We start from the raw sequence: 50,214 nt of genomic DNA, 5'->3' as shown, positions 1-50,214 counted from the left end.
GAACCTCCATCCTCGGAAGACCTCGACCCCCGTCCCGCCACCGACACGCCGGTCACAACCCGGGCCCCCGACTACACCCTCGTCTGTGAAGAGCCAGATTCCCACGTGGGAACCAACAAGTTCGCCGTAGCCCTCGTCACCGCGACGGTGCTCGCCGGCGGCGCCGCCACCGCAATCCTCAGCAACGCTTCGGCCGCCACGGCCACCACGGCCGTCGTGGCGTCCAGCTCCCCCAGCCTCGAGGCCATCGCCTCCGACCTGACGGCCTCCCCCTCGCCCGTCACGATCGTCGCCGCGACCCCCACCGTGGACGCCGCAACCGAGAAGGCTGCAGCCGATCAGGCCGCCGCCGCGAAGGCTGCGGCTGACAAGGCCGCTGCCGACAAGGCAGCCGCAGACAAGGCCGCCGCCGCGAAGGCTGCTGCCGCCAAGAAGGCTGCCGCGGCGAAGGCAGCCGCCGCCAAGGCTGCGGCGGCCAAGGCTGCTGCCGCGACGCCCGCGCCCAGCCCGGCCCCGGCCGCCGCTGCCCCGGCAGCACCGGCTCCCGCCTCCACGGGCGGGCTCGACCTGCGCCGCGAGGCCATGTGGGATCGGGTTGCCAAGTGCGAGTCCGGCAACAACTGGTCCATCAACACCGGCAACGGCTACTACGGCGGACTGCAGTTCAAGACGAGCACGTGGCTCTCGAACGGTGGCGGCGCCTACGCCAGCCGTGCGGACCTCGCCACGCGCGCCGAGCAGATCACGATCGCCAACAAGCTCTACGACCGCTCCGGTCTGAGCGCGTGGGCCTGCAAGGCCTGAGCGGTCAAGCCCTCAGCACAGCGAAACGGCGTCCCACCGAACCAGGTGGGACGCCGTTTCGCTGCGTTCTGAGGGGCTACTTCTTGAAGACGTCGAGCTTGCCCAGCTTCTCTGCCAGGAGGTAGTAGACGGTGACGCGGCTCTTGCGGTTGACGCCCTTCAGGGTCTCGCCTACCTCAGCGATGGCGGCGTCCAGCTCGGCATCGGACAGCGTCAGGCCCAGCTTCTTCTTCAGGAAGTTCTCGCGCACGCGATCCAACTCAGCCGGATCGCTGAAGGCCACGCTCGCCGTGTCGGCCTTGCTCAGCACCAAGCGGTAGGTGCTCACCATCTTCTCGACGACGGCGTCGTTCGCGTGGGGTGCGTACTTCTTGACGTCTGCTGCCCAATCGGTGGCCATAGCAGTTGTTCCTCTCTTCGACGGACTCCGACCATTCGGCTAGTCACACCCAAGATAGGGCGAACGCCCACGCCAGGGAAGCGAAGCACGCCAACAAGAACTCACCAATCTCTCAGGGGCGAGCAAGAAACTGCCCCGCCGATCGCGTGATCGACGGGGCAGTTCGTTGTGACGAGCAGGCGGCTCAGGCCTCGGCGTCCTCAGCCTTCTCGGCGTCCGCCTTGACGGCGTCGACGAAGCCGGCCGCGACGGCGGCGTCCTCGCTGTTGAACCACACCTCGGCGATCGTCCGGTCGTACCAGGGCGAATCGGGCGTGTGGAACTTCATCGAGTCCTCGTTGCCCTTGATGTCGAAGCCCGCCGGCGGGTTCTCGCCGACGTAGCTGCCCTCGCCGTACTTGGCGGCGTCCTCGACCGGCTCGGAGACCAGGGTCGCGGCCTTGGCCTTCGGCTCGGCCTTGGCGGCCTTCTTGGCGGGCTTGGCAGGAGCGGCGGCAGCGGGCTTGCCCTTGCCCTTCTCCTTGGCCTTGCGGGACTCCTCGACGGTCTCCGTCACGACCTCGATGACGGCCATCGGGGCGTTGTCGCCCTGACGGTTGCCGATCTTGGTGATGCGGGTGTAGCCGCCCTGACGATCGGCCAACTTCGGCGCGATCTCGGTGAAGAGGGCGTGGACGACGGCCTTGTTGCTGATCCGCGAGAGCACCAGACGACGGGCGTGCAGGTCGCCCCGCTTGGCCTTGGTGATGAGCGTCTCAGCCAGGGGCTGGACGCGCTTGGCCTTGGTCTCCGTCGTGGTGATCTTGCCGTGCTCGAACAGCTGGCTGGCCAGGTTGTTCAGAATGATCCGCTGGTGGGCAGGCGTGCCACCCAGGCGGGGACCCTTCGTTGGCTTGGGCATGATGTGTGTCTCTCTTTAGCGGGTGTCAGTACTGATCGGGATCGTCGCCGAAGGCGTCGTCGGCGTCGTAGCGGCCGAGCGCAGCCAGCGGATCGAAGCCGGGCGCGCTGTCCTTGAGGGACAGGCCCATCTCGTGCAGGCGGAGCTTGACCTCGTCGATCGACTTGGACCCGAAGTTGCGGATGTCCAGCAGGTCCTGCTCGGAGCGGGAGACCAGCTCGGACACGGTGTGGATACCCTCGCGCTTGAGGCAGTTGTAGCTGCGCATCGTCAGCTTCAGCTCCTCGACCGGAAGGGCGAGGTCGGCGGCGTACTGCTCGTCGACCGGGGACGGACCGATCTCGATGCCCTCGGCGTCCACGTTCAGCTCGCGCGCGAGGCCGAAGAGCTCGACCAGGGTCTTGCCGGCGGACGCCATGGCGTCACGGGGCAGGATGGCCGGCTTCGTCTCGACGTCGACGATCAGGCGATCGAAGTCGGTGCGCTGCTCGACGCGGGTGGCCTCCACCTTGTAGGTGACCTTGAGGACCGGCGAGTAGATCGAGTCGACCGGGATGCGGCCGATCTCGGCGTCCACGTTCTTGTTCTGCGACGCGGACACGTAGCCGCGGCCACGCTCGACGACGAGCTCCATGTCGACCTTGCCCTCGTCGTTCAGCGTGGCGATGTGCAGGTCGGGGTTGTGGATCTCGACGCCCGCGGGCAGGGCGATGTCGGCAGCGGTGACCGCGCCGGCGCCGGCCTTGCGCAGGTACATGACGACGGGCTCGTCCTCCTCGGAGCTCAGCACGAGCTGCTTGAGGTTGAGGATGATCTCGGTGACGTCCTCGACCACGCCGGGTAGCGTGGAGAACTCGTGGCTGTTGCCGTCGATCTTGATCGACGTGACCGCCGCGCCCGGGATGGACGACAGCAGCGTGCGACGGAGCGAGTTGCCGAGCGTGTAGCCGAAGCCGGGCTCGAGGGGCTCGATGATGAAACGGGAGCGGAAGTCGTCAACGACTTCCTCGGCCAGCGTGGGCCGCTGAGCAATCAGCATGGTTTCTTGCCTTTCTGCCGCCCGCTATTTGACGGCTGAATGGAACCGGCGGACGGGCGTCCGACCGGGTGAAGCGCGGCGAACCGCGGGTCTGGGGCGCAGAACTCGGGGCGGACGGCGTCCGCCCCGAGCCTGGGCTTACTTGGAGTAGAGCTCGACGATCAGCTGCTCGGCGACGTCAACCGTGATCTGCTCACGCGTCGGCAGCTGGTGGACGAGGATCCGCATCTTGTTCGGACGCACCGTGAGCCACGCCGGAACGACGCGCTCGTGGTGCAGCTCGCGGGCGATGACGAACACGTCGAGGTTCAGCGACTTCGGGCGGACGTCGATGATGTCGTAGGGCGTGACGCGGTACGACGGGACGTTCACCTTCTTGCCGTTGACCAGGAAGTGGCCGTGCACGACCAGCTGACGGGCCTGGCGGCGGGTCGAGGCGAAGCCGGAGCGGTAGATGACGTTGTCGAGACGCGACTCGAGGATCTGCAGCAGGATTTCACCGGTCTTGCCGGCCTTCCGCACGGCCTCTTCGTAGTAGCGGCGGAACTGCTTCTCGAGCACGCCGTACGCGAAACGGGCCTTCTGCTTCTCGCGGAGCTGGAGCAGGTACTCCGACTCCTTGGTGCGGCCGCGGCCGTGCATGCCCGGGGGGTACGCGCGACGCTCGAACGCCTTGTCATTGCCCACCAGGTCGGTGCCGAGCCGGCGGGACTTCTTCGTGATGGGTCCGGTGTAACGGGCCATGGTTGTTTGTCAGTCCTTTCTGGGGCTCGGTTAGACGCGGCGACGCTTCGGCGGGCGGCAGCCGTTGTGGGGCATCGGCGTGACATCGGCGATGGGGCCGATCTCGAGGCCGATCGCACCCAGCGAACGGATGGCGGTCTCACGGCCGGAGCCGGGACCCTTGACGAAGACGTCCACGCGCTTCATACCGTGCTCCATGGCGCGGCGGCCGGCGGCCTCCGCAGCCATCTGGGCGGCGAACGGGGTGGACTTACGGGAACCCTTGAAGCCGACGGTGCCGGCGGACGCCCAGGAGATCACAGCGCCCGTGGGATCCGTGATCGAGATGATCGTGTTGTTGAAGGTGCTCTTGATGTGGGCCTGACCAGTGGTGACGTTCTTCTTCTCCTTGCGGCGAAGCTTCGTCTTCTGGTTGGCCTGAGCCTTGGTGCGGCCTGCAGTAGCCATCTGCTGTCTGTACTCCCTATCTCGTGTCTACGAGGCCGCTACTAGCGGGCCTTCTTCTTGCCCGCGACAGCCTTCTTCTTGCCCTTGCGGGTGCGTGCGTTCGTCCGGGTGCGCTGGCCGTGGACCGGGAGGCCCATGCGGTGACGACGGCCCTGGTAGGAGCCGATCTCGATCTTGCGCCGGATGTCCGCGGCGACCGTGCGGCGAAGATCGCCCTCGGTCTCATAGTTGGCCTCGAGGTGGTCGCGCAGCTTGACCAGCTGCTCGTCCGTGAGGTCCTTGACACGAATGTCGCCACTGAGGCCAGTGGCGGCGAGAGTTTCGGCAGCGCGGGTCTTGCCGACGCCGAAGATGTAGGTGAGTGCGACCTCGAGGCGCTTTTCGCGCGGCAGGTCGACACCGATGAGACGTGCCATTCGGGCGGTTACCTTTCATTCAGTTCGGAGCCCCGCAGGGCTCCGTCGAAGGTGTGTGGCGTGACGCGTCCCTCGCCGCCTAGACGGGGGCCCCGGCCTTCGTCCGGGGGTAGAACCAGGAAAGCTTGGCAACTGTCCTGGGCTTGCAGTCACGTTGTGTAGTTGTCGTGTCGGACGCCGAGGCGTCCGGCCGGGCTTCGGGTCGGGCCAAGGGCTCGACCGTCGCCCGCGTCAGGACCTCAGCCCTGGCGCTGCTTGTGGCGAGGGTTCTCGCAGATCACCATGACGCGGCCGTGCCGGCGGATGACCTTGCACTTGTCGCAGATCTTCTTCACGCTCGGTTGAACCTTCATCGAGCAACTTTCTGACTCGGGCCCGGGGCGCAGACGAGTCTGCAACCAAGGCTTGGTGGAAACACTTCGAACCTCGCGGCTCACTTGTGTCGGTAAACGATCCGTCCGCGGGTGAGATCGTAGGGAGAGAGTTCCACGACGACCCGGTCGGCGGGCAGGATGCGAATGTAGTGCTGACGCATCTTGCCGCTGATGGTCGCGAGAACCCGGTGCCCATTGCTCAGTTCCACGCGGAACATCGCATTGGGCAGCGCCTCGACGACGGTCCCCTCGAGTTCGAGGGCTCCTTCTTTCTTGGCCATAATCCCTAACTGTGACTGCTGACAGATTCGGCACACCCGACACAGGTGACCGACGTCCCATCCTAGCCCGGGCGGCTAGGGCCCTCAAAATCAGTGGGGAATACCTCGGCAAGCAGGCGGGCTACCTCAGCAGGCTGACCAGGATCACCAGGACGATCGCGGCCACCGAGATGGTGGACAGGGCGATGAGGATCAGCCGGCCGCTCGGCGTCCTGGCCGTGGAGACCTCCCCCGGACGCAGGGTGGACGACTCGATGTTGCCCGGCGTGGCGTAGGTGGCCACCGCCGGCAGGTTCTCGACCACCGGACGCAACTCCCCCAGCGTTGTGGCGGCGAACACGGCGTCGAGGTAGCGGCGGTAGTCCAGGTCGTCGATGGCGCCCGATTCGAAGGCGGTGTTCACCCGGTCGACCAACGTCTCGCGCTCGGCGGCGTCCACCGGCCGTTCGGGCGTCGAGACGTACTTCGACGAGATGGGCAGGTTGGTCATCGCACCAGCGTAGCTGCGCCGCACGGTGGGCGTCCGGCGCTGGGTCGTCCGGCCGTCGCGCGTGCCGGACCGTGCCGGGTCCGCTCCCCGGCTGGCGTCCTCGACGGTCACGCCTTGCGCTTCGGCTTGCCCTTGTCCTTGTCCCGGACGGGCTTGCCTGGCTTGGCCTTGGCGTTGGCGACCTTGGACTTCTTCGGCTTGGCCGACGCCGGTGCAGCCTTCCGGAACCCGAAGCCTCGTTCGCTGGACTCGTCCCGCTTGCGCCTGTCGTCCGTGGTCCAACGCCCCTTGTCGCGGGGGCCGTCCGGGCTGCGGCGGTCGCGGTCGCCTGCCGCGGCGGACGCCGACCGCCGGTCATCGCCGTTGAAGCGGTCTCGGGCCGGACGCCAGTCGTCGCTCCCAACGCTGGGACGCCGATCGTCGCGTCCCATGCTCGGACGCCGTTCGTCGCGTCCGTAGCCCTGACGCTCGTCCCGACCTGGACCCGGACGCCGATCGTCGCGTCCCCACGCGGGTCGCGCCTGGTCGCGTCCCCGAGCGGACGATGCCTTGCCCGGCCGGGCGGCATCGCGCACCCCGCGCTCGGGGCGGGTGCCGCGTCCGTCGACGGGACGCCCCGGGCGCAGCTCGCGGCTGGTGTCCTCCACCTCCCACGGCTCGGGACCCCACCAATCGGCGGTCCACTCCTTCTGCCCGCGTCCGCCGCGGAGTCCGCGCGTCTCGCGCTCGGGGCCGCGCCGATCGGACGCCGACGGCCGCACGTCGTTCTCGCGCCGACGATCACCGAAAACCGGGCGGTCATCGCGCTGCGGGCGGTCGGTCCAGTCCTGGCGACGAGCCGGTCGCGGACGCGTGTCGCTCCAGTCCGGGCGCGCACCGCGACCGGCGGTCGGCTCGCGGCGGGCAGCCCGGTCGTCGCGCGGGCGATCCTCTCGGCCCCATGCCCTGGCCGGACGCTCGCTCCGTGCGTCACGATCGCGGCTGGGACGCCCCGCACGGGCGCCGCGTCGCTCGTCGCGTTCACCACGGCCCTCGACAACCTGGTCATCGCGACCCCAGGCACGCGACCGCACCGGACGGTCCTCGGACACGCCCCGTGCCGGACGCGACTCGCGGCGTCCGAACTCAGGGGATCGAGCGGAACGATCGGTCTGACCGGGCTCGTCGTCGATGACGTCCTCCGGGTCGGGCAGGAAGATCGACGGCGCGCCCGCGATAGCGTCGACAGCCGGCGCGCGGACCTCGGTCAGGATCGGGTCGCCCGGCTTGACGACGACCTGCGTCGGCTTGATCTTGGCCTGCGCCATCAGCTCGCGGACGCCCTTGTTCTGGTTCTTGGTCGCCAGGGTGACGACGTTGCCCTCGCTGCCGGCGCGGGCGGTGCGTCCGGAGCGGTGCAGGAATGCCTTGGGGTCGTTCGGCGGATCGATGTGCACGACGAGGCCCACGTCGTCGACGTGGATGCCCCGGGCGGCGATATCCGTCGCGATCAGGACCGTCACGGAGCCGTCCGCGAACGCCGCGAGGTTGCGCTGCCGGGCCGCCTGGCGCAAGTTGCCGTGCAGGTCGACCGCCGGGATCCCCTTCTCGGTCAGCGTCAGCGCCAGGCGCTCGGCCGCGTGTTTGGTCCGGGTGAAGGCCAGGGTGCGTCCGCCGCCGGACAGCAGCTCGGCGACGATCGCGGGCTTATTGTCGTGGCGGACCAGGAACAGGTAGTGCTCGGCGTCCGGCGCGGTGTCCTCGGTGTCGACCTCATGCACGAGCGGAGCATGGAGGAAGCGCTTCACCAACTCCTCGACATCGCCGTCGAGCGTCGCGGAGAACAGCATCCGCTGCCCGTCCGGCACCGCCTCCAGGACGCGCGTCACCGGCGGCAGGAAGCCCATGTCGGCCATCAGGTCGGCCTCGTCCAGCACGACGACCTCGACGGTGTCCAGCTTGAGGGCGCCCTGCTCGATGAGGTCCTCGAGGCGTCCGGGGGTGGCAACGACGACGTCGACGCCCCGCTCCAGCTTGCGGATCTGCCCCGTGTAGCGGACGCCGCCGAAGACGGTCATCGCCCGCAGCTGCACCGCCTGCGCGAGGTACTCGACGGTCTCGGCCACCTGGACCGCGAGTTCGCGCGTCGGCACCAAGATCAACGCACGCGGACGCCGCGGCTGCCGCGAGGTCTGCGAGGACAGGATCCGCTCCAGGACCGGGAGCGCGAAGGCGACCGTCTTGCCCGAGCCGGTGCGTCCGCGGCCGAGGACGTCGCGTCCGGCCAGGGCGTCCGGGAGGGCGGCGGCCTGGATCGGGAAGGGCTCGACGATGCCGCGCGCGGCGAGCGCCTCGGCCAGGATCGGCCGGACGCCGAGGGCGTAGAAGGAGTCTGGGCGGCGGGACGGGGTCACGGGGATCCTGAAATCTGTGGAGCCGCGGCTCTCGCCGCGGGCGTCGAACGGACGCCGACGGGACAGTCTACGGCCACGGGCTGCTGGTCGCCGCCTTCGGGCTTGGTGCCTTTGGGCGCCACCGATGAACTGGGTCAGGGGGTCGGCTGGCCTTGTTCAGCCGCTGCGCGCGAGGCTTCGACCAGCTCAGCCAGCGAAACGACGGTTGTTGCTGGGGCGAACGACGCGTCCGGCAGGGGCGTTCCGGTGCCCGCCATGCACCGGCGACCTGACGATCAGCGCCACCAAGACCGCCTGGCGGTCGGCCAGCTCTGGCGAGGCTCGGTCAGTCGGACAGCGGCCCGAACTTGCAGCCGAGGCGTCCGAGCATCTCCTCGCCTCCATCGGGGGCCGTGAGTACCCACAGACCCGTCTTGGTGACGGTGATGGTGTGCTCCCAGTGAGCGGCGTCCGACCCGTCGCGGGTGACGACCGTCCACTCGTCGTCGAGCGTGACGGCATCCGGGGAGCCGTACGTGACCATCGGCTCGATCGCGAGGCAGAGGCCCGGGACGATCTTGGGGCCGCGCCCGGCGCGTCCGTAGTTGGGGACGTCGGGAGTCTGGTGCATCGCAGACCCGATGCCGTGGCCGGTGTAGTCCTCGAGGATGCCGTAGGGATGCGCGTGGCGACGCACGGACGCCTCCACGGCGGCCGAGATGTCGGTGACGCGGCCCCCTAGGCGGGCGGCGGCGACGCCGGCCCACAGCGACTCGCGCGTCACGTCCGACAGGGCCTGGCGCTCCGCCGAGAGGGCGCCGATGCCGAAGGTGATGGCGGCGTCCCCGTGCCAGCCGTCGACGATCGCGCCGAAGTCCATGGAGACCAGGTCGCCCTCGGACAGGGGTCGGTCGTTCGGGATGCCGTGCACGATCTCGTTGTTGACCGACATGCAGGTGACGGCCGGGAAGGGCGGCATGCCGAAACCGGCGCCGTAGTGCAGGAAGGACGAGCCGGCGCCGTTCCGGGCGAGGACGTCCGCGGCGACGGCGTCCAGTTCTTTGGTCGTCACTCCGGGGACGGCGGCCGCACGAACGGCCTCGTGCGCCTCCGCGACCACGAGTCCGGCCCGGCGCATCACGCGCAGCTGGGCCGGAGTCTTGAGTTCGATTCCGCGGCTGGGGCTCACGAAGCCGTGAGCTTCGCGTCCAAAGCGGCCGTCAGGCGGCGCGTCACCTCATCGACCTCACCCAGGGCGTCCACCTCGACGACCAGCCCGCGATCGGCGTACACCGACATCACGGGCTCGGTTTCGGCGTAGTAAACCTCGATGCGCTTGCTGATGGTCTCGGCGTTGTCGTCGGCGCGGCCTTCGAGCTCGGCTCGCTTCAGCATGCGTCCGACCAGGGCCGTGGGATCGGCGACGAGCGAGATCACCGCGTCGATCTTGGTGCCGATCTCGCGCTGCGCGATGTCGAGCGCTTCCACCTGACCGAGGGTGCGCGGGTAGCCGTCGAGAAGCCAGCCAGGACGCGCGTCCGGCTGCAGCAGCCGCCGGAAGACCATCGACGTCGTAACGACGTCGGGCACGAACTCGCCGGCCGCGATCAAGGCCGACACCTTCTTGCCCAGGGTGTCCTGCGCCTTGATGTGCTTGCGGAAGAGATCGCCGCTGGACACCGCCACCAGCCCGTAATGCGTCGCGACGTGGCAGGCCTGGGTGCCCTTGCCGGCCCCGGGGGGGCCCATGATGAGGAGGCGCATCGATGCACCCTTCCGACTATCGCAGGAAGCCTTCGTAGTTGCGTTGCTGCAACTGGCTCTCGATCTGTTTGACGGTATCCAACCCTACGCCGACGATGATCAGGATGGACGTTCCGCCGAACGGGAACTTCCGGGACGCCACCTCGCCCAGCAAGAACCACGCCAGGGCGGGCAGCAGGCTGATCAGCGCGAGGTACAACGAGCCAGGCGCCGTCAGCCGCGACAGCACGTAGGCGAGGTACTTCTCGGTGGGGCGTCCGGCGCGGATGCCGGGCACGAAGCCGCCGTACTTCTTCATGTTGTCCGCGACCTCGACGGGGTCGAACGTGATCGACACGTAGAAGTAGGTGAACGCGATGATCAGCACGAAGTACACCGCGTTGTACCAGGGCGAGCCGCTGCCGGAGAGGTGCTGCGCGATCCAGCTGGAGACCGGGTTGCCGGTCTGGAACTGGGCGTACAGCATCGGCAGGTAGAGCATCGACGAGGCGAAGATGATCGGGATGACGCCGGCCTGGTTGACCTTGAGCGGGATGTAGGTGGTCGTGCCGCCGACGAGGCGGCGTCCGACCATGCGCTTGGCGTACTGCACCGGGATGCGCCGCTGGGCCTGCTCCATGAAGATGACGCCCAGCATGACCAGCAGGCCGAGGGCCAACACCATCGCGAAGGCCAGCCAGCCGGCCGCGTTCGGCATGTTGGGGTTGTTGGGGTCGGTGCCCTTGCCCAGCGCGATCGACCACATCTGGGTGGGGAACTGCGCCGCGATCTGGGTGAAGATCATGACCGACATGCCGTTACCGATGCCGCGGTCGGTGATGAGCTCACCCATCCACATGATGATGCCCGTACCGGCCGTCATCGTGAGGACCATGACGATGATCGGGAAGATGCTGCTGTCGTAGACCACCGGCCTGCTGCAGCCCTGGAACAGCTGGCCGTTGACGGCCAGGGTGGTGAACGCGGTCGACTGCATCACGGCCAGGACGATCGTCAGGTAGCGCGTGTACTGGGTGATCTTGGTCTGCCCGGCGCCGCCTTCCTTCTTCAGCTTCTCCAGACGCGGAATCACGACCGTGAGCAGCTGCAGAATGATGGACGCCGTGATGTAGGGCATGATCCCGAGCGCGAAGATCGCCAGCTGCAACAGCGCGCCGCCCGAGAACAGGTTGATCATCGAGTAGAGCCCGGCCGCGTCGCCCGCAGCGGCCTCCACCTGGCACGCGTGGATGTTCTCCAAGTTCACGTTCGGCGACGGGATCGTCGAGCCGAGCCGGAAGACGGCAAGGATGAACAAGGTGAACAGGATCTTCTTGCGAAGATCCGGCGTCTTGAACGCGTTTCCGAAAGCGGAGAGCATTCGAACTCTTTTCTGGCAGGCGTGCGCGGGCGTGGGGGTGACCCAACCCCGGTGAACTGTAGCAAGCCGCGCCCCCGGTCCTCGAACCGGGGGCACGATCGGGCTGGACCTTGAATCGGACGCCTCCGGCTGCGGTTGCCGCAGCGGAGGGCGCATGAGGCCGTGCCAGGGCGTCCCGCTGATCGAGGCGGAACGAATCGGACGCGCGATCGCGAGATACGTCACAGAACGCGGTGAGGCGCCCCAAGGTCGTCGGTTTGACCCTCAGCGGCGTCAGGGCCTGAGGGGCTCGATCAGCTCGGGTGAGTTGTTGGCGACGTTCCCGACGGCGCTTGAGACGGGATAGAAGGTCAGGTCCGGATCGACGACAAGCAGGGACGCCGCGGCGTCCGGTCTGGTCTGGGCCGGGTCCAGCCAGGACGCCCAGTCGTCGGGGTCGACGACCATCGGCATCCTGTCGTGGATGTGCCCGAGGGCGTCCGTCGCGCTGGTGGTGATGATGGTGGCGGTCGTGAGCCACTCCCCCATCGGCGTGCGCCAGAACTCGTACAGCCCGGCCATGACGAGCAGTCCGGAAGCGGGCCGAATGAAGAACGGCTGCTTCGCGGGCTTCTTCACCCCCTCCTGGCCCGGAAGCACGTGCCACTCGAAGTAGCCGTCGGCCGGGATCAAGCACCGCCGCGCGGCGAACGCCTTGCGGAACGCAGGCTTCTCCGCGACGGTCTCAAACCGGGCGTTGATCATGCGGGCGGCGCCGGCGGCGTCCTTGGACCACGACGGCACGAGTCCCCAACGCGGCGCGACCAGCTTCCGGACGGCCGCACCGTCGGCGTCCAACCGCACGACGATCGCTGGAATCGGGTCGGTGGGCGCGAGATTGAACGACGGCTGGACCTCGTCGACCACCTCGGCGACGCCGAAGACCTCGATGTAGTAATCGGTGCTGGCCGAGGCGGCGAAGCGTCCACACATGGTGTCCACCGTAGTCGTCCAGATGCTCACACTGGATCTCAGGGGCTCGTCCTATGGCTGCCTCAACGTCCTGGCTTTGCTCGTGCAGGGTGAAGGGGTCCTCTGTAGGACGAGCCGTTGGTGGAGGCGAGCCAGCCGGGCCACCGCCGAGGCAAGAGTCGGACACCGGACACCGAGCCGCCCGACACAGCCCGTGACGCGAAACGGGCGACCCCCGAAGGGATCGCCCGTCTCAGAACTGCGAGAGGTCAGTTGGCCTTGCCGCCAGCCGCCTCGATCTTGCTCTTGGCCGACGCGGTGTAGGCGTCCGCGGTGACCTCCAGAGCCACCGAGATCTCACCGTTGCCGAGCACCTTGACCAGGTGGCCCTTGCGGACCAGACCGGCCTCGATCATGTCGACGACGGTCACCTCGCCACCGTCGGCGAAGACCTCGGCGAGGCGTCCGACGTTGACGACCTGGTACTGAACCCGGAAGGGATTCTGGAAACCACGAAGCTTCGGCAGACGCATGTGCAGCGGCATCTGCCCACCCTCGAAGTTCGCACCGACGTTCTTGCGAGCGCCCGTGCCCTTGGTGCCACGACCCGCGGTCTTGCCGCGCTTGCCGCCCTCGCCACGGCCGACGCGGACCTTGTCGGTCTTCGCGCCGGGTGCCGGACGCAGGTGATGCAGCTTGATCGCCATGTCAGTTCACCTCCTCGACCTCGACGAGGTGCGAGACGGCCTGGATCATGCCGAGGAACTCGGGACGATCCTCCTTCTCGACCACGTCGCCGATCCGCTTGAGCCCGAGAGAGCGCAGCGAATCCTTCTGGTTCTTCTTGGCGCCAACGACGCCCTTGATCTGCGTGATCTTCAGCGTTGCCATCAGGCGGACGCCTCCTTTCGAGCCCGCAGGATCGCGGCCGGCGTGACGTCCTCGACGGACATGCCACGACGCTTGGCGACCTGCTCCGGCTCCTCCAGCATCTGCAGCGCCTCGACCGTGGCGTGCACCACGTTGATGGCGTTGGCGCTACCGAGCGACTTCGCGAGCACGTCGGTCACGCCGGCGCACTCCAGCACCGCGCGAGCCGAGCCACCGGCGATCACGCCGGTACCCGCCGACGCCGGACGCAGCAGCACGACACCGGCCGCCTTCTCGCCCTGCACCGGATGCGGGATGGTGCCGCCGATCCGGGGAACCCGGAAGAAGTGCTTCTTGGCCTCCTCGACACCCTTGGCGATCGCCGCGGGCACCTCCTTGGCCTTGCCGTAGCCGACGCCGACCATGCCGTCGCCGTCGCCCACCACGACCAGCGCGGTGAAGCTGAACCGGCGCCCGCCCTGGACGACCTTCGCGACGCGGTTGATCGCCACGACGCGCTCGAGGTACTGGCTCTTCTCCTGCTGGGCGGCGTTATCCCGGCCGCCTCGACGATCGTCGCGGCCGCGACGATCACCGCCGCCAGCCGCGCCGGTACGGGCACGGGCAGACGCGTTTTCGTTCGCCATGTTTATTCCTTTCCGCTCTGATCAGAAATCGAGGCCGGCTTCGCGCGCCGCATCGGCGAGCGCTGCGATCCGTCCGTGGTAAGCGTTACCGGCGCGGTCGAAGACAACCTTCTCGACCCCAGCGGACTTCGCGCGACCGGCGAGCAGCTCGCCGACCTTCTTGGCCTTCGCCGACTTGTCGCCCTCGGCGGCGCGCACGTCCGCCTCCATCGTGGACGCCGACGCGAGCGTCACGCCCGCGGTGTCGTCCACGACCTGAGCGAAGATGTGACGCGACGAACGCGTGACAACCAGGCGCGGGCGCTCGGTGCTGCCGAAGATGTTCTTCCGGCCGCGGTTCTGGCGGCGCAGGCGGGCCTTGGTGCGGGCCGCCATGCCCTTGTTGTTCGACAACGAGATAGCCATGACTACTTACCGGCCTTTCCAACCTTGCGGCGAACACGCTCGCCGGCGTAGCGCACGCCCTTGCCCTTGTACGGCTCCGGCTTGCGGATCTTGCGGATGTTCGCGGCGACCTCGCCGACGGCCTGCTTGTCGATGCCGTACACGGTGAACGCCGTGTTCTTCTCGACGGAGAACGTGACGCCCTCGGGGGCGTTCACGACGACCGGGTGGCTGAACCCGAGCGCGAACTCGAGCTGCGTGGGGCTCTTGGCCGTCACGCGGTAGCCGACACCGACGATCTCGAGCTTCTTCTCGAAGCCCTGGGTGACACCGGTGACCATGTTGGACACCAGCGTGCGGGTGAGGCCGTGCAGCGAGCGGCTCTCGCGCTCGTCGTCCGGACGCGACACCTCCAGCTCGCCGGCCTCGTTGCGCGCGACCGAGATCGGCTCACGGACCGTCATGGCGAGGGTGCCCTTGGGGCCCTTGACCGACAGGTCCTGACCCTCGATCGTCACCTCGACGCCGGAGGGAACCGGAATGGGAAGCCTTCCAATGCGGGACATCTATTCAGCTCCTTCCGGTTACCAGACGAACGCGAGGACTTCGCCGCCCACGCTCTTGGAGTTGGCCTGCTTGTCGGTCATCAGGCCCTGGGACGTCGAGATGATGGCGATGCCCATCCCGCCGAGAACCTTGGGCAGGTCGTTGCGCTTGGCGTAGACCCGGAGCCCCGGCTTGCTGATGCGACGGAGCCCGGCGAGGGCCCGCTGGCGATCGGCGCTGTACTTGAGAGTGATCTTCAAGGTCTTGGAGACCTCGCCTTCACCCGGCTCCAGCACCTCGTAAGACGCGATGTAGCCCTGCTCCTTGAGGATCTCGGCAATCTTCACCTTGATCTTCGAATGAGGCATGCTCGTCGAATCGTGGAACGCCTGATTGGCGTTACGCAGACGAGTCAGCATGTCTGCGATCGGATCGGTCATTGTCATGGCTTTGTTGAGCCTCTTCCTCGTGGCGGTTTCACCGACGGATGCGTCCTCCGGTGACCTTCCTCGCTTGTGTGATTGTTCCGGCCCGACGGGCCGGTGGACTGGGTTCCGGACGCCCACCGCGGCGGGCGTCCGGACGGGTGTCTTACCAGGACGACTTCACGATGCCCGGCAGTTCGCCACGGTGGGCGAGCTCGCGGAGGCAGATGCGGCAGAGGCCGAACTTGCGGTACACGGACTTCGGACGCCCACAGCGGTTGCAGCGGGTGTACGCGCGCACCTCGAACTTCGGCTTGCGGGACTGCTTCACCTTCAGCGCGGTCTTGGCCATGGGTTAGCCCCTCCTGCTCTTCTTGATCTGGCTCTTGGAGCCGGTGAACGCGCGCTTGCGCTGCACGCTCTTCTTGGGATCGTTCTCGGGCGCCTTGAACGGGAAGCCGAGCTGCTTGAGCAGTTCACGGGCCTCGTCGTCGTTGGTGGCCGAGGTCACGAACGTGATGTCCATGCCGCGAAGACGATCGATCTTGTCCTGGTCGATCTCGTGGAACATGACCTGCTCGGTGAGGCCGAACGTGTAGTTGCCCTTGCCGTCGAACTGACGAGCCGAGAGGCCGCGGAAGTCGCGGATGCGCGGCAGCGCCAAGGTCAGCAGGCGGTCGGCGAACTCCCACATGCGGTCGCCACGCAGCGTGACGTGGCAGCCGATCGGCATGCCCTCACGCAGCTTGAACTGGGCGATCGACTTGCGGGCCTTGGTCACGACGGGCTTCTGACCGGTGATGGCGGTGAGGTCGCGGACGGCCCCATCGATCACCTTCGAGTCGCGCGCGGCCTCGCCGACGCCCATGTTCACCACGATCTTCACCAGACCGGGGATCTGCATGACGTTCTCGTAGGCGAACTTCTCGTTCAGAGCCGGACGGATGTCCTCGCGGTACTTCTGCTGCAGGCGCGGGAGCGTCTTGACAGTGGTCTCAGCCATGCTCAGATCTCCTTCCCGGTCTTGCGGGCGATGCGCACGCTGCGCTCGGTCTCGTAGGTGCTGCCGTCGGGACGACGCTTGGTCACCGGACGACGCTCGTAGCCGACGCGCGTCACGACGTCCTTGCCGTCGACCTTCACGACGAGCTGGACGTTGGACACGTGGATCGGCGCCTCGGTCGTGATGATGCCGCCCGTGGTCTTGCCCTGGGCGTTCGGACGCTGCGGCGTGTGCTTCGTGATGATGTTCACGCCCTCGACGATGACCTTCTCGTCGGCCGGGTAGACCTTGATGATCTCGCCCGTCTTGCCCTTGTCGCGGCCCGCGATGACCTTGACGCGGTCACCCTTCTTGACGTGCAGGGAGTTCGCCATCTCAGATCACCTCCGGTGCCAGCGAAATGATGCGCATGAACTTCTTGTCGCGCAGCTCGCGGCCCACGGGGCCGAAGATGCGGGTGCCACGGGGCTCGCCGTCGTTCTTGAGGATGACGGCCGCGTTCTCGTCGAACTTGATGTAGGAGCCGTCGGCGCGACGGGTCTCCTTGACCGTGCGGACGATGACCGCCTTGACGACGTCGCCCTTCTTGACGTTGCCGCCGGGGATGGCGTCCTTGACCGTGGCGACGATCTTGTCGCCCAGGCCGGCGTAGCGACGCTTCGAGCCACCGAGCACGCGGATGCAGAGGAGTTCCTTCGCACCCGTGTTGTCGGCGACCTTCAGTCGCGACTCTTGCTGAATCATGATTTCTCCTGTTGTTTCGCCGGTTCCCGGACGCCGTGGCGTCGGGCCTGTCGGAACGTGCGTTTCCCCGAGCACCAGCTGGTGCGCCTGCTGAGTTTGCACTGGTCGGGTTTCCAAGCCGATGACAGCTAGTTCAACAGCGGGGGTTGGGAAGGGGGCGGCAGCCCCCATTCCCGGGTGCACGGGGGTGAGCCCGTGCGGTTGGTTACTTGGCCTTCTCGACGATCTCGAGCAGGCGCCAGCGCTTGGTGGCCGACAGCGGACGCGTCTCCATGATGCGGACGCGGTCGCCGATGCCACACTCGTTGGCCTCGTCGTGCGCCTTGTAACGCGCCGTCTGCGTCATGACCTTGCCGTAGAGAGGGTGCTTGACGCGGGACTCGACGGCCACGACGACCGTCTTGTCCATCTTGTCGGAGACGACGACGCCCTCACGCACCTTGCGCGTGGCGGTGCGCTCGTTCTTGGATTCGGACATACCTCAGACCTACTTCTTCTCGTCGTCGGGATCGGCGACGATCCCCAGGTTGCGCTCCTGCAGGACGGTGTACACCCGCGCGATGTCCTTGCGGACCTCGCGGAGGCGTCCATGCGTCTCGAGCTGACCGGTGGCGGCGGCGAAACGGAGGCTGAACAGCTCCTCCTTCAACTCCAACACCTTGGCATTGAGGTCCGCACGGCTCAGGCCGCGCAGATCGGCGGCGGTGACAGCCTTGGCCATCAGATCTCACCTGCTTCCCGCTTGATGAAGCGCGCCTTGAACGGCAGCTTGTGAATGGCCAGACGCATGGCCTCGCGAGCAACGTCCTCCGGAACACCGGAGAGCTCGAAGAGGACACGGCCGGGCTTGATGTTCGCGATCCACCACTCGGGCGAACCCTTACCGGAGCCCATCCGGGACTCAGCGGGGTGCTTCGTCATCGGACGGTCGGGGTAGACGTTGATCCAGACCTTGCCACCACGCTTGATGTGGCGGGTCATGGCGATACGGGCGCTCTCGATCTGACGGTTCGTGAGGTACGAGCTCTCCAGTGCCTGGATGCCGTACTCGCCGAAGGCCAGCTTCGTGCCGCCCTTGGCGGCACCATCCCGCTTGGGGTGGTGCTGCTTCCGGTGCTTGACGCGACGAGGAATCAACATGACTACGCTCCTGCGGTCTCTGCCACCTCGACCGCGGGAGCGGCGTCGGCAGCGGCTTCGGCGCGGCGGCGTCCGCCACGCTCGGGACGATCGTTACGCGGCGCGGCTCCGTCACGACGGGGGCCACGGGCCGGACGCCGAGCGCCGGCGGCGGCCTGACGTGCGGCCTTCTGGGCGGCGCGCTCGGTACGGGTACCGGACACATCACCCTTGTAGATCCACACCTTGACGCCGATGCGTCCGAACGTCGTCTTGGCCTCGTAGAAGCCGTAGTCGATGTCGGCGCGCAGCGTGTGCAGCGGGACGCGGCCGTCGCGGTAGAACTCGGAGCGGCTCATCTCGGCGCCGCCGAGACGACCCGAGCACTGGATCCGGATGCCCAGCGCACCGGAGCGCATCGCGGTCTGCTGCGCCTTGCGCATCGCGCGGCGGAAGGCCACGCGGGCGCCGAGCTGCTCGGCGATGCCCTGAGCAACCAGCTGCGCATCGGTCTCGGGGCTCTTGACCTCGAGGATGTTCAGCTGAACCTGCTTCTTGGTGAGCTTTTCCAGCGACGCGCGGACGCGCTCAGCCTCGGCACCGTTACGGCCGATGACGATGCCCGGACGCGCGGCGTACAGGAAGATCGTCACCCGCTCGCTGCGACGCTCGATCTCGACCGAGCTGATGCCGGCCCGCTCGAGGGTCTTATGCAGGTACTCGCGGATCTTGACGTCCTCGGCCACCAGCTCGGCGTAGTTCTTGTCGGCGTACCAGCGGGTCTTGTGGTCCGTGGTGATGCCGAGACGGAAGCCGTTCGGGTTGATCTTTTGACCCATGCTCAGGCCTCCTTCGCCTTGGGCTCGACGACGACGGTGATGTGGCTCGCGCGCTTGAGGATGCGGCTCGCGGACCCCTTGGCCCGCGGACGGATCCGGCGCAGCGTGACACCTTCATCGACATACGCCGCAGAGATGTACAGCTGCTCGCTGCGCAGGTTTTCGGTCTGCTCAGCATTGGCGGCGGCCGAGGCCACCACCTTGTAGACGGGCGCCGAAGCGGCCTGCGGTGCGAACTTCAGCACCGCGAGAGCCTCGGTGACATCCAGGCCGCGGACGACGTCCACGACACGACGAACCTTGGTCGGAGACATCCGCACGTGACGCGCGATGGCGTACGAGCCGGGACGGTCGCCGAGCAGGGCCTGCCGGCGGCTGGGCCGGTTCTCCTTGTTGCTCATTTGTCCATTCCTCTTCTCGTCGGCCTCAACGGCGACGCGACTTCTTGTCTTCCTTGACGTGGCCCCGGTAGGTGCGCGTGGGCGCGAACTCACCGAGCTTGTGACCGATCATCGAGTCGGTGACGAACACCGGGATGTGCTTGCGGCCGTCGTGCACCGCGATGGTGTGTCCGATCATGTCGGGCGTGATCATCGAACGGCGCGACCAGGTCTTGATCACGTTGTGGGTCTTCTTCTCGTTCTGGGCATCGACCTTCTTGGCCAGGTGCTCATCGACGAAGGGCCCCTTCTTCAGGCTGCGAGGCATTTAGTTCTCCTTCCCTTCCTCGACTCAGCGCTTCTTGCCGGCCTTGCGGCGACGCACAATGAGCGCGTTGCTGGCCTTGTTCTTCTTACGGGTGCGACCCTCGGGCTTGCCCCAGGGCGTCACCGGGTGACGACCACCGGACGTGCGACCCTCGCCACCACCGTGCGGGTGGTCGATCGGGTTCATCACGACGCCACGGACGGTCGGGCGGATGCCCTTCCAGCGGTTGCGTCCGGCCTTGCCCCAGTTGATGTTGGACTGCTCGGCGTTGCCGACCTCGCCCACCGTCGCGCGGCAGCGGACGTCCACCATGCGCATTTCGCCCGAGGGCAGACGCAGGGTGGCCATGCGGCCCTCGCGAGCGACCAGCTGGATGCGCGCACCGGCGGAGCGGCCCATCTTGGCGCCGCCGCCCGGACGCAGCTCCACCGCGTGCACCGTGGTGCCGACCGGGATGTTGCGCAGCGGGAGGTTGTTGCCCGGCTTGATGTCCGCGCCCTCGCCCGCCTCGACCTTGTTGCCCTGCTCCAGGCCGGCCGGCGCGATGATGTAGCGCTTCTCGCCGTCGGCGTAGTGCAGCAGCGCGATACGGGCGGTGCGGTTGGGGTCGTACTCGATGTGAGCGACCTTGGCCGGCACGCCGTCCTTGTCGTAGCGCTTGAAGTCGATGATCCGGTAGGCCTGCTTGTGGCCACCGCCGATGTGACGGGTGGTCACTCGGCCCTGGTTGTTGCGGCCACCGGTCTTCTTGATCGGCACCAGCAGCGACTTCTCGGGCGTCGAGCGGGTGAGCTCGGCGAAGTCCGACACGGACGAGCCGCGACGGCCCGGCGTGGTCGGCTTGTACTTACGAATAGCCATGTCTCGTTTTCCTGATCCCGGGCCTAGTTGCCCTGGCCGAAGATGTCGATGCGCTGGCCCTCGGCCACCGTCACGATCGCTCGCTTGGTGTCGGGACGCTTGCCCCAGCCGGCGCGCGTGCGGCGCTTCTTGCCCAGCCGGTTGATGGTGTTGACCGCCAAGACCTTGACGTCGAAAACCTTCTCGACGGCGATCTTGATCTCGGTCTTGTTCGCGGCCTTGTCAACGACGAACGTGTACTTGTTCTCGTCGAGCAGCGAGTAGCTCTTCTCGGACACGACCGGCGCGAGCAGGATGTCGCGGTGGTCGCGGATCTTCAGGGCGTCGCTCACTTCGCGGCCTCCTCGTCCTTCGTCACGGCGTTCACGAAACCGGCCGCCTCAGCTGCCGCCTCGGAGTTGAACCACACCTCGGCGATCGTCCGCTCGTACCAGGGGGACGCCGGCGTGTGGAACTTCATCGAGTCCGCGTTGCCCTTGATGTCGTAGCCGGCCGGGGGGTTCTCCCCGACGAAGCTGCCCTTGCCGAACTTCGACTCCTCGGACGCCGCAGCGTCGGCCTTCGCCGGCTTGGCTTCCTTGGCGGGCTCGTCTGCCTTCTCGGCCTTCGCAGGCTTGGGCTCCTTGACGGCCTTCACAGCGACCGGCTCGGGGGCGTCCAGAATCTCCGCGGACGAGGCGACGGCCTTGACCGACTTGCCCAGCGCGGGACCCGAGACGAAGGCGTCCAGGGCGGCGGTGGTGAAGACCACGTCGTCGGCCAGGAGCACGTCGTAGGCGTTCAGCTGGTCGTAGCTCAGGATGTGCACCGAAGCCACGTTGCGCAGGCTCAGCCAGGCGATGTCCTCGTCACGGGTGAGGACCACCAGGACGCGAGCGCCGGAGACGTGGGCGAGCGCCTTGAGCGCGGCCTTCGTCGAGGGCTTCTCGAGACCGAAGTTCTCGACCACGTGGACCCGACCCTCGCGGGCCCGATCGGACAGCGCACCGCGCAGCGCGGCGGCGATCATCTTCTTGGGCGTCCGCTGGGCGTAGCCGTGCGGCTGCGGGCCGTGGACGGTGCCACCGCCGGTCCACTGGGGAGCGCGACGCGAGCCCTGACGAGCGCGGCCGGTGCCCTTCTGGCGCCACGGCTTCGCGCCACCGCCGGAGACCATGCCCCGGGTCTTGGTGGCGTGCGTGCCCTGGCGGGCGGCGGCCTGCTGGGCCACGACGACCTGGTGCAGGAGCGGGATGTTGGCCTGGACGCCGAACAGCGCGGCGGGCAGATCGGCCTTCTTGGACGTCCCGATGACGTCGACCTTCAGCGTGTCGCTCATGCCTGGGCTCCCTTCTTGGCGGCGCTGCGCACCACGACGAGGGCACCCTTGGGGCCGGGCACGGAGCCCTTGACCAGGATCAACCCGCGCTCGGCGTCCACAGCGTGGATCGTCAGGTTCTGGACGGTGACCTTGTCGACGCCCATCCGGCCGGCCATCTTCATGCCGGGGAAGATGCGCGCGGGGGTCGAGCACTGCCCGATAGAGCCGGGCGAACGGTGCTTGCGGTGCACACCGTGCGACGCGCGCAGGCCGTGGAAGCCGTGGCGCTTCATGACGCCCGCGGTGCCCTTGCCCTTGCTGACGCCGGTGACGTCGATGACCTCGCCGGCGGCGAACGCCTCAGCGTTGACCTCCTGCCCGAGGGTGTAGGACGCCGCATCGGCGGTGCGCAGTTCGACGACGTGCTTGCGGGGCGTCACACCAGCGGCCTCGAAGTGGCCGGACATCGGCTTGGTGACGTTCTTGCCCTTGACCGCGCCGAAGCCGAGCTGCACGGCGGAGTAGCCGTCCTTCTCAGGGGTGCGGACCTGGGTGACCACGCAGGGACCTGCCTGGATCACGGTGACGGGGACGATCTTGTTGTTCTCGTCCCAGAGCTGGGTCATGCCGAGCTTGGAGCCCAGGAGACCTTTCACGTTACGGTTGTTGTTCACGGTCTCGGCCTCACGGAAGCTTGATCTCGATGTCGACACCGGCCGGAAGATCGAGTCGCATCAGCGAGTCGACCGTCTTCGGCGTCGGATCGAGGATGTCGATGAGCCGCTTGTGGGTGCGCATCTCGAAGTGCTCGCGGCTGTCCTTGTACTTGTGGGGTGAACGAATCACGCAGTAGACGTTCTTCTCCGTCGGCAGCGGCACGGGTCCTGCGACCTTCGCGCCGGTGCGGGTGACCGTGTCGACGATCTTCTTCGCCGAACTGTCGATGACCTCATGGTCGTAGGCCCGGAGTCGAATCCGGATCTTCTGTCCCGCCATCTTTTCCTTCTCTGTGGCCGTTGGGCAGCTAGCATCTGCTCCCCATCGTGAGGGCTCCTCGGCTGAGAAACCCCTAGTCACTCCGTCCCCCGCGCCCGGGCGTGTCGCACCTTTCAGGGCCGCGCGAGATCCGAAGATCCTGGTAGGGCCCGGCGTGACCGCCTGGCTTGCCGAGTGGGCGTGGAATGCGGTGGTCTGCATGGTCAACCCACACAGCCTCGCCGCCGCCCGCGTCAAAGCAACCCGCCGATTCTTTCACGGGCCCCAGAGGCGTGCAAATCGACCTCGACGCCCTGTCAAGGGGGTGATCAGGGCTGGTCGACGAGCCTCACCGCAAGCCTCGGGCAGCTGGCGACGGCCGTTCGCGCCGCGGCGCGCTGGGCGGGCTCAACCGGTCCTCGGACGATGGGATAGCCCCACTCGTCAAGGGAGATCAGTTCGGGCAGCAGTTCGTGGCACAGCCCGCGTCCGTCGCAGCGTGGCCAGTCGACACGCAGCCGCTGCGCGCTCATCGCCTGGCCCCCACCGGCTGCCCGCAACGTGGGTGCGCCAGGCGATGCCCCGATCGCGCCGCTCGGCCAGCGCGCGGCGGATGGCGTCGGCCACCTGCGGGTGTTCGCCGGGCAGCACGACGTGCACCTGCTTGGCGCCGACCGTGAGCGCGCTGGCCGCCGCGCCGTCCAGGATCAGGTGCGGCCGGGTCAGGGCCAGCACGGCGTCCTTGAGGCTGGCGGGCTCCCCCTCGGACAGGGTGACGACCACCGTGGCGCCCCGGCGCGCCGCCGTCGCCAGCTTCCGCGAGAACGGGAAGCCGGCGCCGCCGCGTCCGCGGAGTCCGGACGCCTCGAGCTCGGCCACCGCGTCGGCCACCGGCACCCGCATCGGAGCGGGGACGCGTTCGCGGTGCGAAACTCGGCCGCGGACAACGCCACCCGGACCGGACCCGTCGGCACCGGGACCGCCACCCCGGAGGGCGGCTGGTCGGTGTCCGCCGAACGCAAGAACGGCACGTACCAGGTCGAGTTCAAGCGCGGCGACGATAACGAGGTCAAGATCATCGCGACGTGCGCCGAGGGTGGCGGCGTCCGCTTCGCTCCCGGAAGCTGACCTACAGCGAAGCGCGCAGCGCCGCCAAGCGCGCCAGCGCGGACTCGCGTCCCAGCAGATCCATCGACTCGAACAACGGCGGCGACACGCGTGAGCCGGTGATCGCCACCCGGATCGGTGCGAACGCGAACTTGGCCTTCACGCCGAGTCCTTCGACCAGGGCCACCTTCAACGCGTCCTGAATGGACGCGGCGTCCCACGCGACCCCGGCCAGGGCCGCGGCCGCGGCGTCCAGGATCTCGGCGGCGTTGTCGGGCAGCGCGGCGACGGCGTCCGGCTCGACGGCCAGGTCGGCGTCCGGGACGAACAGGAAGCGGAGCTTCTCGCGCGCCTCGCCGAGCAGCACCAGCCGCTCCTGGATCAGCGGTACCGCGCGCCGCAGCGTCTCGATCTCGGACGCCGTCGGCGTCCACTCCCCCGTGAAGGCGAAATGCTCGACGATGCGGTCGGCGAGGTCCTCGGGGGCCAGGGAGCGGATGTAGTGCCCGTTCAGCCAGTCCAGCTTGGCGAGGTCGAAGATCGGCCCGACCGTGTTGACCTTGGCCCAGTCGAAGGCGGCGACGAACTCGTCGAACGTCGCCACCTCGGCATCGTCGGACGCCGGCGGGTAGCCCAGCAGCTGCAGGAAGTTCCGCAGCGCCTCGGGCAGGTAGCCCTGCTCGCGGAACCACAGCAGGCGAGCCGCGGGGTTCTTCCGCTTGGAGATCTTCGACTTGTCTGTGTTGCGCAGCAGCGGCATATGAGCGAAGCGGGGCGCGTCCCAGCCGAGCCAGCGGTAGAGCAACTGGTGCTTGGGCGTCGAGGAGATCCACTCCTCCCCGCGGACCACGTGCGTGATGCCCATCAGGTGATCGTCAACCACGACCGCCAGGTGATAGGTCGGGAAGCCGTCTGCCTTGAGGATCACCTGGTCGTCGGGATGCGGCGGGGTGATGTCGCCGCGGATCAGGTCGGTGAACGTGGTGTCGAGATCGGCCGGGACGAGCATCCGGACGACCGGGGTCTCCGAGAAGCCCGGCAGCGCCGCCCGCTCGTCGCGGGTCTTGCCGTAGCACAGGCGGTCGTAGCCGGTCACGGCCTGCTTGGACGCCTCCTGCTCGCGGCGCATCTCGGCCAGCCGGTCGGAGCTGCACCAGCAGTAGTAGGCGTGGCCGGACTCGATCAGCTGCTCCACGAACGGCCGATAGGTGTCGAGCCGCTCGGACTGGCGGTAGGGGGCGTAGGGGCCACCCTTGTCCGGACCCTCGTCCCAGTCGAGGCCCAGCCAGTGCAGGGTGTCGAAGATCTGCTGCTCGGACTCGGCCACGTAGCGGGCGCGGTCGGTGTCCTCGATGCGCAGCAGGAACTGCCCGCCCGTCTTGGTGGCGTAGGCGCGGTTGAACAGCGACATGTACGCGGTGCCAACGTGGGGATCGCCGGTGGGCGACGGGGCGACGCGCAGGCGCGCGGGAGTCTGGTTCGTCATAGCGGGGCGAGTCTACCGAGCGGCGTCCGACGGCTGGCCCGACGCCTTGGGTGTCGTTTCATGGATCGTCAGTCCCAGCCCGGACGCCTCGTCTCCTTGAGCGCGGAGCGGCGCCGCTTGGCCTCCAGTCGCCGCTCGCGCGCGCCGACGCTCGGTCGGGTCGGACGCCTCGGGCGCGGCGGTGGCGCCAGCGCCTCGGTGACCAGGGCCACCAGGCGGTCGCGGGCTGCGTCCCGATTGCGTCTTTGCGAGCGATGCTCGGACGCGTCGACGGTGAGGACGCCCTCGGCGAGGCGTCCGGCGAGGTTGGTGAGAAGACGCGCGCGTTGGGCGTCCGAGAGGGCGACGGACGCCGCGGCGTCCCAGCTCAACTGGACGCGCGAGTCGGCCGTGTTGACCCCCTGCCCGCCGGGGCCGCCGGCGTGACTGAACCGCTCGGTAAACTCGGACGCGTGCAGCACCAGCCCACCCGGGATGCCGGGGGCGGGAGGGATGCGGAGCGGATCGGCCACCCGCCGAGTCTACGAAGCGCCGCCCCTCCTCCGCCTGCTCGACCGGCGACCTACGGTGGACCCCTCCCGGAAGGAGACCCGATGACCGTCCCGCCCAGCCTGCAGCCCCTGCCCGACGACATCGCGCGGGTGCTCTGCGTCGTGGCGCATCCGGATGACATGGAATACGGCGCGTCGGCGGTCGTCGCCCAGTGGACCCGCCACGGCGTCGAGGTGGCGTACCTGCTGCTCACCTCCGGCGAGGCCGGGATGCAGCGTCCGCCCGAACAGGTCGGCCCGCTGCGCGCCGAGGAGCAACGCCGCGCCTGCGCGACGGTCGGCGTCCAGGATCTGACGATCCTGGACCACCCGGACGGGCACCTCGTCTACTCGCTCGACCTGCGCCGGGACATCGCGCGCGAGATCCGGCGGTTCAGGCCGGACGCCGTCGTCGCGAGTTCGTCGGCCATCGAGGCGCCGTGGGGACTCGAGCAGGCAGACCACCGCGCGGCTGGACTGGCCACCCTGGACGCCGTCCGGGACGCCGACAACACCTGGGTGTTTCGCGAGCTGGGCGAGGTCGAAGGCCTGCCGAAGTGGCACACGCGACGCGTCCTGGTGATGGGCGGCAGCCCGGCGACCCACTACGTCGAAGTGGACGCCGAGGCCAGGGCCGCGGCCGTGGCGTCCTTGTCGTGCCACGAGGCCTACCTGGATGACCTGCCCTGGCACCCCAGCCCCGCCGACCTGCTCGGCGGCGTCTTCGCCGGCCAGGGGCAGGCGGCCGGCGTCGAGGCGGCGGTGCTGTTCAGGGTGTACGACTTGGGGTGATGGTGAGGGGTAGAGCCTCAGCCCGGTAGCCTTCTGACCCATGACCGAGGCCGCCACCAGTAACGACTTCATCCGCGAGATCGTCCGTCGCGACGTCGAAGCCGGACGCTACGGCGGACGCGTCCAGACCCGCTTCCCACCCGAGCCGAACGGCTACCTGCACATCGGTCACGCCAAGGCGATCGTCCAGGACTTCGGAGTCGCCGAGGACTTCGACGGCGTCTGCAACCTGCGTCTGGACGATACGAACCCCGACACCGAGGAAGCGGAGTACGTCGACTCGATCAAGGGCGACATCGCCTGGCTGGGCTACACCCCGGGCGTCGTCGTGCACGCGTCCGACTACTTCTCTCAGCTCTACGACTGGGCCGAATACCTGGTCACCCAGGGGCTCGCGTACGTCGACGACCAGGACGGCGAGACCATCTCGGCCCAGCGCGGCGGCTTCGGCAAGCCCGGCGTCGAGTCGCCGTTCCGCGACCGGACGCCGGACGAGAACCTCGACCTGCTGCGCCGGATGCGCGCGGGCGAGTTCGGCGACGGCACCAAGTGCCTGCGCGCCAAGATCGACATGCAGGCCGAGAACATGTGGCTGCGCGACCCGGTGATGTACCGCATCCGGCACGCGCACCACCACAACACCGGCGACGAGTGGTGCCTCTACCCCACCTACGACTGGGCGCACGGCCAATCGGACGCCATCGAGGGCGTTACCCACTCCATCTGCACGCTGGAGTTCGACAGCCATCGTCCGCTGTACGACTGGTTCCTGGCGAACCTGCCGCTGACGTCGGAGGCGCCCCGCCAGTACGAGTTCGCGCGCCTCGAGCTGACCCACACGATCACCTCGAAGCGCCGCCTCAAGAAGCTGGTAGAGGACGGCGTCGTCGACGGCTGGGACGATCCCCGGATGCCCACGCTGAGCGGCATGCGTCGCCGCGGCTACCCACCGGCCGCCATCCGAGACTTCTGCACCGCCATCGGCACGACCCGCAACAACTCGGTCAAGGCGATCGAGGAGTTCGAGTCGTTCGTCCGCCGCGAGCTCAACCGGACGGCTCAGCGCCGCATGGCGGTCCTGCGTCCGTTGAAGTTGGTCATCACGAACTGGCCGACGGACGCCGCCGGCGCACCCCTCGTCGAGCACTTCGAGGTCGCCAACAACCCAGAGAACCCGGCGAACGGCGTCCGGTCGGTGGCGTTCTCCGGCGAGCTGTACATCGAGGAGGACGACTTCGCCGAGGTCCCGCCGCCGAAGTTCTTCCGGCTCTCGCCCGGGCGCGAGGTCCGGCTGCGGGGCGCCTACTTCGTCACCGCGACCGACGTCGTCAAGGACGCCTCCGGCGCGATCGTCGCAGTGAACTGCACCTACGACCCGGCGACGCGGGGCGGCGACTCCCCCGACGGCCGCAAGGTGAAGTCGACGATGCACTGGGTGTCTGCGCCGCACGCCGTGGACGCCACGGTTGCGCTCTACGAGCGCCTGTTCACGGCGGCCGCCCCGGGCGAGCGCACCGGCGAGGCCCTCGACGACCTCAACCCCGCCAGCCGAACACTGCTGACCGGCTGCAAGCTCGAGGCGGAGCTGGCCGAGGTAGAGCCGGGCGAAGTCGTCCAGTTCGAGCGGCTCGGCTACTTCGCAGCGGACGCCGACGCCCCGCTGGTCTTCCACCGCACGGTCGGCCTCCGCGACGAGTTCGCGGCGGCTCAGAAGCGTCGGGGCTGAGCGAACAGGGCACCGACGCGGTCGGCCAGGTCGGCGTCCAGCGTCGTGGCCTGGGCGTTGGCTCGAACCTGCTCCGGTCGCGTCGCCCCGGCGATCACCGAGCTAACCGTCCACTGGGCTAGGAGCCAGCCGATGGACGCCTCCAGCATCGTCAGCCCGGCATCGTCACAAAGGGCGCGGAAGGCGTCCAACTGGGCCCAGTCGACCCCCTCCAGCACCCCGGTCTTGATGGACCGAAGGCGTCCCTGACCGCCCCCGTCTGCGGCGTACTTGCCCGTCAGCAGCCCGTTGAACAGCGGGAAGAATGGGAGAAATCCCCAGCCTCGCCGGGCCACCTCGGGCAGCAGGCGGGCCTCCGCAGACCGCGCGAGCAATGAGTACTCGTGCTGGGCCGAGACGAAGCCCGGGCGCCCCGTGTCCCGGGCCCAATCGGCAGCCGCCGCCACGAACTCGGCGTCGCACTGGGTGATGCCCAGGAAACGCACTTTGCCCTCGTCCACCAGGTCGGCAAGGACGCCCAGGGTCTCGGCGATCGGGGTCTGCGGGTCGGGGGTGTGCAGTTGATAGAGGTCGATGTGGTCCGTACGCAACCGCCGAAGCGACTGTTCGATGGCATACCGGATGTACCGCTCCCCGCCCTTGGGGCCGAGGGCCAGTCCGGGGTAGGCATCGAAGTCCGCGTGACCGAACTTGGTGGCCAGGACCACCTCGTCGCGGCGCCCCGCTAGCGCGACGCCGATGAACTCCTCGGACCGGCCGATCGCACCACCGTAGATATCGGCGCCGTCCAAGAAGGTGACCCCGGCGTCCAGGGCGGCATGGATGACCGCGACCGACTCCTCGAGCGTCTCCGTGGCCGTGCCCGGACGCGAGAAGTTGTTGCAACCCAGCCCGACGGAGCTGACCAGGGGCCCGTGGACCCCAAGACGACGATGGTCCATGGACTCACCGTAACTGCCGATGAGGAAGGGCTGCGATGAGCCGGGGGTGTCCCCAGGGGGCATCGTCGCCATGACCACATCGAAGCAGGCACTCCCCAACTCCGAACCGGGTCAAGGCTGCAATGAGCCCAGCCCGGTCGGCCAAACGTCACCAAGACGGAAGCGGAGCAGGAACTCAACGTCTCCGCCAACCGCCTCAAGGCTGCAATGAGCCCAGCCCGGTCGGCCAAGCGTCACCGAGACAGCCGAAGGTCCTGGGCGAGACCTGTCCTGCCCATACCGAAGGTCGCGCGGACGATCCCGTCAGGCTTCTAGGCCGGGCTCCCAATGGCCGTACCGACCGCGAAGGTGAGCCAACGGCGTCCGATCATCGACGTCGAGATGCTCGATGGTGCCGACCACCAGAGCGGACCACCCGATCTCCGAGATCGACTCCAGCCGGACGCCGGCCCAGGTGCCGACGGACGCCGCCCGCGGGCCCCACGGCGTCTGCTCCCACTCGGCCAGCGTGAACGGGCCACCTGGCACCGGGGCGAGCCCGCCAAAGGCGTCCGACAGATTGCGTTCATCAACAGACAGGACGCCGACGACGAAGGTGCCACGATCGCGGACCAGGTCCAGGACGCCGGAGAGGGGATCGACCAGGCCCACCAGCCGCCCCGGCTCGCCGCGAACCACCTCGGTCGAGCTGACCGTCAGCCCGGCGCGACGCACCGAATCGCCGGCGGTCCACAGCGTCACGGGCGACACGAGGCGTCCGCGCAGCCGCCGGACCGGATCAGGCGGCCCGTCCGGAAAGGGCTTGCCGGCATGGATGGTCATGGTTCTCCTCGACAAAGACGAATGGCCCCCACCAGAAGTGGGGGCCATTCGGAATGCTAGTGCGACAAGGTCACTTGATGATCTTGGTCACGTTGCCGGCGCCGACGGTGCGGCCGCCCTCGCGGATGGCGAACTTCAGCGCCTCTTCCATGGCGATCGGCTTGTTCAGGTGGACCGTCATGTGGGTGTTGTCACCCGGCATGACCATCTCGGTGCCCTCGGGCAGTTGAACGATGCCGGTCACGTCCGTCGTGCGGAAGTAGAACTGAGGCGAGTAGTTCGAGAAGAACGGCTTGTGACGGCCACCCTCGTCCTTGTTGAGGACGTAGACGTTGGCCTCGAAGTCGGTGTGCGGGGTGACCGAACCGGGCTTGCACAGGACCATGCCGCGCTCGACATCGTCCTTCTTGGTACCGCGCAGCAGGATGCCGCAGTTCTCGCCCGCGCGACCCTCGTCGAGGATCTTGCGGAACATCTCGACGCCGGTGACCGTCGTCGTCTGCTTCTTCTCGCGGATGCCGATGATCTCGACCTGCTCGCCGGTCTTGACGATGCCGCGCTCGATACGACCGGTGACGACCGTGCCACGACCGGTGATCGTGAAGACGTCCTCGATCGGCATGAGGAAGGGCTTGTCGGTGGCGCGCTCGGGCTGCGGGATGTGCGCGTCAACGGCGTCCATCAGCTCGATGATCGAGTTCGACCACTCCGGATCGCCGTTGAGCGCCGGGAAGGCGGCCACGCGGACGATCGGCAGGTTGTCGCCATCGAACTCCTGAGCGGTGAGCAGTTCGCGCAGCTCCATCTCGACGAGGTCGATGAGCTCCGCGTCCTCCTCGGGGATCATGTCGCACTTGTTCAGGGCGACGACGATCGCCGGGACGCCGACCTGACGAGCGAGCAGGATGTGCTCGCGGGTCTGGGCCATCGGGCCGTCGGTCGCGGCCACGACCAGGATCGCGCCGTCCATCTGGGCGGCACCCGTGATCATGTTCTTGACGTAGTCGGCGTGGCCGGGGCAGTCGACGTGCGCGTAGTGGCGCTGTTCGGTCTGGTACTCGACGTGAGCGATCGAGATCGTGATACCGCGCTGACGCTCCTCGGGGGCCTTGTCGATCTGATCGAAGGCCGAGACCGCGTTGAGGTCCGGGTACTTGTCGTGGAGCACCTTCGTAATCGCCGCCGTGAGCGTGGTCTTGCCGTGGTCGACGTGCCCGATGGTGCCGATGTTGCAGTGCGGCTTGGTCCGCTCAAACTTGGCCTTTGCCACTGGGGCTCCTTTTTCGTGTTGCGCACGCGGGCTGCGTGGCGCGGATTCTTCGTTACTTGACTCTTCAAGGTCGGTTCGCCCGAAGGCGTACCCACCAAGTTTCGTGTACCCCGGTGGAGAGAGTCAAACTCGCTGCACCGGAGCAGTCCGGGCCGGGGCGGACGCCTACGCGCCGCCGCGTCCCTTGGCGATGATCTCCTCGGCGACGGTCTTCGGGCACTCCCCGTAGGAGTCGAACTCCATCGAGTAGGACGCCTGACCGGACGTCTTGGACCGCAGGTCGCCGACGTAGCCGAACATCTCCGACAGCGGGACGAGCGCGCGCACGATCTGGTTGCCGTGCTGCTCCTCCATGCCCTGGACGTGTCCGCGGCGGCTGTTGATGTCGCCGATCACGGTGCCGAGGTAGTCCTCGGGAGTCGTGACCTCGACGCGCATCATCGGCTCGAGCAGGGCCGGATCGGCCTTGCGGGCGGCCTCCTTGAAGACCATCGAGCCGGCGATCTTGAACGCCAGTTCGGACGAGTCGACGTCGTGGTAGGCGCCGTCGATCAGGGTGGCCTTGATGTCCTCGACCGGGTAGCCGGCCAGCGGACCGAAGGCCATGGCCTCCTGGATGCCCTTGTCGACCGCCGGGATGTACTCGCGCGGGATGCGTCCGCCGGTGACGGCGTTGACGAACTCGTAGCCCTTGCCGGCTTCCTGCGGCTCGAGCGCGATGATCACCTTGGCGTACTGGCCCGAACCACCCGACTGCTTCTTATGGGTGTATTCGACCTTCTCCACCGGACGCCGCAGCGTCTCGCGGTAGGCCACCTGCGGCTTGCCGATGTTGGCCTCGACCTTGAACTCGCGCTTCATGCGGTCGATCAGGATCTCCAGGTGCAACTCGCCCATGCCGGCGATGATCGTCTGGCCGGTCTCCTCGTCGGTGTGGACGCGGAAGGTCGGGTCCTCTTCGGCCAGACGCTGGATCGCGGTGCTCAGCTTCTCCTGGTCGGACTTCGTCTTCGGCTCGATGGCCTGTTCGATGACCGGGTTCGGGAAGTCCATCGACTCGAGGATGATCGGATTCTGCGGATCGCAGAGCGTCTCGCCCGTGGTCGTGTCCTTCAGGCCCATCACCGCGCAGATCATGCCGGCGCCGATCGCGTCGATCTCTTCACGCTTGTTGGCGTGCATCTGGTAGATCTTGCCGATGCGCTCCTTGCGGCCCTTCGTCGCGTTGAGCACCTGGGTGCCCGACTGCAGAACGCCGGAGTAGACGCGCACGTACGTGAGGCGTCCGAGGTGCGGGTCGGCAGCGATCTTGAACGCCAGCGCCGACAGCGGCTCCGTGTTGGACGCCTCGCGGACCTCGGCGATCTGCTCGTTGCCCGGCTTGAAGCCTTCGGTCGCCGGGATGTCGAGCGGCGACGGCAGGTAGTCGATGACGGCGTCCAGCATGGGCTGCACGCCCTTGTTCTTGAACGAGGTGCCACAGACGACCGCGGTGATCTTGTTCGCGAGCACGGCGCGACGGATCGCGGCCTTGATGTCGGCGACGCTGATCTCGGCGCCCGAGTCGTCGGCCTCCATCCAGATCTCGCCGAACTCGTCGTCGTTGTCGGCCAGGCAGTGCACGAGCTCCTCGCGGGCGGCCTCGGCGGCGTCCACCATGTCGGCCGGGATCTCCTCGACCGTGTAGTCCTCACCGATCTTCGTCTCGCCGCGCCACATCAGCGCGCGCATCTGGACGAGGTCGACGACGCCCTGGAAGCGCGACTCCGAGCCGATGGGCAGCTGGATGACAGCCGCGGTCGCGTTGAGGCGCTCGCGGATCGTCTTCACGCAGAAGTCGAAGGAGGCGCCCGTGCGGTCGAGCTTGTTGACGTAGCAGATGCGGGGGACGCCGTAGCGGGTCGCCTGGCGCCACACGGTCTGGCTCTGGGGCTCGACACCGGCGACGCCGTCGAAGACGGCGACCGCGCCGTCGAGGACGCGTAGCGAGCGCTCGACCTCGACCGTGAAGTCGACGTGGCCGGGCGTGTCAATGATGTTGATCTGGGTGCCGTGCCAGTAGCACGTCGTCGCGGCGGACGTGATGGTGATGCCGCGCTCCTGCTCCTGCTCCATCCAGTCCATCGTCGCGGCGCCTTCGTGCACCTCGCCGATCTTGTAGTTGATCCCCGTGTAGTACAGGATGCGCTCGGTCGTGGTGGTCTTGCCGGCGTCGATGTGAGCCATGATGCCGATGTTGCGGACCTTGTGCAGATCCGTCTTGATGTCGATAGCCACGCTTGGCTTCTCCTACCTAACTTCGTCTCTTCTTCGACTAACGGGCCGCGACGATACTGCGACGCGACGGACGGGAGCCCCCGACAGGGTAAACAGACGGAAACTCTCCCCTGCACGCAAGGGAGAGCTCCGACTTAGATCACCAGCGGTAGTGGGCGAAGGCGCGGTTGGCCTCGGCCATCTTGTGGGTGTCTTCGCGCTTCTTGACGCTGGCGCCCAGGCCATTGCTGGCGTCCAGGAGCTCGTTCATGAGGCGCTCGGTCATGGTCTTCTCGCGGCGCTGCCGGGAGTAGCCGACGAGCCAGCGCATCGCGAGCGTCGTCGCACGGGCCGGCTTGACCTCGACGGGGACCTGGTAGGTCGCACCGCCGACGCGGCGGCTCTTGACCTCTACGGCCGGACGGATGTTGTCGAGCGCCTTCTTCAGCGTCTGGACGGGATCGACACCGGACTTGGCCCGGGTGCCCTCCAGCGCGCCGTAGACGATGCTCTGGGCGACGGTCTTCTTGCCGTCGAGGAGGATCTTGCTGACCAGCTGGCTCACCAGCGGGGACCCGTAGACCGGGTCGACAACGATCGGGCGCTTCGGGGCGGGACCCTTGCGAGGCATATCTCTTAACCCTTCTTCGCGCCGTAGCGGCTGCGAGCCTGCTTGCGGTTCTTGACGCCCTGGGTGTCGAGCGAGCCGCGGATGATCTTGTAACGGACGCCGGGCAGGTCCTTCACACGACCGCCGCGGACGAGCACCATCGAGTGCTCCTGCAGGTTGTGACCGACACCCGGGATGTAGGCCGTGACCTCGACGCCGGACGAGAGGCGAACACGCGCGACCTTGCGCAGCGCCGAGTTCGGCTTCTTCGGGGTCGTGGTGTACACGCGGGTGCACACGCCGCGGCGCTGGGGCGAGCCCTTGAGCGCGGGCGTCTTGCTCTTGCTGACCTTGTCAGTGCGGCCCTTGCGGACCAACTGCTGAATAGTAGGCACCGGCTGGTATCTCTTTCGTCGTGGTTCCTCGGACGCCCCGAGGGGCGTAGGTCTAGCTGGTGCGGCGAGCGTCTAGGCGGCGCGCGAACGCGGCCTCACCTTGAGCGGATCGTCGCTTGGATGTCGACGCCGCGCATCCCAAGGACGCGTGCGGCGCAAACGTGGCTCGGTTGCCCGAACACAACGAATAAGACTAGTGCTAGCCCCTCGGTCGACCAAAATCGTCGGTGAGCGGCATTACCAGCCGAAACGTCGCTGCCACCCTACCGCCTCGACCCCTGAGGGCTGAAATCGGCGTTGTCGGCGTCCGTCGGGTCGAATCGGACGCGCGCCAGCCGACACGCGGCGATCGCGCGGCGCGGCGTCCAAAGCTCGTCGGATTCGTCCCGAAAACGGCGCCGACGCCGACCCCAGCCGGCCCCGAGGACGAGCGAGGCCCCCGCTCGCCGAGCGGGGGCCTCACACAACAGCACTGCGATCAGCGAAGATCGCCCAGGTCGTACTCGTCCAGCGCCACGGACGAGGTGCCCGTGATGTCGTAGTCGTACGGGTCGTAGGACAGGTCGTACGCCGCGGCGCGAGCCTCGGCGGTCGGCTCGACCCGGATGTTGCGGTAGCGGTCGAGACCGGTACCCGCCGGGATGAGCTTGCCCAAGATGACGTTCTCCTTGAGGCCGACCAGGGAGTCCGACTTGGCGTGGATCGCCGCGTCGGTAAGCACCTTGGTGGTCTCCTGGAAGGACGCCGCAGAGAGCCACGACTCGGTCGCCAGCGACGCCTTGGTGATGCCCATGAGCACCGGACGACCCTGAGCGGGCGTGAGACCCTCGGTGACCGCCCGACGGTTCTCGGTCTCGAACAGGGCGCGATCGACCAGGTCACCCGGGAGGATCGTGGTGTCGCCCGACTCGATCACGGTCACGCGGCGCAGCATCTGCCGAATGATGATCTCGATGTGCTTGTCGTGGATCGGAGCGCCCTGCGTCCGGTACACGGCCTGCACCTCTTCGACCAGGTGCTCCTGGACCTTACGCAGACCGTTGACGCGCAGGATGTCCTGCGGGTCGAGCGTGCCTGCGTAGAGCTGCTGACCGGCGTCCACGTGATCACCATCGTTGATCGAGTGGTGGACGAGGTTGGCGTCGTCCCACTCCAAGCGCACGCGGCGCGGCAGCGGGTACTCCAGATCCTCTTCGCCGTCGTCGCGGACGATCACCAGCTTGCGCTGACGCTCGCCCTCTTCGATCTTGACGCGTCCGGCGGCCTCGGCGATCGGGGCCTTGCCCTTGGGCGTCCGGGCCTCGAAGAGCTCGACCACGCGGGGCAGACCCTGAGTGATGTCGTCGCCGGCCACACCACCGGTGTGGAAGGTACGCATCGTCAGCTGGGTGCCCGGCTCGCCGATGGACTGCGCAGCGACGATACCGACCGCCTCGCCGACGTCGACGAGCTTGCCGGACGCCAGCGAGCGGCCGTAGCACATCGCGCAGGTGCCGGTCGCGGCCTCACACGTCAGGACCGAGCGGACCTTGACCTCGGTGACGCCCGCGGCCACGAACTGCTTGATCAGCGCGTCGCCGAGGTCGACCCCAGCCTCGGCCAGCACGTTGCCCTTGGCGTCCGATACGGCGGACGCCAGCGTGCGGGCGTACACGGCGGTCTCGACGTTGTGCGCCGGGATCGCCTTGCCGTCACGCATGGCCACGATGCTCTTGGTCAGGCCGCGCTCGGTGCCGCAGTCCTCCTCGCGGATGATCACGTCCTGGCTGACGTCGACGAGTCGACGGGTCAGGTAACCCGAGTCGGCGGTCCGCAGAGCGGTGTCGGCCTGGCCCTTACGGCCACCGTGGGTGGAGATGAAGTACTCCAGAACCGACAGGCCCTCGCGGAAGTTCGACTTGATCGGACGCGCGATGATCTCGCCCTTGGGGTTGGCCACCAGGCCTCGCATGGCGGCGATCTGGCGCATCTGCGTCATGTTTCCACGAGCACCGGAGTGGACCATCATGAAGATGGGGTTGTCCTTCGTGAAGTTCGCCTCCATCGCCGCGGTCAGCTCGTTGGTGGCGTCGGTCCACAGCTGGACGAGCTCCTGCTGGCGCTCCTCCTCGGTGACCTTGCCGCGCTCGAACTGGCGCGTGATCTTCGCCGCACGGGCGTCGTAGGCCGCCAGGATCTCCGGCTTGTTGGGCGGAGTCTGCACGTCGCCGATCGACACCGTCACGCCCGACTGCGTGGCCCACTTGAAGCCGATGTCCTTCAGGCGGTCGAGCGCACGCGCCACGACGACCTTGGGGTACTTCTCGGCCAGCTCGTTCACGATCGCGCCGAGCTTCTTCTTGCCCACCTCGGCGTTGACGTACCCGAAGTCGGCCGGCAGCGCGTCGTTGAACAGGGCGCGTCCGAGCGTGGTCTCGAGCACGAACGTGCCGTCCTCGCGGACCGGAACACCGGCCGGCGGCGCGTTGCGCAGCCGGATGGTGACCTTCGAGCCGATCTCGATGTCGCCGTTGTCGTAGGCCATGTGGGCCTCGTCCTTGGACGCGAAGTGACGACCCTCGCCCTTGCCCCCGTCGGCCATCAGCGTCAGGAAGTAGTGGCCGATGATCATGTCCTGCGTGGGCAGCGTCACCGGACGTCCGTCAGCGGGCTTCAGGATGTTGTTGGTCGACAGCATCAGGATGCGTGCCTCGGCCTGCGCCTCCGCGGACAGCGGCAGGTGCACGGCCATCTGGTCGCCGTCGAAGTCGGCGTTGAAGGCGGTGCAGACGAGCGGGTGCAGCTGGATGGCCTTGCCCTCGATCAGCTGCGGCTCGAACGCCTGAATGCCGAGTCGGTGCAGGGTGGGTGCACGGTTCAGCAGCACGGGGTGCTCGGCGATGACCTCTTCGAGGACGTCCCACACCACCGGACGATGGCGCTCCACCATGCGCTTGGCCGACTTGATGTTCTGGGCCAGGTTCAGGTCGTCCAGACGCTTCATGACGAACGGCTTGAACAGCTCGAGCGCCATCGTCTTCGGCAGGCCGCACTGGTGCAGCTTGAGCTGCGGGCCGACCACGATGACCGAACGGCCCGAGTAGTCGACGCGCTTGCCGAGCAGGTTCTGGCGGAAGCGTCCCTGCTTGCCCTTGAGCATGTCGGAGATCGACTTGAGCGGACGGTTCCCCGGGCCGGTGACCGGACGCCCGCGGCGTCCGTTGTCGAACAGCGAGTCGACGGCCTCCTGCAGCATCCGCTTCTCGTTGTTGACGATGATCTCGGGCGCGCCGAGGTCAAGGAGTCGCTTGAGGCGGTTGTTGCGGTTGATGACGCGGCGGTATAGGTCGTTGAGATCGGAGGTCGCGAAGCGGCCACCGTCCAGCTGCACCATCGGACGAAGGTCCGGCGGGATGACCGGGACGGCGTCCAGCACCATGCCGGCCGGGGTGTTGGTCGTGTTGAGGAACGCAGACACCACCTTGAGGCGCTTGAGCGCGCGCGTCTTGCGCTGGCCCTTGCCGGTGCGAATGGTCTCGCGGAGACGCTCCGACTCCTCCTGCAGGTCGAAGTCGCGCAGGCGACGCTTGATCGCCTCGGCGCCCATGAAGCCCGCGAAGTACTTGCCGAAGCGGGACTTCATCTCGCGGTAGAGAATCTCATCGCCCTCGAGGTCCTGAACCTTGAGCCCCTTGAAGCGGGCCCACACGGCGTCCAGGCGATCCAGGTCACGCTGCGCGCGGTCGCGGAGCAGCTTGGCGTCGCGCTCGCCGAGGTCGCGGACCTTCTTCTTGAGGTCGGCCTTCGCACCCTCGGACTCGAGCTGGGCCAGGTCCTCTTCGAGCTTGGACAGGCGAGCCTCGATGTCGGAGTCGCGGCGAGCCTCAAGCTGCTTGCGCTCGACCTCGACCTTGGCCTCCAGCGACGGCAGGTCGCGGTGACGCGCCTCCTCGTCGACGGCGGTGATCATGTAGGCCGCGAAGTAGATGACCTTCTCCAGGTCCTTCGGCGCGATGTCCAGCAGGTAGCCCAGCCGGCTCGGTACGCCCTTGAAGTACCAGATGTGGGTCACGGGGGCGGCCAGCTCAATGTGGCCCATGCGCTCGCGACGGACGTTGGAGCGGGTCACCTCGACGCCGCAGCGCTCGCAGATGATGCCCTTGAAGCGCACGCGCTTGTACTTGCCGCAGTAGCACTCCCAGTCGCGGGTCGGACCGAAGATCTTCTCGCAGAACAGGCCGTCGCGCTCGGGCTTGAGCGTGCGGTAGTTGATGGTCTCGGGCTTCTTGACTTCACCGTGCGACCACTCGCGGATCTGGTCGGCGGTCGCCAGACCGATGCGGAGCTCGTCGTAGAAGTTGACGTCCAGCACAGTTGTTTCACTTTCTCCCGCCTGCGGCGGGAACCTCAGTCAGCGTCAGTTGGTCTGTAGGGGATTCGGTTCGGACGCCGTGGCGAGTTGCGCCGACGGCGTCCGAACGCTCGTCACACTTCGTCGATCGCGGTGAAGGAGTCGGCTCCGGGGCGGCGGGACAGGTCGATCCCGAACTCCTCGGCACGGTGATAGTCGTCCTCGGAGTCACGCAGCTCGACGACCGTGCCGTCCGAGCTGAGCACCTCCACGTTCAGGCACAAAGACTTCATCTCCTTGACCAGAACCTTGAACGACTCCGGGATGCCCGGCTCGGGGATGTTCTCGCCCTTGACGATGGCCTCGTAGACCTTCACGCGGCCGGGAACGTCGTCGGACTTGATCGTCAGCAGCTCCTGCAGGGCCCAGGCGGCGCCGTACGCCTCCATGGCCCACACCTCCATCTCGCCGAACCGCTGGCCACCGAACTGGGCCTTACCGCCCAGCGGCTGCTGCGTGATCATCGAGTACGGACCGGTCGAGCGAGCGTGGATCTTGTCGTCGACCAGGTGGTGCAGCTTGAGCATGTAGACGTAGCCGACGCCCACCTTGTCCGGGTAGGGCTCGCCGGAGCGGCCGTCGAACAGCTGCGCCTTGCCGTCGGTGTCGACCAGCCGCATGCCGTCGCGCTGCGGCAGCCCGTAGCGCAGCAGGCCGGAGATCTCGTCCTCGTTGGCGCCGTCGAACACCGGGGTCGCCACGCGGGCGTCCGGGCCGACGTGGCCGAGGCCGAGCTCGCGCAGGCGCTTGGCCCACGGCTCGTCGCAGTCGCCGACATCCCAGCCGGAGTGCGCGATCCAGCCGAGGTGCATCTCCAGCACCTGGCCGACGTTCATGCGGCTCGGAACACCCAGCGGGTTGAGCACGATGTCGACGGGCGTGCCGTCCTCCAGGAACGGCATGTCCTCGATCGGCAGGATCTTGGAGATGACGCCCTTGTTGCCGTGGCGTCCGGCGAGCTTGTCGCCCTCCGAGATCTTGCGCTTCTGAGCGACGTAGACGCGGACCAGCTGGTTCACGCCCGGGGGCAGCTCGTCGCCGGCCTCGCGGTCGAAGACGCGGACGCCGATGACCGTTCCGGACTCGCCGTGCGGCACCTTCATCGAGGTGTCGCGCACCTCGCGCGCCTTCTCGCCGAAGATCGCGCGGAGCAGGCGCTCCTCGGGCGTGAGCTCGGTCTCGCCCTTGGGCGTGACCTTGCCGACCAGGATGTCGCCCGTGCCCACCTCGGCGCCGATGCGGACGATGCCGCGCTCGTCGAGGTCGGCGAGCATGTCGTCGCCGATGTTCGGGATGTCGCGGGTGATCTCCTCGGCGCCCAGCTTGGTGTCGCGGGCGTCGATCTCGTGCTCCTCGATGTGGATCGAGGTGAGGATGTCCTCCTGCACGATCCGCTGGGAGAGGATGATCGCGTCCTCGTAGTTGAGGCCGTTCCACGGCATGAACGCCACCAGCAGGTTGCGTCCGAGCGCGAGCTCGCCGCGATCGGTGCAGGCGCCGTCGGCCAGGGGCTGACCGACCTCGACGCGGTCGCCGGGGGCGACCAGCGGACGCTGGTTGATGCAGGTCGTCTGGTTGGACCGGACGAACTTCTCCAGGCGGTAGGTGCGCAGCGTGCCGTCGTCGTTCATGACGTCGATCAGGTCGGCCGACACGGACGTGACAACGCCGGACGCCTCCGCGATCGTGACCTCGCCCGCGTCCACGGCACCGCGGTACTCCATGCCGGTGCCGACCAGCGGAGCCTCGTTGCGGATCAGCGGGACCGCCTGGCGCTGCATGTTGGCGCCCATCAGGGCACGCGATGCGTCGTCGTGCTCGAGGAACGGGATCAGGGCCGTCGCGACCGACACCATCTGGCGCGGCGAGACGTCCATGTACTGAACCTGCGCGGGCAGGACCTCGTCGGCCTCGCCGTCCTTGCGACGGACCAGCACGCTGTCCTCGGTGAAGCGACCCTTGTCGTCCAGCTTCGCGTTGGCCTGAGCGATGACGAAGCGGTCTTCCTCGTCGGCGGTCAGGTAGTCGATCTGCTCGGTGACGTGGCCGTTCTCAACCTTGCGGTACGGCGTCTCGATGAAGCCGAACGCGTTCACCCGGGCGAAGGACGCGAGCGAGCCGATCAGGCCGATGTTGGGGCCTTCAGGGGTCTCGATGGGGCACATGCGTCCGTAGTGGGACGTGTGGACGTCGCGGACCTCCATGCCGGCGCGGTCACGCGAGAGACCGCCCGGGCCGAGCGCCGACAGGCGACGCTTGTGGGTCAGGCCGGCGAGCGGGTTGTTCTGGTCCATGAACTGGCTCAGCTGCGACGTGCCGAAGAACTCCTTCAGCGCCGCCACCACCGGACGGATGTTGATCAGCGTCTGCGGCGTGATCGCCTCGATGTCCTGGGTGGTCATGCGGTCGCGGACCGTGCGCTCGAGGCGTCCAAGACCGATGCGGAGCTGGTTCTGGATCAGCTCACCGACCGTGCGGAGGCGACGGTTGCCGAAGTGGTCGATGTCGTCGGTCTCGACCGGGAGATCGCCCAACTCGAGCTTGCCCTCGTGCAGCGCGACGATGTAGCGGATCGCCGAGACGATGTCCTCCATCGTGAGGACCTGCTGATCAAACGGTTGGTCGAGGCCGAGCTTCTTGTTGATCTTGTACCGACCGACCTTGGCCAGGTCGTACCGCTTCGGGTTGAAGTAGTAGTTCTCGAGCATGGTCTGCGCCGCTTCGCGCGTGGGCGGCTCGCCCGGACGCAGCTTGCGGTACAGGTCGAGCAGCGCGTCGTCGGTGCCGGTCGTGTGATCCTTCTCCAGGGTCAGCCGGATCGACTCGTAGTCGCCGAACTCCTCCAGGATCTGCTCGGTCGTCCAGCCCAGGGCCTTGAGCAGCACGGTCACGTTCTGCTTGCGCTTGCGGTCCACGCGGACGCCGACCATGTCGCGCTTGTCGACCTCGAACTCCAGCCACGCACCGCGGCTCGGAATGATCTTGCAGGTGAAGATGTCCTTGTCGGACGTCTTGTCGGGGGTCTGCTCGAAGTAGACGCCGGGCGAGCGCACCAGCTGCGACACGACGACACGCTCGGTGCCGTTGATCACGAAGGTGCCCTTCGACGTCATCAGCGGGAAGTCGCCCATGAACACCGTCTGGCTCTTGATCTCGCCGGTGTCGTTGTTCATGAACTCCGCGGTGACGAACAGCGGCGCGGCGTACGTGACGTCGCGATCCTTGCAGTCCTCCACCGAGTACTTCGGATCCTCGAACCGGTGGTCGCGGAAGCTCAGCGACATCGTCTGGCTCAGGTCCTCGATCGGGGAGATCTCTTCGAAGATCTCCTCCAGACCGGATTTGGTATTGATGTCCGTCCGTCCCTCGGCCTGAGCCTGCGCGACGCGTTCGCGCCACACGTCGTTGCCGATGAGCCAGTCGAACGAGTCAACTTGCAGGTCGAGCAAATTGGGGACTTCCAGGGGTTCTGCGATCTTCGCGAAGGAGATGCGCCCACTGGTAGAGACGACATTGGTGTTCTTCGACGCAACGCGCGAGACGGCCAAGGTTCGGTGTCCTTCCTCAAGACCCGGGCAAAGGGGTTCTTTGCATGCGAAACGGCCCGTGTCAAGTGCCACGGGTCGTCAAGAGGGGCAAAGCTAGAGCATAGACCACCCAAGGAGAGTCTTGCAAACGCGCACATCGTGCGCTACAAGCCCAGGGGCCTTCGCTGGGACGGCCACGTCGCCGGATCAGCGTCATTCCGAGGAAGGAATGTGGCGATCATACCCTCGGACGTGCGCGTTCGCACGCACCGGAGACCGGAAGCCGCCTGCGGGCCCGATCTGCACCGCCTGATCAGTCCGGCTTTGGCGTCCGCTCGCTACGTTGAGCCCCCATCCCCGCGCCACGGATCGAGTGTGGTTTGAGCCCCCATCCCGGGACGCCCCGGGCGCGAGCCGCCACGGCGTCCGGTGATCGACGGATGCTCAGGTCAGCTCGTGACTGCACGGCTCTCCCCAGCGGCCACATTCGAGTCGGCAGACAAACGCGAAGGCGGGCCCCAGGGGGCCCGCCTTCGCGGTGATTGTTGGCGCGAACGCCAGGGGTCACTTGATGGTGACGGCGGCGCCGGCAGCCTCGAGCTGCTCCTTGGCCTTGGCGGCAGCCTCGCGGGTGACCTTCTCCAGGACGGCCTTGGGGGCAGCCTCGACGAGGTCCTTGGCCTCCTTGAGGCCCAGGTTCGTGAGAGCGCGCACCTCCTTGATGACCTGGATCTTCTTGTCGCCGGCGGAGTCGAGGATGACGTCGACCTCGTTCGAGACCTCCTCCTCCTCGGCGGCTTCGGCGGCGGGGGCGGCGCCACCGACGGCGGCGACAGCCACGGGAGCCGCGGCGGTGACGCCGAAGGTCTCCTCGAACTGCTTCACGAACTCGGAGAGCTCGATCAGCGTCATCTCCTTGAACGCCTCAAGGAGCTCTGCACTAGTGAGCTTGGCCATGTTGGCTTCCTTTCGAATTACTTACTCTGCAGCGTCTGCCGCGTCGTCTGCCTCAGCAGCGGGCGCTGCATCGGTTGCCGGGGTCGTCCCGGCCTGCTTCTGGGCTTCCAGGGCGGCCAGGACGCGAGCGGCCTGGCTGAGCGGTGCGGCGAACAGGCCAACGGCCTTGGCAAGATTGCCGTTCATCGCACCCGCGAGCTTGGCGAGCAGGACCTCGCGGCTCTCGAGATCGGCCAACTTCTTGACCGCATCGGCATCGAGGACGCGACCGTCCATGACACCGCCCTTGATGACCAGAAGCGGATTCGCCTTCGCGAAGTCACGGATGCCCTTGGCCACGGTGGCGACGTCGCCGCGAATGAACGCGATGGCCGTCGGGCCGTGGAGCTGGTCATCAAGCCCGTCGATCCCGGCCTGCTTGGCCGCGATCTTGGTCAGCGTGTTCTTCGTGACGGCATAGGTGGCGTTCTCACCGAGAGACCTGCGGAACTCCTTCAGGCTCTTGACGGTGAGACCGCGGTACTCGGTCAGCACGGCGGCGTTTGCGGAAGCGAACTGCTCCGTCATCTCCGCGACCGCTGCTGCCTTGTCCGGCTTCGCCATGGGTCTCCTCCACTTCTATTCGTCAGGCCTACCTCCGCGGGCAAACAAAAAGGCCCTGAACGCACAGGACGTTCGGGGCCACGCGATCGAGCAAGCTCGGCGGTATTCACGATACGCCTGCGCGGGCTTTCCTCGTCTTGCGACGACACCTGCGGTCTTCGGCAACGGACACTCTAGTCCAGGGGCCAGGGGGGCCCCAAATCGTTGGACGCCGACGCCGCTAGCCCCGCTCCGTGACGTTCACTTGTGTAACTTCCCAGTCACAACGTTGTCCGGAGAACGTCAGACAGTCGCCAAAGACGGGCTTTGCCCCTAGATTCCCTCCAGCGCGTCGGCCGCGCCCTTGGTGGCCGCCGCATTCAAGGAGGAAAACACAGTGACCAACCATCGTTTCGTCGCCGCTGGCCTGTCCAGCCTGGTGATCGCCTCGCTAGCCCTGACCGGGTGCGGCTCCCGCACCGACAGCGGTGCCGCGGCCACGACCAACAAGGTAGCCAAGATCGCCGTCATCGCGCCGCTCACCGGCGACCTGTCGGTCATGGGTCTCGGCATCAAGAACTCGGTCGACCTGGCGATTCAGCAGGCCAACAAGGCCAACGCCATCCCCGGCTGGACGCTCCAGCTGGAGGCCCAGGATGATCAGGCGACCCCGGACGTCGGCGCGAACGCCGCGACCAAGGTCTCCGCTGACAAGGCCGTCGTCGCCGTCGTCGGCACGCTGAACTCGGGCGTCGCGCAGTCCGTCCAGCCGATCCTGAACACCGCCAACATCACGATGGTCTCGCCGGCCAACACCAACCCGGCGCTGACCCAGGGCGCCGATGCGGCGAACCCGAAGCGCACGTACCCGAACTACTTCCGCGTCTGCACCACGGACGCCGTGCAGGGTCCGTTCGCTGCGCAGTACGTGTACAACACGCTCGGGTTCAAGAGCGTCGCCGTCGTCAACGACAAGAAGCCCTACGGCCAGGGCCTGGCCGAGGCCTTCGCCAAGGAGTTCACCAAGCTCGGAGGCACGCTCGTGGCGAACGAGACCGTGAACAAGGACGACAAGGACTTCTCCGCCGTCATCACCAACATGAAGGCCAAGAACCCGCAGCTCGTCTACTTCGGCACTGAGTTCCAGCTCGCCGGCCCGATGAGCTCGCAGATGAAGGCCGCCGGCCTGAACGTTCCGCTCATGGGCGGCGACGGCATCTACGACGACAAGTACATCTCCCTCGCCGGCGCCAAGTCGGACGGCGACATGGCCACCTCCGTTGGCGCCCCCATCGAGACCCTCGCCTCCGGCAAGGGCTTCCTGGACGCCTACAAGGCTGGCGGCTTCAAGGACGGCTACTCCGCGTACGGCGCCTACGGCTACGACGCTGCCAACGCCATCATCGCCGCCTTGAAGACGTCGCTCCCGAGCGCCGCCGACGGCGCCGCGGCCCGCAAGGCCACGGTGGACGCGATGGCGAAGGTGTCGTTCGACGGCGCCACCGGCAAGGTCGCCTTCGACCAGTACGGCGACGCCGTGTCCAAGACCCTGACGGTCTACGCCGTTCAGGGTGGCAAGTGGGTCGCCAAGTCGACCGGCGACCTGAAGTAACCGTTCATACCCGCCCGAGGGGGGGCCACTTTGGTGGCCCCCCCTCGCCACATGTGGAGCCAGTGTGATTCTCGATCCCCTCATCAACGGCCTGTCGCTCGGCGCCTTGTACGCGTTGATCGCGGTGGGCTACACCGTCGTGTACGGCATCGTCCAACTCATCAACTTCGCCCACGGCGAGATCTTCATGGTGGGGGCTTTCGGAGCCCTGTCCACCTGGATCGTGCTCGGTCGGGCGACCAACAACCTCTCGTGGTGGATGCTGCCCCTGATGATCCTCGGCGGCATGATCGTGGGCATCGCAGTAGCAGTGTTGATGGAGCGTTTCGCGTACCGTCCGCTGCGCCACGCGCCGCGCCTGGCTCCTCTCATCACGGCCATCGGTATCTCGGTCTTCCTGCAGGAGTTCGTCCGCCTCTTCTTCGGCATGATCCCCGGCTTCCCGGACGCAAAGGCTGCGGTCCCCTTCCCCCAGATCGAGTTCTTCACGGGCCCGGCCGTCAACCTAGGCTTCGCGGTGGTGCAGCGTGCGACCTTCTTCACCCTGGCCGCCCTCATCATCTGCTGGGGGTTCCTGTGGTGGTTCGTGAACCGCACCAAGCTCGGGCGCGCCATGCTCGCGACCTCGCAGGACGCCGATACCGCGCGTCTGATGGGCATTGACGTGGACAAGATCATCACCGTCGCCTTCGCCGTCGGCGCGGGCCTGGCTGCTATTGCTGGCGTGGCCCACGGCCTGCGCTACGGCAACATCGACTTCAAGATGGGCTTCCTGGCCGGACTCAAGGCGTTCACCGCTGCCGTCCTGGGAGGCATCGGGAATATCAACGGTGCCGTGGTCGGCGGGCTGGTCCTCGGGGTCGTCGAGTCGCTAGCGACCAGCCTGGTCACCGGCCAGTTCGGCGGCGCTGCTTGGAAGGACGTCTGGGCCTTCGTGTTGCTGATCATCGTGTTGGTGTTCCGTCCCCAGGGCATCATGGGCGCCAAGGTGGTGGACCGGGCATGAGAATCCCCACCGTCTTCACCCCCGCGCTGCAGCAGCGCTACTACGGGCTCGGCCGCATCCTCTCCATCCTTGGTGGGGTGGCGCTGCTGGCCAGCGCCTTCCTCCCGTGGGCGTATGGCCGAGACGCCATCGACGACATGACCTACGTGGGTAGCCCGTCGACCATTCAGTGGCTCGCGGCCTCCCTCGGCGTCCTCATGGCGCTGTGCGCTGGAATGACCTTCCTCGAGCCCTGGCTCATCTCACGTCAAGGCGTGCTGAGGTTGCTCGGACGCATCAGCAAGCGCTTCGGGTGGATCCGAGGAGCCAAGGCCTTCGGCACCGGCGCGCTCGTCCTGGTGGCAGTGATCGTCGTCACCATCGCCCTGGAACTCGGTGGAGCCGTCAACGTCGAGTACGGCGGCTGGATCGCCCTCGTGGCGTCCGGCCTGGCGTTCCTCGGATCTCGCCTGCTGACCGCCGGACGCGAGCCCAACCTAGACCGCGTCCCCAAGTACACCTGGCTCGAGATCGTCACCATCGCAGGGCTCCTGGCGGCGCTGCTTTTCGGGGCCGCCTACGCGCTCGCCCAGGACGATGGCGGCACCTTCGTCGCCGTCCTCGTCTACCTTGGAGTCCTCGCCACGGCCGCGCTGCGGACCGGTTTCGGCGCCTGGGTCTCGCTCGCGGGACGCCGACACCGGAACGTGCTCGTGGCCTCGGCGTTCGCCGTGGCGTTCTTCTTCCCGTTCACCCAGAACGGTTCGGACGCCAACATGTCGATCGCGACGCAGGTGCTGATCTTCGCCGCGACCGCCGTGGGGCTCAACATCGTCGTCGGCCTCGCAGGCCTGCTGGACCTGGGCTACATCGCGTTCCTCGGAGCTGGCGCCTTCACGGCCGCGGTGCTGTCGGAGTCTGCGTTCGCGACGTTCTTCAGCTGGAAGCCTCCGTTCATCGTGGTGATGCTCATCGCTGGCTGCATCTCCGCCACCCTGGGCCTGATCATCGGCTCACCCACGTTGCGCGTCTCGGGTGACTACCTGGCAATCGTTACGTTGGCGTTCGGTGAGATCTTCCGCATCACCATGAACAACCTGGACGGTAGCTCGGGCCCGAACGTGGTGCACGGCTCGTCCGGCATTCCGGCCATCCCGAACCTCGACCTGTTCGGGTTCAACTTCGGCGAGGCGCACAACATCCTGGGCATCGAGCTGGGGCGGTTCTCGAACTACTTCTTCGTGATGCTGCTGATCATGGGGTTCATCATCTTGGTGTTCACCCGCCTGAACCACAGCCGAATCGGCCGCGGCTGGGTCGCCATCCGCGAGGACGAGCGTGCGGCCGAGGCGATGGGCGTGAACGTGTTCGGTCTGAAGCTCCTCGCCTTTGCGGGTGGGGCGTTCCTGGCTGGCTTCGCGGGGGCGGTGAAGGCTCACGTGGATGTTTCAGTCGTGCCCGACCAGTACGTCTTCCTGGAGAGCGCGTTCCTGCTGGCGGCGGTCGTATTGGGTGGCATGGGCACGGTGATGGGTGTCCTACTCGGCGCCATCTTGCTGAAGCTCGTTCCGGAGAAGCTCCGCTTCATCAGCGAGTACCGCATGCTGATCTTCGGCCTTCTGATGGTCGCCATGATGCGCTTCCGTCCCGAGGGAATGATCCCCAACCAGCGTCGCGCGCTGGAGTTCCACGAGGACGACGACGAGCTCGTGGGTGAGATCGAGGACAACCTGCCTTACGAGTTCGTGGAGGTGAAGGCATGACGGCACTGGCACCTCAGTCGACGCATCACGTGTCCAAGGAGGTCATCCTGCAGGCCAGCGAGGTCACGATGAAGTTCGGTGGCCTGGTGGCGGTGGATGGCGTGAACCTGACGGTTCATGCCGGCGAAATCGTCGGCCTCATCGGTCCGAACGGCGCGGGGAAGACAACCTTCTTCAACTGCCTGACCGGCATGTATAAGCCCACGACGGGGCGCGTCGAGTTCAACGGCGCGATTTTGCCCCCAAAGCCTCGCGAGGTGGTGGTGGCGGGGATGGCGCGAACGTTCCAGAACATTCGGCTCTTTCCCAACATGACGGCACTGGAGAACGTGATGGTTGGGCGCTATTGCCGGACCACGTCGGGCCCTGTGACCTCGATCGTCCACGGGCCGAAGTTCCGCCGCGAGGAGCAGGAGACGCGCGCTCGGGCGGCCGAGCTCCTCGAGTACGTGGGCCTCGGACACCAGGGGGCATCTCTAGCACGCAACCTCCCCTATGGGGATCAGCGTCGCCTGGAGATCGCCCGTGCTCTGGCCACCGACCCGAAGCTCCTGTTGCTCGACGAGCCGACGGCCGGCATGAATCCGCAAGAGACTCGCGAGGCAGAAGAGCTGGTCTTCCGCATCAGGGACAGCGGCTTGGCCATCGTGGTGATCGAGCACGACATGAAGTTCATCTTCAACCTGTGTGATCGCGTGCTTTGCCTCGTCCGAGGCAAGACTCTCATCGAGGGCACGGCAACCGAGGTCCAGTCGGACCCGCGGGTGATCGAGGCCTACATCGGGTCACCCAAGACGAAGGAGGCACCCGATGCTTGAGGTCAAGGACCTCGTCGTCGCCTACGGCAAGGTCAAGGCGGTCAAGGGGATCAGCTTCTCCGTCGAGCACAACCAGGTGGTGTCCCTGCTCGGTACGAACGGTGCGGGCAAGACCACGACGCTGCGCACGATCTCTGGGCTGCTGCGTCCCGAGTCGGGCGAGGTCTGGTTCGAGGGTCAGCGGATCGACAAGATGCCGGCTCACAAGATCGTCCAGCTCGGCCTAGCGCACTCCCCCGAGGGACGCCGGATCTTCCCCAAATTGACGGTCGAGGACAATCTCATGCTGGGCGCCTTCGCGCGCAAGGATCACCAGGCGATCGCCGGCGATCTGGAGCGAGTGTTTGCCCTGTTCGACATCCTCAAGGAACGGCGCTCGCAGCCGGCCGGCACGTTCTCGGGTGGCGAGCAGCAGATGCTCGCCATCGGACGAGCCATGATGAGTCGGCCGCGACTGCTCATGCTCGATGAGCCGTCGATGGGCCTGTCACCGCTCATGATGCAGCGGATCATGAGCACCATCAGCGAACTGCAGTCTGAGGGTGTCACGATCCTGTTGGTCGAGCAGAATGCCGCCGCAGCGCTTGAGCTATCCGATCACGCCTACGTGCTCGAGGTGGGATCGATCACCCTGGAGGGCAGCGGAAAGCAACTGCTCGGTGATGACAGGGTCAAGAAGGCGTATCTCGGCGAGGACTAATCCCAGTATCGCCGAAGGGCCCCGCGCGCGAGCGTCGGGGCCCTTCGGCCGTCTACAGACAGCCACGCTCGCATACACGAACTACTGCTTCTCGTCCGCCGATGAGCAGGTGGTGGTCGGATGCCAGTGCTTCCGCGATCGAGCGCCCGAGGCCCCGTGTGGCACCTGTGACGAGCGCGAC

The 50,214-nt window shown here is 67.3% G+C and carries 58 protein-coding genes; 9 read left to right on the top strand and 49 right to left on the bottom strand.

Annotated features, from left to right (window positions below):
- A partial coding sequence (locus FN821_RS14935; RefSeq protein WP_280525922.1) for a transglycosylase family protein occupies positions 1 to 804 on the top strand: 804 nt, incomplete at its 5' end.
- A gap of 76 nt (positions 805 to 880) precedes the next feature.
- Here the strand turns inward: FN821_RS14935 and FN821_RS13065 are convergent.
- The 37 genes from FN821_RS13065 to FN821_RS12885 form a co-directional block, all read right to left on the bottom strand.
- Positions 881 to 1,204: a DUF2853 family protein gene (locus tag FN821_RS13065; RefSeq protein ID WP_131172944.1), complete on the bottom strand. Its 324-nt coding sequence runs from the start codon at positions 1,202 to 1,204 to the stop codon at positions 881 to 883.
- 184 nt (positions 1,205 to 1,388) lie between these two features.
- Positions 1,389 to 2,105, bottom strand: coding sequence for a 50S ribosomal protein L17, sunset domain variant (gene rplQ, locus FN821_RS15125; protein ID WP_131172945.1), 717 nt, complete (start codon positions 2,103 to 2,105; stop codon positions 1,389 to 1,391).
- Between the two features lie 25 nt (positions 2,106 to 2,130).
- Positions 2,131 to 3,144, bottom strand: a complete 1,014-nt coding sequence (locus FN821_RS13055) for a DNA-directed RNA polymerase subunit alpha (RefSeq protein WP_131172946.1) — start codon at positions 3,142 to 3,144, stop codon at positions 2,131 to 2,133.
- Between the two features lie 138 nt (positions 3,145 to 3,282).
- Positions 3,283 to 3,888 (bottom strand): 30S ribosomal protein S4, encoded by a 606-nt coding sequence (gene rpsD / locus FN821_RS13050; RefSeq protein ID WP_131172947.1) that lies wholly within the window; start codon positions 3,886 to 3,888, stop codon positions 3,283 to 3,285.
- A gap of 30 nt (positions 3,889 to 3,918) precedes the next feature.
- Entirely contained in the window at positions 3,919 to 4,335 is a 417-nt protein-coding gene (gene rpsK / locus FN821_RS13045) for a 30S ribosomal protein S11 (RefSeq protein WP_131172948.1), read from the bottom strand.
- Positions 4,336 to 4,376: 41 nt separating this feature from the next.
- The gene (gene rpsM / locus FN821_RS13040) at positions 4,377 to 4,751 is read right to left on the bottom strand and encodes a 30S ribosomal protein S13 (protein WP_131172949.1); all 375 of its coding nucleotides are present in this window, start codon (positions 4,749 to 4,751) and stop codon (positions 4,377 to 4,379) included.
- 239 nt (positions 4,752 to 4,990) lie between these two features.
- Positions 4,991 to 5,104 (bottom strand): 50S ribosomal protein L36, encoded by a 114-nt coding sequence (gene rpmJ, locus FN821_RS13035; RefSeq protein ID WP_020575560.1) that lies wholly within the window; start codon positions 5,102 to 5,104, stop codon positions 4,991 to 4,993.
- An 80-nt stretch (positions 5,105 to 5,184) separates the two neighbouring features.
- A complete protein-coding gene (gene infA, locus FN821_RS13030; protein ID WP_131172950.1) occupies positions 5,185 to 5,406 on the bottom strand; it encodes a translation initiation factor IF-1 in 222 nt (73 codons plus the stop codon).
- A gap of 121 nt (positions 5,407 to 5,527) precedes the next feature.
- On the bottom strand, positions 5,528 to 5,896 hold the full coding sequence (locus FN821_RS13025) for a DUF1707 SHOCT-like domain-containing protein (RefSeq protein WP_131172951.1): 369 nt from the start codon (positions 5,894 to 5,896) through the stop codon (positions 5,528 to 5,530).
- A 107-nt stretch (positions 5,897 to 6,003) separates the two neighbouring features.
- On the bottom strand, positions 6,004 to 8,289 hold the full coding sequence (locus tag FN821_RS13020; protein ID WP_206662120.1) for a DEAD/DEAH box helicase: 2,286 nt from the start codon (positions 8,287 to 8,289) through the stop codon (positions 6,004 to 6,006).
- A gap of 325 nt (positions 8,290 to 8,614) precedes the next feature.
- A complete protein-coding gene (gene map, locus FN821_RS13015; RefSeq protein ID WP_277751040.1) occupies positions 8,615 to 9,457 on the bottom strand; it encodes a type I methionyl aminopeptidase in 843 nt (280 codons plus the stop codon).
- Positions 9,454 to 10,032 (bottom strand): adenylate kinase, encoded by a 579-nt coding sequence (locus FN821_RS13010; RefSeq protein WP_131172953.1) that lies wholly within the window; start codon positions 10,030 to 10,032, stop codon positions 9,454 to 9,456. The genes map and FN821_RS13010 overlap by 4 nt, the downstream gene beginning before the upstream one ends.
- Before the next feature lie 16 nt (positions 10,033 to 10,048).
- Positions 10,049 to 11,392 (bottom strand): preprotein translocase subunit SecY, encoded by a 1,344-nt coding sequence (secY, locus tag FN821_RS13005; RefSeq protein ID WP_131172954.1) that lies wholly within the window; start codon positions 11,390 to 11,392, stop codon positions 10,049 to 10,051.
- 273 nt (positions 11,393 to 11,665) lie between these two features.
- Positions 11,666 to 12,364 (bottom strand): SOS response-associated peptidase, encoded by a 699-nt coding sequence (locus FN821_RS13000; RefSeq protein WP_131172955.1) that lies wholly within the window; start codon positions 12,362 to 12,364, stop codon positions 11,666 to 11,668.
- A gap of 248 nt (positions 12,365 to 12,612) precedes the next feature.
- Positions 12,613 to 13,050 (bottom strand): 50S ribosomal protein L15, encoded by a 438-nt coding sequence (gene rplO, locus FN821_RS12995; RefSeq protein ID WP_131172956.1) that lies wholly within the window; start codon positions 13,048 to 13,050, stop codon positions 12,613 to 12,615.
- Between the two features lies 1 nt (position 13,051).
- Positions 13,052 to 13,234 (bottom strand): 50S ribosomal protein L30, encoded by a 183-nt coding sequence (gene rpmD, locus FN821_RS12990; RefSeq protein WP_131172957.1) that lies wholly within the window; start codon positions 13,232 to 13,234, stop codon positions 13,052 to 13,054.
- Complete coding sequence (gene rpsE, locus FN821_RS12985; RefSeq protein WP_131172958.1) at positions 13,234 to 13,860, bottom strand: 30S ribosomal protein S5; 627 nt, start codon at positions 13,858 to 13,860, stop codon at positions 13,234 to 13,236. The genes rpmD and rpsE overlap by 1 nt, the downstream gene beginning before the upstream one ends.
- 21 nt (positions 13,861 to 13,881) lie before the next feature.
- Positions 13,882 to 14,265, bottom strand: coding sequence for a 50S ribosomal protein L18 (gene rplR / locus FN821_RS12980; RefSeq protein ID WP_131172959.1), 384 nt, complete (start codon positions 14,263 to 14,265; stop codon positions 13,882 to 13,884).
- 2 nt (positions 14,266 to 14,267) lie between these two features.
- Positions 14,268 to 14,810 (bottom strand): 50S ribosomal protein L6, encoded by a 543-nt coding sequence (gene rplF, locus FN821_RS12975; RefSeq protein ID WP_131172960.1) that lies wholly within the window; start codon positions 14,808 to 14,810, stop codon positions 14,268 to 14,270.
- Positions 14,811 to 14,828: 18 nt separating this feature from the next.
- On the bottom strand, positions 14,829 to 15,236 hold the full coding sequence (gene rpsH / locus FN821_RS12970) for a 30S ribosomal protein S8 (RefSeq protein ID WP_131172961.1): 408 nt from the start codon (positions 15,234 to 15,236) through the stop codon (positions 14,829 to 14,831).
- 145 nt (positions 15,237 to 15,381) lie between these two features.
- Positions 15,382 to 15,567 carry a type Z 30S ribosomal protein S14 gene (locus FN821_RS12965; RefSeq protein WP_131172962.1) on the bottom strand — a complete coding sequence of 62 codons (186 nt, stop codon included), beginning with the start codon at positions 15,565 to 15,567 and terminating at the stop codon, positions 15,382 to 15,384.
- Positions 15,568 to 15,570: 3 nt separating this feature from the next.
- The gene (gene rplE, locus FN821_RS12960) at positions 15,571 to 16,218 is read right to left on the bottom strand and encodes a 50S ribosomal protein L5 (RefSeq protein ID WP_131172963.1); all 648 of its coding nucleotides are present in this window, start codon (positions 16,216 to 16,218) and stop codon (positions 15,571 to 15,573) included.
- Between the two features lie 2 nt (positions 16,219 to 16,220).
- On the bottom strand, positions 16,221 to 16,592 hold the full coding sequence (gene rplX / locus FN821_RS12955) for a 50S ribosomal protein L24 (protein WP_131172964.1): 372 nt from the start codon (positions 16,590 to 16,592) through the stop codon (positions 16,221 to 16,223).
- Position 16,593: 1 nt separating this feature from the next.
- Complete coding sequence (gene rplN, locus FN821_RS12950; protein WP_131172965.1) at positions 16,594 to 16,962, bottom strand: 50S ribosomal protein L14; 369 nt, start codon at positions 16,960 to 16,962, stop codon at positions 16,594 to 16,596.
- A 205-nt stretch (positions 16,963 to 17,167) separates the two neighbouring features.
- Complete coding sequence (gene rpsQ, locus FN821_RS12945; RefSeq protein ID WP_131172966.1) at positions 17,168 to 17,440, bottom strand: 30S ribosomal protein S17; 273 nt, start codon at positions 17,438 to 17,440, stop codon at positions 17,168 to 17,170.
- A gap of 9 nt (positions 17,441 to 17,449) precedes the next feature.
- A complete protein-coding gene (rpmC, locus tag FN821_RS12940; protein WP_131172967.1) occupies positions 17,450 to 17,683 on the bottom strand; it encodes a 50S ribosomal protein L29 in 234 nt (77 codons plus the stop codon).
- Positions 17,683 to 18,102: a 50S ribosomal protein L16 gene (rplP, locus tag FN821_RS12935; protein ID WP_131172968.1), complete on the bottom strand. Its 420-nt coding sequence runs from the start codon at positions 18,100 to 18,102 to the stop codon at positions 17,683 to 17,685. The genes rpmC and rplP overlap by 1 nt, the downstream gene beginning before the upstream one ends.
- 2 nt (positions 18,103 to 18,104) lie before the next feature.
- Entirely contained in the window at positions 18,105 to 18,920 is an 816-nt protein-coding gene (gene rpsC / locus FN821_RS12930) for a 30S ribosomal protein S3 (RefSeq protein WP_131172969.1), read from the bottom strand.
- Between the two features lie 2 nt (positions 18,921 to 18,922).
- Positions 18,923 to 19,321, bottom strand: a complete 399-nt coding sequence (gene rplV, locus FN821_RS12925) for a 50S ribosomal protein L22 (RefSeq protein ID WP_131172970.1) — start codon at positions 19,319 to 19,321, stop codon at positions 18,923 to 18,925.
- Positions 19,322 to 19,346: 25 nt separating this feature from the next.
- Entirely contained in the window at positions 19,347 to 19,628 is a 282-nt protein-coding gene (rpsS, locus tag FN821_RS12920; RefSeq protein WP_131172971.1) for a 30S ribosomal protein S19, read from the bottom strand.
- A 24-nt stretch (positions 19,629 to 19,652) separates the two neighbouring features.
- Positions 19,653 to 20,489 (bottom strand): 50S ribosomal protein L2, encoded by an 837-nt coding sequence (gene rplB, locus FN821_RS12915; RefSeq protein WP_131172972.1) that lies wholly within the window; start codon positions 20,487 to 20,489, stop codon positions 19,653 to 19,655.
- Between the two features lie 23 nt (positions 20,490 to 20,512).
- Positions 20,513 to 20,821: a 50S ribosomal protein L23 gene (gene rplW / locus FN821_RS12910; protein WP_206662121.1), complete on the bottom strand. Its 309-nt coding sequence runs from the start codon at positions 20,819 to 20,821 to the stop codon at positions 20,513 to 20,515.
- Positions 20,818 to 21,807: a 50S ribosomal protein L4, sunset domain variant gene (gene rplD / locus FN821_RS12905; protein WP_131172973.1), complete on the bottom strand. Its 990-nt coding sequence runs from the start codon at positions 21,805 to 21,807 to the stop codon at positions 20,818 to 20,820. The genes rplW and rplD overlap by 4 nt, the downstream gene beginning before the upstream one ends.
- On the bottom strand, positions 21,804 to 22,463 hold the full coding sequence (gene rplC / locus FN821_RS12900; protein WP_131172974.1) for a 50S ribosomal protein L3: 660 nt from the start codon (positions 22,461 to 22,463) through the stop codon (positions 21,804 to 21,806). Before rplC ends, rplD begins: the two co-directional genes overlap by 4 nt.
- A gap of 10 nt (positions 22,464 to 22,473) precedes the next feature.
- Complete coding sequence (gene rpsJ, locus FN821_RS12895) at positions 22,474 to 22,785, bottom strand: 30S ribosomal protein S10 (RefSeq protein WP_131172975.1); 312 nt, start codon at positions 22,783 to 22,785, stop codon at positions 22,474 to 22,476.
- Between the two features lie 308 nt (positions 22,786 to 23,093).
- On the bottom strand, positions 23,094 to 23,297 hold the full coding sequence (locus FN821_RS12890) for a ferredoxin (RefSeq protein ID WP_131172976.1): 204 nt from the start codon (positions 23,295 to 23,297) through the stop codon (positions 23,094 to 23,096).
- Positions 23,209 to 23,655, bottom strand: coding sequence for a hypothetical protein (locus FN821_RS12885; RefSeq protein ID WP_206662122.1), 447 nt, complete (start codon positions 23,653 to 23,655; stop codon positions 23,209 to 23,211). Before FN821_RS12885 ends, FN821_RS12890 begins: the two co-directional genes overlap by 89 nt.
- Before the next feature lie 33 nt (positions 23,656 to 23,688).
- Between FN821_RS12885 and FN821_RS12880 the strand changes: the two genes are divergently transcribed.
- Positions 23,689 to 23,892, top strand: coding sequence for a hypothetical protein (locus FN821_RS12880; RefSeq protein ID WP_131172978.1), 204 nt, complete (start codon positions 23,689 to 23,691; stop codon positions 23,890 to 23,892).
- A gap of 1 nt (position 23,893) precedes the next feature.
- On the opposite strand, the gene gltX is transcribed toward FN821_RS12880, so the two are convergent.
- Together gltX and arfB are read right to left on the bottom strand one after the other, a co-directional pair.
- Positions 23,894 to 25,357, bottom strand: a complete 1,464-nt coding sequence (gene gltX, locus FN821_RS12875) for a glutamate--tRNA ligase (RefSeq protein WP_131172979.1) — start codon at positions 25,355 to 25,357, stop codon at positions 23,894 to 23,896.
- A 68-nt stretch (positions 25,358 to 25,425) separates the two neighbouring features.
- Entirely contained in the window at positions 25,426 to 25,869 is a 444-nt protein-coding gene (arfB, locus tag FN821_RS12870) for an alternative ribosome rescue aminoacyl-tRNA hydrolase ArfB (protein WP_131172980.1), read from the bottom strand.
- Between the two features lie 81 nt (positions 25,870 to 25,950).
- On the opposite strand from arfB, the gene FN821_RS12865 reads away from it, so the two are divergent.
- Complete coding sequence (locus FN821_RS12865) at positions 25,951 to 26,679, top strand: PIG-L deacetylase family protein (RefSeq protein WP_131172981.1); 729 nt, start codon at positions 25,951 to 25,953, stop codon at positions 26,677 to 26,679.
- A gap of 40 nt (positions 26,680 to 26,719) precedes the next feature.
- Positions 26,720 to 28,405: a glutamine--tRNA ligase/YqeY domain fusion protein gene (locus FN821_RS12860; protein WP_131172982.1), complete on the top strand. Its 1,686-nt coding sequence runs from the start codon at positions 26,720 to 26,722 to the stop codon at positions 28,403 to 28,405.
- On the opposite strand, the gene FN821_RS12855 is transcribed toward FN821_RS12860, so the two are convergent.
- The 10 genes from FN821_RS12855 to rplJ form a co-directional block, all read right to left on the bottom strand.
- Positions 28,387 to 29,346, bottom strand: a complete 960-nt coding sequence (locus tag FN821_RS12855; RefSeq protein WP_131172983.1) for an aldo/keto reductase — start codon at positions 29,344 to 29,346, stop codon at positions 28,387 to 28,389. The genes FN821_RS12860 and FN821_RS12855 overlap by 19 nt on opposite strands.
- Before the next feature lie 303 nt (positions 29,347 to 29,649).
- On the bottom strand, positions 29,650 to 30,168 hold the full coding sequence (locus FN821_RS12850) for a flavin reductase family protein (RefSeq protein WP_131172984.1): 519 nt from the start codon (positions 30,166 to 30,168) through the stop codon (positions 29,650 to 29,652).
- Positions 30,169 to 30,238: 70 nt separating this feature from the next.
- On the bottom strand, positions 30,239 to 31,438 hold the full coding sequence (gene tuf, locus FN821_RS12845) for an elongation factor Tu (RefSeq protein WP_131172985.1): 1,200 nt from the start codon (positions 31,436 to 31,438) through the stop codon (positions 30,239 to 30,241).
- Between the two features lie 165 nt (positions 31,439 to 31,603).
- On the bottom strand, positions 31,604 to 33,664 hold the full coding sequence (gene fusA / locus FN821_RS12840) for an elongation factor G (protein ID WP_241660255.1): 2,061 nt from the start codon (positions 33,662 to 33,664) through the stop codon (positions 31,604 to 31,606).
- 190 nt (positions 33,665 to 33,854) lie between these two features.
- On the bottom strand, positions 33,855 to 34,325 hold the full coding sequence (gene rpsG / locus FN821_RS12835) for a 30S ribosomal protein S7 (RefSeq protein WP_131172987.1): 471 nt from the start codon (positions 34,323 to 34,325) through the stop codon (positions 33,855 to 33,857).
- A 5-nt stretch (positions 34,326 to 34,330) separates the two neighbouring features.
- On the bottom strand, positions 34,331 to 34,699 hold the full coding sequence (gene rpsL / locus FN821_RS12830; RefSeq protein ID WP_131172988.1) for a 30S ribosomal protein S12: 369 nt from the start codon (positions 34,697 to 34,699) through the stop codon (positions 34,331 to 34,333).
- A 478-nt stretch (positions 34,700 to 35,177) separates the two neighbouring features.
- The gene (locus tag FN821_RS12825) at positions 35,178 to 39,050 is read right to left on the bottom strand and encodes a DNA-directed RNA polymerase subunit beta' (protein ID WP_131172989.1); all 3,873 of its coding nucleotides are present in this window, start codon (positions 39,048 to 39,050) and stop codon (positions 35,178 to 35,180) included.
- 113 nt (positions 39,051 to 39,163) lie between these two features.
- The gene (gene rpoB / locus FN821_RS12820; RefSeq protein WP_131172990.1) at positions 39,164 to 42,637 is read right to left on the bottom strand and encodes a DNA-directed RNA polymerase subunit beta; all 3,474 of its coding nucleotides are present in this window, start codon (positions 42,635 to 42,637) and stop codon (positions 39,164 to 39,166) included.
- A gap of 543 nt (positions 42,638 to 43,180) precedes the next feature.
- Positions 43,181 to 43,573, bottom strand: coding sequence for a 50S ribosomal protein L7/L12 (gene rplL, locus FN821_RS12815; protein WP_131172991.1), 393 nt, complete (start codon positions 43,571 to 43,573; stop codon positions 43,181 to 43,183).
- A 21-nt stretch (positions 43,574 to 43,594) separates the two neighbouring features.
- Positions 43,595 to 44,176 (bottom strand): 50S ribosomal protein L10, encoded by a 582-nt coding sequence (gene rplJ / locus FN821_RS12810; RefSeq protein WP_131172992.1) that lies wholly within the window; start codon positions 44,174 to 44,176, stop codon positions 43,595 to 43,597.
- 376 nt (positions 44,177 to 44,552) lie between these two features.
- Between rplJ and FN821_RS12805 the strand changes: the two genes are divergently transcribed.
- From FN821_RS12805 to FN821_RS12785, 5 genes are all read left to right on the top strand, one after another.
- Positions 44,553 to 45,767, top strand: coding sequence for a branched-chain amino acid ABC transporter substrate-binding protein (locus FN821_RS12805; protein ID WP_131172993.1), 1,215 nt, complete (start codon positions 44,553 to 44,555; stop codon positions 45,765 to 45,767).
- 64 nt (positions 45,768 to 45,831) lie between these two features.
- On the top strand, positions 45,832 to 46,773 hold the full coding sequence (locus FN821_RS12800; protein ID WP_131172994.1) for a branched-chain amino acid ABC transporter permease: 942 nt from the start codon (positions 45,832 to 45,834) through the stop codon (positions 46,771 to 46,773).
- On the top strand, positions 46,770 to 48,515 hold the full coding sequence (locus FN821_RS12795) for a branched-chain amino acid ABC transporter permease (protein WP_131172995.1): 1,746 nt from the start codon (positions 46,770 to 46,772) through the stop codon (positions 48,513 to 48,515). The genes FN821_RS12800 and FN821_RS12795 overlap by 4 nt, the downstream gene beginning before the upstream one ends.
- On the top strand, positions 48,512 to 49,333 hold the full coding sequence (locus tag FN821_RS12790; RefSeq protein WP_131172996.1) for an ABC transporter ATP-binding protein: 822 nt from the start codon (positions 48,512 to 48,514) through the stop codon (positions 49,331 to 49,333). The genes FN821_RS12795 and FN821_RS12790 overlap by 4 nt, the downstream gene beginning before the upstream one ends.
- Positions 49,326 to 50,033: an ABC transporter ATP-binding protein gene (locus FN821_RS12785; protein ID WP_131172997.1), complete on the top strand. Its 708-nt coding sequence runs from the start codon at positions 49,326 to 49,328 to the stop codon at positions 50,031 to 50,033. Before FN821_RS12790 ends, FN821_RS12785 begins: the two co-directional genes overlap by 8 nt.
- Positions 50,034 to 50,214 lie beyond the last annotated feature (181 nt).

Origin of the sequence: Propioniciclava tarda (assembly GCF_900182665.1) — a bacterium.
GTDB classification, from domain to species: domain Bacteria; phylum Actinomycetota; class Actinomycetes; order Propionibacteriales; family Propionibacteriaceae; genus Propioniciclava; species Propioniciclava tarda.
Note: the sequence above shows the minus strand (reverse complement) of the source record. Positions and strands in the feature narration are given on the sequence as shown.

What these genes read in the sequence shown, in the direction of transcription:
- rpsH (WP_131172961.1), bottom strand. Translation starts at nt 15,236, where the DNA reads ATGACAATGACCGATCCGATCGCAGACATGCTGACTCGTCTGCGTAAC.
- rpsK (WP_131172948.1), bottom strand. Translation starts at nt 4,335, where the DNA reads ATGGCTACTGCAGGCCGCACCAAGGCTCAGGCCAACCAGAAGACGAAG.
- rplL (WP_131172991.1), bottom strand. Translation starts at nt 43,573, where the DNA reads ATGGCCAAGCTCACTAGTGCAGAGCTCCTTGAGGCGTTCAAGGAGATG.
- rplN (WP_131172965.1), bottom strand. Translation starts at nt 16,962, where the DNA reads ATGATTCAGCAAGAGTCGCGACTGAAGGTCGCCGACAACACGGGTGCG.
- FN821_RS12860 (WP_131172982.1), top strand. Translation starts at nt 26,720, where the DNA reads ATGACCGAGGCCGCCACCAGTAACGACTTCATCCGCGAGATCGTCCGT.
- rpsG (WP_131172987.1), bottom strand. Translation starts at nt 34,325, where the DNA reads ATGCCTCGCAAGGGTCCCGCCCCGAAGCGCCCGATCGTTGTCGACCCG.
- rpmC (WP_131172967.1), bottom strand. Translation starts at nt 17,683, where the DNA reads ATGGCCAAGGCTGTCACCGCCGCCGATCTGCGCGGCCTGAGCCGTGCG.
- FN821_RS13065 (WP_131172944.1), bottom strand. Translation starts at nt 1,204, where the DNA reads ATGGCCACCGATTGGGCAGCAGACGTCAAGAAGTACGCACCCCACGCG.
- FN821_RS13000 (WP_131172955.1), bottom strand. Translation starts at nt 12,364, where the DNA reads ATGTGTGGACGCTTCGCCGCCTCGGCCAGCACCGATTACTACATCGAG.
- fusA (WP_241660255.1), bottom strand. Translation starts at nt 33,664, where the DNA reads ATGGCTCACATCGACGCCGGCAAGACCACCACGACCGAGCGCATCCTG.
- rpsE (WP_131172958.1), bottom strand. Translation starts at nt 13,860, where the DNA reads ATGGCGAACGAAAACGCGTCTGCCCGTGCCCGTACCGGCGCGGCTGGC.
- gltX (WP_131172979.1), bottom strand. Translation starts at nt 25,357, where the DNA reads ATGACGAACCAGACTCCCGCGCGCCTGCGCGTCGCCCCGTCGCCCACC.
- rplB (WP_131172972.1), bottom strand. Translation starts at nt 20,489, where the DNA reads ATGGCTATTCGTAAGTACAAGCCGACCACGCCGGGCCGTCGCGGCTCG.
- rplE (WP_131172963.1), bottom strand. Translation starts at nt 16,218, where the DNA reads ATGGCTGAGACCACTGTCAAGACGCTCCCGCGCCTGCAGCAGAAGTAC.
- rplP (WP_131172968.1), bottom strand. Translation starts at nt 18,102, where the DNA reads ATGTTGATTCCTCGTCGCGTCAAGCACCGGAAGCAGCACCACCCCAAG.
- rpsQ (WP_131172966.1), bottom strand. Translation starts at nt 17,440, where the DNA reads ATGTCCGAATCCAAGAACGAGCGCACCGCCACGCGCAAGGTGCGTGAG.
- rplF (WP_131172960.1), bottom strand. Translation starts at nt 14,810, where the DNA reads ATGTCCCGCATTGGAAGGCTTCCCATTCCGGTTCCCTCCGGCGTCGAG.
- FN821_RS13025 (WP_131172951.1), bottom strand. Translation starts at nt 5,896, where the DNA reads ATGACCAACCTGCCCATCTCGTCGAAGTACGTCTCGACGCCCGAACGG.
- rplD (WP_131172973.1), bottom strand. Translation starts at nt 21,807, where the DNA reads ATGAGCGACACGCTGAAGGTCGACGTCATCGGGACGTCCAAGAAGGCC.
- FN821_RS12890 (WP_131172976.1), bottom strand. Translation starts at nt 23,297, where the DNA reads ATGAGCGCGCAGCGGCTGCGTGTCGACTGGCCACGCTGCGACGGACGC.
- FN821_RS12965 (WP_131172962.1), bottom strand. Translation starts at nt 15,567, where the DNA reads ATGGCCAAGACCGCGCTGAAGGTGAAGCAGTCCCGCAAGCCGAAGTTC.
- FN821_RS13010 (WP_131172953.1), bottom strand. Translation starts at nt 10,032, where the DNA reads ATGCGCCTCCTCATCATGGGCCCCCCCGGGGCCGGCAAGGGCACCCAG.
- rpmD (WP_131172957.1), bottom strand. Translation starts at nt 13,234, where the DNA reads ATGGCAACGCTGAAGATCACGCAGATCAAGGGCGTCGTTGGCGCCAAG.
- rpmJ (WP_020575560.1), bottom strand. Translation starts at nt 5,104, where the DNA reads ATGAAGGTTCAACCGAGCGTGAAGAAGATCTGCGACAAGTGCAAGGTC.
- rplX (WP_131172964.1), bottom strand. Translation starts at nt 16,592, where the DNA reads ATGGCGAACTCCCTGCACGTCAAGAAGGGTGACCGCGTCAAGGTCATC.
- FN821_RS13055 (WP_131172946.1), bottom strand. Translation starts at nt 3,144, where the DNA reads ATGCTGATTGCTCAGCGGCCCACGCTGGCCGAGGAAGTCGTTGACGAC.
- FN821_RS12795 (WP_131172995.1), top strand. Translation starts at nt 46,770, where the DNA reads ATGAGAATCCCCACCGTCTTCACCCCCGCGCTGCAGCAGCGCTACTAC.
- infA (WP_131172950.1), bottom strand. Translation starts at nt 5,406, where the DNA reads ATGGCCAAGAAAGAAGGAGCCCTCGAACTCGAGGGGACCGTCGTCGAG.
- rplV (WP_131172970.1), bottom strand. Translation starts at nt 19,321, where the DNA reads ATGAGCAACAAGGAGAACCGGCCCAGCCGCCGGCAGGCCCTGCTCGGC.
- rplO (WP_131172956.1), bottom strand. Translation starts at nt 13,050, where the DNA reads ATGGCGATCAAGCTGCATCACCTGCGTCCGGCACCCGGCGCGAAGACC.
- FN821_RS12850 (WP_131172984.1), bottom strand. Translation starts at nt 30,168, where the DNA reads ATGACCATCCATGCCGGCAAGCCCTTTCCGGACGGGCCGCCTGATCCG.
- FN821_RS12790 (WP_131172996.1), top strand. Translation starts at nt 48,512, where the DNA reads ATGACGGCACTGGCACCTCAGTCGACGCATCACGTGTCCAAGGAGGTC.
- rpsM (WP_131172949.1), bottom strand. Translation starts at nt 4,751, where the DNA reads ATGGCACGTCTCATCGGTGTCGACCTGCCGCGCGAAAAGCGCCTCGAG.
- rpsC (WP_131172969.1), bottom strand. Translation starts at nt 18,920, where the DNA reads ATGGGTCAAAAGATCAACCCGAACGGCTTCCGTCTCGGCATCACCACG.
- rpsJ (WP_131172975.1), bottom strand. Translation starts at nt 22,785, where the DNA reads ATGGCGGGACAGAAGATCCGGATTCGACTCCGGGCCTACGACCATGAG.
- rpsD (WP_131172947.1), bottom strand. Translation starts at nt 3,888, where the DNA reads ATGGCCCGTTACACCGGACCCATCACGAAGAAGTCCCGCCGGCTCGGC.
- rplR (WP_131172959.1), bottom strand. Translation starts at nt 14,265, where the DNA reads ATGGCTATCTCGTTGTCGAACAACAAGGGCATGGCGGCCCGCACCAAG.
- rplQ (WP_131172945.1), bottom strand. Translation starts at nt 2,105, where the DNA reads ATGCCCAAGCCAACGAAGGGTCCCCGCCTGGGTGGCACGCCTGCCCAC.
- FN821_RS12855 (WP_131172983.1), bottom strand. Translation starts at nt 29,346, where the DNA reads ATGGACCATCGTCGTCTTGGGGTCCACGGGCCCCTGGTCAGCTCCGTC.
- FN821_RS12865 (WP_131172981.1), top strand. Translation starts at nt 25,951, where the DNA reads ATGACCGTCCCGCCCAGCCTGCAGCCCCTGCCCGACGACATCGCGCGG.
- rpsS (WP_131172971.1), bottom strand. Translation starts at nt 19,628, where the DNA reads ATGCCTCGCAGCCTGAAGAAGGGGCCCTTCGTCGATGAGCACCTGGCC.
- rplJ (WP_131172992.1), bottom strand. Translation starts at nt 44,176, where the DNA reads ATGGCGAAGCCGGACAAGGCAGCAGCGGTCGCGGAGATGACGGAGCAG.
- FN821_RS12785 (WP_131172997.1), top strand. Translation starts at nt 49,326, where the DNA reads ATGCTTGAGGTCAAGGACCTCGTCGTCGCCTACGGCAAGGTCAAGGCG.
- secY (WP_131172954.1), bottom strand. Translation starts at nt 11,392, where the DNA reads ATGCTCTCCGCTTTCGGAAACGCGTTCAAGACGCCGGATCTTCGCAAG.